The sequence below is a fragment of the Pseudoalteromonas sp. M58 genome (genome assembly GCF_042604605.1).
In the GTDB taxonomy this organism is placed as follows: Bacteria; Pseudomonadota; Gammaproteobacteria; order Enterobacterales; family Alteromonadaceae; genus Pseudoalteromonas; species Pseudoalteromonas tetraodonis.
Genome location: NZ_CP152390.1, coordinates 1,210,096 through 1,267,766, shown reverse-complemented (window position 1 = coordinate 1,267,766; position 57,671 = coordinate 1,210,096). Strand labels below are relative to the sequence as shown.

Genomic DNA, 57,671 nt, shown 5'->3' with positions numbered 1-57,671 from the left:
TCGGCGTCTGGCACAAGCTCATGGTGGGCGCATTTCCGTTAGCTCAAATGAACCGCAAAAAGGGTCTACATTTCATGTTTGGTGGCCGCGCTTTGCAAGGAAAGAGAATTTATGATCAAAAATCTATCTATACTGCTTGTTGAAGACGATGATGTTGCCGCGGAAGCCGTAACAAGAAGCCTAAAAAAAGTGGATCCTAAAATTAAAATAATTTGGAAACAAAATGGAAAACTGGCGTTAGATGCGTTACGAGAAAAAGCACAACAAAAAGTAATATCAGAGCCCTACTTAGTATTGCTAGACCTGAATATGCCAGTGATGAATGGGTTTGAATTTTTAGAGCATATTCGTAAAGATAAAAAATTAAACGATACCGTTGTATTTATACTAACAACCTCCAATGAGGATAACGACCGCACTCGCGCGTACCATAACAACGTAGCAGGTTATATGGTGAAACATGCAATTGGCCCGCAGTTTGCCAAATTAGCGACACTTATGGATGCTTATATACATGCCGTTGAGCTTGAATAAGCCATTTTGCAAGAGATATGGATATGATAACTTCAATAGATAATTTTGAAACCTGCGACAGTATTAACCTACTCATTGTTGATGACGATGCGGTTGATAGAGAACAAATACGTCGTATGATATCTCGCTCAAATATACAGGCGAAAATTTCAGAGGCATCCTCTATTGAAAGCTCGATGTCTTATCTTGAACATGGTGAGTTTGATTGTGTCATTGTTGATTACCGATTAGGTATCGGATCGGGACTTACCCTGCTAAATAATATTAGAAAGACTGAAAATAACCACTGTGCTGTGATTATGGTCACGGGCTTGGGAGATGAAAAAATAGCAGCAGAAGCTATGCGGCTAGGAGCAAGCGATTATTTACTTAAAAATCAATTAAAAAGCGATCAGTTGATACACTCTATATCTAGCTCCATTCAACGCGCAAACTTAGAAAAAAAACTCCATGACATGGCACACTACGATAGCCTAACAGGCTTAGCAAGCCGCCCTATTTTAATTGATCAACTCCAACAGGCCATTACATCTGAGCAAAAGCTCGCCGTTGCCTATTTAGATTTAGATAATTTTAAACCCATTAATGACAAATACGGTCACGAAACCGGTGACTTCGTTTTGAAAACTATTGCCCAAAGACTAAAAAGCACATTACGCAAAGAAGATACACTCGCGCGTATTGGCGGAGATGAGTTTATCTTTTTATTAAGAGGGGCTGCGCACACGATACAAGAATATGAGACTCTGTTACAAGAGGTGCTGATTGAGGTAAACGACCCAATAAAATTAGCAGAGTTTTCGTGCTCCGTTCAAATTTCAGTCAGCATCGGCGTTGCACTTCCCAGTGATGATGGCTTAACTTGTGATGACATTTTACGCAGAGCCGATCAAACAATGTACCAAGCAAAAAGATCAGGAACAAACCGAATTCTGTTTTTTGATCCAGAAGAAGAAAGCCTAAGGCATGCAAAACATGATTTATTATTGGCTGCTGAAAAAGGCATTGCTCGCAAAGAGTTTATTCTTCATTATCAACCAAAGGTAAATTTGATGGATCACCAGTTGATTGGCGTTGAAGCCTTAATACGCTGGAATCACCCTACTTTGGGTTTACTTTATCCTGGTCACTTTTCAGAGGCATTAGAGCATCCACACATTGGTATTTTAATTGGTGAATGGGTACTTGCTGAGGCCTTAAAACAGCATAAAATTTGGACAAGAAATCATCTTTCTATGAGTGTGAACATCTCTCCAGCTCATTTACTTAGTGAGGGCTTTGTTGAAAACCTCAGAGAGTTACTCATCAGCACTAATAATATAAAACCAAAAACCCTCGAATTGGAAATTTTAGAGAGCACTACAATTGGAAACGTTGACCAAGCAGTCGACGTTCTCAATGGTTGTCGAAATTTAGGGGTAAGTATTGCGCTAGACGACTTTGGTACAGGTTACGCTTCGTTGAGTTACTTAAAAAAATTACCTTTAGATACATTAAAAATAGATCAAAGCTTTGTTAAAAAGCTCCTATCAGACCATGAAGACAAGTCCATCGTTACGTGTATCGTGGCGCTAAGTAAAGCATTTGGGTATAACCTAGTTGCAGAGGGGATAGAGTCACAAGAGCTCGAAAAAGTACTTATCGGTATGGGTTGCTATCATGGGCAAGGTTATTATATTGCCAAACCAATGTCTGCAGAGAAGATGAACTTATGGATAAAAAATATGACATCAACTAAGCACTGACCCTAAATAATATTCCTCTATTTGGGTTGCCAGTGGTACACATAAATCGGTGTTTGGTAAAAATCTTTAAGCTTGATCACGTTAGTTGGTTTATATGATGGCAAAGCGAAGGTGTTACTCACAATAGTGATTTTATTATTAACTACGTCATGTTTTAACTTTTCTTCAAGCGCTACCATACCACCAGGAAACAAGTAACACACCAGAGTAGACGCAGAACTGAGATCGGCATTTTTAAAGTCTTTACGATAGAGGGTAAGATTATTTAAACCCAAACTATATTTAAAAAGCACTGAAACCATCCAAGGAAACCACGATAACTCATAGCCAATAACCTGTTTATTAGGATGCTTTTTGGCAACCGGTATAACAAGCGTTCCCCAACCTGAACCTAAATCAATTAATGCGCCTTTTTCATCCATGCTTATTGCAGCAAGCATAGTTTGGCGCGCTTTGCTTGAGCTCATCATCGGTGAAATTCCCGTTTTTAGCGTTCCCCAAACAATAGATAAAGCGATTAGAAGGACTAAAAAGAAAAGTCCGATAGCAATAAAGTCCATACTAACTAACACCTAATAACGGTTGAATCATCATAATCTCACCTTATCGATTATTTTTTTCTATATAGTAAAACCATTACAAAGAGCACCGTTAGTATAAATTTATTTTATATTTAACACCTGTTTAAAATAAACCACAAAAAAAGCGCCATTTGGCGCTTTTTAAATTAGTAGTAAGGAATTAATGCTTACGCCCTACGCCGTTGCGCACCATGTCTTGGCCGCTTTGAAAAATCTCTTCGGTAATTTCGCGTGCTAATAAAAGTTGTTGCTTGTCATCAAACACCGCGACAAAACGGCTGCCGTCAGCATTGTTAGTTGCCATGCCCACGCCTGTTACGCCGGTTAAACCTAAGCCGCCGTTTTCAACTTGCAGTAAAAAGCTTTCAAGTTCAGCGAGGGTGTCGATTGCAGTTAGTTTGTTTTCCATTGTGGTTGCTCTATGTGTTGCTCGCCATAGCGAGTCTGTCAATAATATGCGGTTATTTTACAGCACACAGTAAAAACTTAAACCACCTTATAGGCAAAGTCATAACAACATTCTGTAAAGCAAAATTAAAAGTATTTGTAAAAACCCCGCAAATGCGGGGTTTTAAGTATTAGCTTTGCTTCATTGTGCCTTGTTGTTCAAGGCGGGTATGCCAGCTGAATGCTTCTTCTAAAATATGAGGCGTATGGCCGCCACGTACACAAGCACGCTCGTAGTAATCAAGCATAGCGTTGCGATAATCGGGGTGTACACAGTGTTTAATTACTTCAACAGCCCGTTCGCGTGGCGCTAATCCACGTAAATCAGCAAGGCCTTGCTCGGTCACTAAAATATCAACATCGTGCTCGGTATGATCGACATGGCTTACCATAGGTACCACGCTTGAAATAGCGCCGCCTTTAGCAATTGATTTAGTTACAAACACCGATACATGCGCATTACGTGCAAAGTCGCCTGAGCCACCAATACCGTTCATCATTTTAGTACCACACACATGAGTTGAGTTAACGTTGCCATATATATCAAACTCAAGTGCCGTGTTAATTGCAATAATACCTAAACGACGCACAATTTCAGGGTGATTCGACATTTCTTGTGGGCGAAGTACTAGCTTATCGCGGTACTTTTCAAGGTTATTAAATACTTGTGCGTTACAACGCTCTGATAAAATAATTGAACACCCAGAGGCAAAATTAAGTTTACCCGCATCAATTAAGTCAAAGGTAGAATCTTGTAGTACCTCTGAGTACATAGTGAGGTCTTTAAAATCTGAGTCTAGTAAACCCATCATGACTGCGTTGGCTATGTTACCAATACCCGCTTGTAATGGGCCTAAGTTTGCAGGCATGCGCTGTTGCGCTACTTCTTCTTTAAAAAAGTTAACTAAATGGCGTGCAATAGAGGCGGTATCGGCATCTGGGTCGGTTACTGTTGAAAATGAGTCACTTTGATTGGTAAATACAATACCCACAATTTTAGCCGGATCGATTGGAATAGCAGTACTACCGATACGGTCATCTACTTTCACTAGTGGCACGGGTGTACGCGTTGGACGGTACGATGGAATGTATATGTCGTGCAGCCCTTCAAGCTCTGGCTGATGTAACATATTAATTTCTACAATTACTTCTTTAGCAAAAATAGCAAAGCTTGCTGAGTTGCCCACTGACGTTGTAGGTACTATGTGGCCTTCTTCTGTAATAGCTACGGCTTCAATGACCGCTACATCTGGCATAGTTAACTGATGATTACGTAACTGTTCAACAGTTTCTGATAAATGCTGGTCAATAAACATGACCTCACCGTTGTTAATTGCTTTACGTAATGTGCTGTCTACCTGAAATGGCATACGACGCGCTAACGCACCTGATTCAGTAAGTAGCTTATCTAAGTCGTTACCTAATGACGCGCCCGTCATTAGGTTAATTTTCATTGGGTTTTCACGTACACGCTCGGCAAGTGCACGTGGTACAGCTTTCGCTTCACCAGCACGAGTAAAGCCACTCATGCCCACGGTCATGCCGTCTTTAATAAATAAACTGGCCTGCTCTGCAGACATCACTTTGTTGTGTAAGTCACTACGACGAATTCGTTCTAATTGCATTTGGAACCCCTTAAACCCCATTATTATTTGGGCGCTATTCTAAGTATTTCCTTATGCTTCGTAAGCTAGACCTAAGTCTCATTTACGCATAGTTGGTATAAAAACGTTGAAGAGCGCTTTAATTATGTACACTTTATTACTTAACTTATTGCTGTTATTGGGGTTAGAATACCAAAAGATTTATTCAGTGATTTAACTAAACAAGCTTAAAATGAAATATAATTAATTTAAATCAATTACTTATAAATTCAGCCAGGAAAGTTGAGATTATAAATTGTATAAAAATAAAGCCGTACAGGCCAAATCTTACAAAATAATAAACTGGTCATTCATTGGGCAGTAACCTTGTAAGGAATAGAATCTACAGTTTACGTATTAAGGAAAATACATGGATTTGTCTGACGAAGAAATTAACTTTTTATCTGGGTTGTTTGAACCTAGTCAAAGTACAGCATTAATTAATGAAACAAAACTAACAGTACAAACATCAATACCAGATGGTATTGCGCATTTACTTGGTCAGGCTAAATTAACCCTATTAGCAGAAGTAGCTCATTACCAACTGTGGTTTCCACTTCAATTTAAAACCGATGAATTAGGCCATTTCAGTACTGTGTTAGCAGCCCCAGAAGTGATTGATACTAAAGGCACTCAACGTAGCTGGCGATTAAGTGAATTAAATATTCAAAGCCAAGGTTTTTGCATTGAATCTATCTCAAGCACAGGAATATTTTTAAAACCCACATCAATAAACAGTGAACTTGATGAGTTGCAAAATATGCAATTTATTTTACCCAATGAAGCGGCTATATCATTAGACATAGAACCCGTTAGGCACAGTGAGTGTGGCATAGCAGCTAAAATAAAGCATATTCACCATGGTAAAGAGCAGTTAAGAGCGTATTTATTTGAAGTGCATAAACGTGAATATTCAAGCTTATATCAACTTGAGCATAAGCAAGAACTGGGGCTATCAAACTAAAAAGCCACACTAATTAAGTGTGGCTTTACGGATTAAATAAACTTAATTTAGGTCATTTTTACTTTAATCGTTTTGCTATTTCAGCAACGCGCTCACCGTATAAACGAGCCGTTTCTAAATCGCCTGATGGAATAGCCGTTTCGTCAGCATCAGTAGGTGATTGTACTAATACGCCAACCGAACCGCCTAAGTTATTGATGTCTTGACGGGTTGATTCCAATTTATTGGCGGGTGGTAACCCTAGGCTTACCCAAATTCCACCATGCTGTGAAGCTAACGTTTGCATACTAATTAGGGTGACTTGTTTGTCGCCATTTAGGCTGCCGCTATTAGTAAAACCGCCAAACACTTTATCTTTCCAACCCATGGTAAACCACACTTTAGAGGTGGCATCAACAAACTTTTTAAACTGCCAAGGGTATGAGCCCATATAGGTAGGTGCACCAAAAATAATGGCGTCTGCATTGTTTAATGCATCCCAATCGGTGTCTTTAATATCACCATTTTCATCGATTGCAATAAGCTGAGCGTTTGCTCCATCAGCCACAAATTCCGCCACTTTTTTGGTATGGCCATATCCAGAAAAATAAATAACCGCTACTTTACTCATGAACCTTCCTTTTGTTGTGATTTAATAACACGCTTTAAATATAGTATGGCCGCTTAATCTAAAATCAACTAAGCAGCGTGTTTAATTAAATTAAAAGGTACTCACTGAAATTTCTAAATTACTCACCGCACAACCATACTGCTCAGCACTAATACGGTGATAAGCCGACTCAGGCTTAGTTGATAGACTAATAATAAACGCATCTTGCTGACCAACAGCTGTTTGTTCTTGGCTCAAGCACATGGCTTGCGTTAAAGAGCGCAATTTGGCATCCGTTAAAATACTGCCGAAACGCTGAACCGGCAAAGGCGGTATTTTAATTGCTGGCAATGCTTGGCTAATACTGCGCTGACTTAAGGTAAAATCATTATTTTTAATATCAATCACACTGCCAGCAGGCCAGTACGAGTAACTGTAGGTTTTAGTTTCAGCCTGAGCCTGCCCTGTTGATTTAACCATCACCACACCATTTTTACCAATTACGGTCATTAAATTCCCTGATTCAGATTTAATAACCACTAAGGCGGTGGTTTCGTCTACACCAAAACCAAATGCGGGTTGAGCTTGATTTGCACCAAGGCTGTCGAGCAAAGTGCCTAGTCTTAATGTACGGTTTCGCTCGCTAAAGTGTGTATCGAGTACACCGTAACTAAATGTGCCTAAACCCCCAAAGCGGTTGTAAGTTAAACTATCGCTGTTTGAGCGCTCACTGGGCGCATCAGTGGCTTGCGCGCCTTCTTTCAATGCCGATAAACTTGTGCCATTAGTGATCATAACCACATTACCACCGTGCGCTTGCCCGCCACTTTGCACTGCGGTGCCTGCACTTGTACCTACAACAACAGGGCGAGACTGTAACGCTTTTGTCCATGGATATGGCTGATTATTTTCATCAAACAATACCTTGCGCGTTAAGCTTTGATCGCCGCCATTAAACATAACACCGGTACTATTTTTGATTAGCTGCACTAGAGCGTCTGTGCCACTTTTACACAGCAAATATTCTGCTTGAGTGCGATCAGGGTAAATATGTTCACGTTGATATAGCCCCATTTCAGAGTGCCTAAGCGTGTTTAAATCATCACATTTATTGGTGGTTATTGCTTTAGCAAGCGCAGGGGTTAATGCAAGCCATTGTGAATTTACATTGGGAAAACGAAGTAATCCTTCGTAAAAATCAGCAGATTCATAAGGGTCTCTGCTTGAGGCGGTAATCGCTAGTATGCTCGGGTTAGTACTTTTTACTTTTAAACTGCCTGATATAAATTGCAAAATATCTGTCGCGGCGGATTCGCTATTAAGCGCGGTATTGACCTGCTCTTTTAGTCGCGTATTGTCGCCCTGCAGCTGCGCTACTTCAAGCATATCTATTACAAAATTGTATTCTTGATCCGTTAAACTATTGAGCTGTTTACTATCAATATCGCGCCATAACCATAACAGCTCTTTTTTTGACAATGTGGGTGATGATTTAGCCTGCATTGTTGCTAAATTTTTAATAGTTTTGTTTTTAGCTTGCGTATTTTTACTTGGCCATTGTTGCTTTATTTGACTAATTTTAGCGTGGGAGAGCGCAAATACATTATGTATTTTACCCGGAATTTGTGTGTTTTTTTCACAATTTTTAGGGCTTAAACTAGCACACGTTGTGAGTGCACCGCCGACTAATACTAACGTTTGTTCAGATTCTTTTGCGCTTAACTGCAGCGAAAAAGCAATGAAAAACGAAAAAAAAGCCGTTATTATGCGCGATTTAGCTAACCGTTTGTTTGGTAAATATATTCGTTCCATTATGTTATACTCATGTAAAAAATTATAAGAAATAACTTGCGAGAGCGTCTCTCACTTGCTATAAAAAAAAGGAACTTTAAAACGCGAGTAAGCTAGCACCCCTTTGCTGGCTTTGTCAAAAACCTTTTGGAATGAGAATTATGTTTAAAAAAGCACGTTTGCTTACAACATATTTCTACTCACCACACTACCTTTCGGAGTGGTTTGACGAGTAGCCCACCACCTCACTTTTTCACAGTGAGGGGCTTAGCGTGTCATTTCACCACTGCCCTGTCTAAAAATATAACAATTAAAAGCCACAGATCTGTTTGTATGTTTTTGTGCGCTTAAAAAGACAAAAGGTATTTAAGATGTTTCGTCAACTAACAATTGCGGCCACAGTAAGCGCATTACTGAACCCGATCACTTTTGCACATGCACAAGAAACCAACACCGACATCAACATTGAACGAGTAGAAGTAACAGGATCTCGCTTAAAAGGCGTTGATCTTGAAGGAACTATCCCATTAACCGTACTAGACCAAGATGCAATCAAACGCTCTGGCGCTAATACCATTCATGAATTACTCAAAGATTTATCTGTTTTTAAGGGCGGAAGCGGCACATTTTCAACCTCTGAAAGTGGCGGTACGTCTACCTCAACACCAGCGGGTCAATCAGCTGCGAGCTTAAGAGGCATGGGGCCATCAGCAACGCTGACATTAATAAATGGCCGCCGAGTTGCGCCTAGTTCATTTGCTGCAGGTACTGAAAACTTTGTAGATGTAAACTCTATTCCACTCGCTGCCATTGAGCGCATTGATATTTTAGCCACAGGCGCATCAGCCGTTTATGGTGCCGATGCTGTAGCAGGTGTTATTAACTATATTTTAAAAGATGATTTTGAAGGCGCTGAAATTAATACTTCGTTTGCCGATAGCTTTGATCAGCATGACGAAAGTAAAAAACAATTAAACTTAGTTTATGGTACAAAAATAGGCGAAAGTAATTTAACGGTATTTGCTGATATATATGACCGTAACGCTTTTAAAGCGACCGATCGTAATTACACGGCCTCTCCCTCTTTAGTGAATGGTTACTCCTATTTACCTAAGCTGGAGAACTCACCTAATATTTATTATTTCAGCAGCCGAGATGGTAACGAACTTCCATCACCAAACTGCAAAACCGAATTAGTTACTACTGAACTTGATGAACAAATTTGTGCTTACTACCCTAATCAAGATGATTACCTAGAAACGCCATTTGAAAGCATTTCAACCGGCTTTATGTTTAATAGTGAGCTTGGTGGTATGCAATGGCATACTGACTTTTTTTACAGTCAAACCAAAGCAAAAGCGTATTCATCGCCCTCACCTATTAACCAAATTAATGACGACGACGGCCCGTATGTTTTAGAAGACGCCTTATTTATTTACGATAATGCCGATGGTAGTAATGATTTATTAGATCAACTCTACATTGACCCATTTGATACCCAAAGTGGTCGAGAAGTGTATGGTTTTGCATTTGATGCGCGCTTTAATGCCCCAAGAACGGTGGAAGTAGAAACGAAAAACTTTCGCTTGGTAAGCAGTCTAAGTGGTGAAATTGGTGACTGGGCTTGGGAATCTGGGGTAACCTTTTCTCGCTCACGTTCAGAGCAGGAGGCGATTGCAGGGGTTTATAATCGTTACCAGTTCCATGGCGCGATCACCGGCGAGCTATGTTCAGACGGTACGCTGGCAAGTTTTGACGGTTCTGACTTAAACTGTGCATCGGGAGAACTGCTGCCTTTTTACAACCCTTTCCTTCAAGGCGACGCCGCTAATGATGCCGTTTTAGCAACAGCGCAAGCTCGCCCAACACGCAGCGGAGAAAGTACAGTTTACGGCTGGGATGCTAATTTTAATGGTGAGCTATTTACCTTTAATGACCTACCTGCCTATGCCTCATTTGGGGTAGAAGCACGCCGTGAAGAGCTAAGCGACATTCCTTCGCTTGATTCACAAGCTCAAGCAGATAAAGACTACCTTGTTGATGTATTTGGCTTTGGCTCTAGTTTATCAGAAGCCGATCGCACTCAATATGCAGCGTTTGCTGAATTAAGTATTTCACTCACAGAGCAAATAGAGCTGCAAGCAGCAGGTCGATACGATCATTACGATGATTTTGGTGGCACCTTTAATCCTAAAATAGGTTTGAGCTATCGCCCAACTGATTCGTTAGTTGTTCGTGGTTCATGGTCAACCTCGTTTAGAGCACCATCATTAACACAGGCTGGCGTTAAATTAAGAACCACACAATCTACTTTTGACTGTGGTGCAAACCAAGCTGTAGCCGATTTATACTGTATGGGTGATGGCACCCAAGTGAGTGTTAATTCGTTAGAGTTAGGTAACCCAAACCTAAATGCAGAAGAATCTGAGGCTATTAGTGTTGGTTTTGCATGGAGTCCCTCGGCTAATACTAATTTAACCATTGATTATTGGCAGTTTGATCATGAAGAAGTAATCGATACCAACATGACCGCTGTGTTAGATCGCGCCATAACCGATGCATCACTTCGTCACTGTGGCATTGTACCACCGGGCGAGCAAGGCATATCGTACGATGAAGCATTATGTGATGTCACCGACAACAGTGGTTTAAACATAGAGCAAGACGGCGCTAATTTAACTGAGATTTTAAGCAGTTATATAGATGAATTTAACCCACGTGATGACGAGCTATTTTTACCGTTGTTTCGCGATCATGCAATCCCACTTGAAAACACTGGTACACAAACATTAGCTGGCATAGACTTTAAGTTTGACCATAGGTTTGTATTACCAAGCGGCGATTTGACCTTTGCCTTTGACGGCACTCATTACCTTGAGTTTGAACGTAATAAACCGGGGTCTGACTCGTTAGAGAAGCTGGTGGGAACTTATCGCTACCCTGAAAATATTGCGCGTATGTCAATAGATTGGGAAGCGCAAAGTTACTACCTTAACTTAGGTGCAAACTACACCAGCAGCTACGAAGATGATATAGAAGGCCTGCGTAGCCGTGAAATTGATGAGCTAGATTCACTTGGCGTATTAGACTCAAAAGGTGAGCATCAGGTTGATGACTGGCTCGTTTGGGATTTATCAGCGGGTTACTATGTTAATAAATCGCTGACTTTGCGCGCGCGCATCAATAATATTTTTGATAAAGAGCCACCCACACTTTATGGTTCAAGCCGTGGCTTTGATTCAATCAACCATAATGCCCTAGGTGCTAATTACAAATTAAGTATTAGCTACCGTTTTTAACCGCTTAGCCGCAAAGCAAACGCTTTGCGGCATTCCTTTTATTACAGGTCATGGCTACAGTGACACTGCCTATTAAGTGCTAAAGTACGTTTAAGCGTTTATTTACGCATCAACACAATGACCTTTTATTAAAGTGAAATTATGAAACAAAAACAATTTTCTATGCCCGATGCAAGCATCATTTTGCTTTGCGTGGCAGTGATTGCCTATATGGCCACGGTATTTATTACCCCTGGGGTATTTAATGCAGAGCCTGACAGCCATACTGTGCAGCTTTCACAATATCAAGCCGTTAACGACCAACAATCACCACCTGTTTTTGCACAAGGTGGCGAGATTGGTTTAGCTAATGTATTGTTTGAAGGCCTCGTGTCGGGTGATAAATATGGTGCAGCGATTGGCGTAATGGCGTTTATTTTAATCACTGGCGGTGCCTTTGGCATTATTATGAAAACCGGTGCGATTAATAACGGTATTATGGCACTTATTAATAAGACCCAGCGGGTTGAATGGCTGTTTATTCCCTTACTGTTTTTACTATTTTCGTTAGGCGGCGCGGTATTTGGTATGGGCGAAGAGGCTATTGCCTTTTGTATTGTGCTGCTCCCTATTATGCAACAACTTGGCTACGACGCTAAAGTCACTGTACTTACAACTTATGTGGCCACGCAAATAGGCTTTGCCACCTCATGGATGAACCCTTTTAGCATTGCTATAGCGCAATCGATAGCTGAAATCCCAGTGTTTTCAGGTGCGGGCTTTCGTATGTTAGCATGGGCTTGTTTTACCCTTGTAGGCCTTGTGTTTACTATACGCTATGCAAAACGGATAAAAACACAACCCCAAAAAACGGGTGATCAGCCAACGATTAAACTTAGCCTAGCCGATGCACTCACATTATTAGTGTTTGTATTGGGCATAGCTTGGGTTGTATGGGGGGTGATGGCGCGCCAATATTATATTCCTGAGCTTGCTGCACAGTTTTTTTGCATTGGCCTTATCAGTGCAATAATTGCCATCGTGTTTAAAAAGCTAACCGCGAATGAGTGCGCGGATGCGTTTAAACACGGTGCACAAGAATTATTGCCAGCGGCGTTATTGGTCGCATTGGCTAAAGGCATTGTATTACTATTAGGGGGTAGTGATTTAACCACTCCCTCAACCCTCAACATCCTGCTTTATTACTGTGCAAGCAGCATAGCCAGTGTGCCAGATTACATTGCAGCTTGGGGAATGCTGGTGTTTCAAAGTGTATTTAACTTTTTTGTTTCATCGGGTTCAGGGCAAGCTGCCATCACTATGCCACTGATGTCTCCACTTGGCGATTTGCTCAATGTATCAAGGCAAATTGTGGTATTGGCCTTTCAATTAGGCGATGGATTAACCAACATTTTAATTCCCACCTCAGCTAGTTTAATTGGTTGTTTAGGGGTAGTGAAATTAGATTGGGGAGAATGGGCTGCGTTTATTTGGCGCTTTGCCCTAGCACTTTTTGTATTAGCAAGCGGCTTTATATTTCTTGCTTACTTTATTAATTATCAATAAAAAGAATTTGTTATGTTAACTTTAATTCAAGGTGCAACCGTTTATGCACCTACCTTCCTAGGCACACAAGATGTTTTAATTGGCGGTGGTAAAATCATTGCTATTGACGAAAATATAACCCTCGACAGCAGTGTACTCGTCAAACGGATTGCCGGTAAAAATAAGCTGGTTGCGCCGGGGTTTGTTGATTCTTTAGTGCATATTACCGGTGGCGGTGGCGAGGCTGGATTTGCCAGCCGCACCCCTGAAATGAACCTAACCGATGCAACCTTATCGGGCACCACCACGGTGGTGGCCGCACTGGGTACCGATTCAAGCTCACGTACACTGACCAACTTGGTTGCCAAAGCAAAAGGCCTAAAAGAGCAAGGGCTGAATGTATTTTGCCATACCGGTTCGTATCATTTACCCGCGAAAACACTCACCCACTCAATTACTGACGACATCATGTATATAGAGGAGTTTATAGGTGTTGGCGAAGTGGCGATTTCTGATCATCGTAGTAGCCAACCTACGGTACAGCAATTAGCAGAATTGGCAGCAGAGGCCAAAGTAGCCGGTATGCTCAGTGGTAAAAAAGGCACTGTGAGTATTCATGTTGGCCCTGTTGATAGCCATTTAACTATTTTACATCAGGTGGCTGAGCAAAGTGATATTAAGCTTAAACAGTTTTATCCTACGCATATGAACCGCAATAAAGCACTTCTTGATGCCGGTATTCACTTTTGTGATCAGGGCGGTACTATCGACTTTACCACCAGCACAACCGACTATGATTTAGCCCATGGTGAATATGCAGCAGCCCATGCCCTTGCCTACTGCTTAGAACAAGGCGTAGCACCAAATCAACTCACTATGAGCTCAGATGGCCATGCCAGTTTACCTATTTTTGATAAAGACTTTAATTTATTAGGGCTTGAGGTGGGCAAAGAGGCATCTTTATTAACCTCGTTTCAGCAAGCAGTCAAAGAATATAACGTCCCTATTGAGCACGCTTTAATGAGCATAACCAGTAATCCTGCCGATATTTTAGGAGTTGATAAAGGCCGTCTTAAAGCAGCGAGCGACGCGGATGTTGTCCTTCTCGATAAAGAGACCCTAACCCCTGAGTATGTATGGGCTAACGGCACATTAATGGTGCAAAACACCCATGCAGTTATAAAAGGAGTGTTTGAATAAGCTAGTACAGCTAAAATGCTGCTGAGATATTTCAGCAGCATTTAACACCAAAGAGTTTTTTACCCTAGTTTAAACAAATATCAATCCAACAAGGTCACTAGAACCTAGTTGTTAAATTCAGCTACTTTTCGCCGTAGCTAAGTTTTTTGTCGTAAAAAGCAGACCATTTTGATTTATATATTCAGCATAAACCTGAGCACTCATAGGTTTAGAAAAGTAATAGCCTTGAAACTCTTTACATCCCATTTCGGACATTATTAGGACCTGTTCTTCGGTTTCTACTCCCTCGGCTACACACTTAATATTAAGTTCATCACACATCACATGCACGGCTTTAACTAAGCTTTTTTGGCGTGTAGAGCTTGTAACCTTACTTATTAAAGAGCGATCCAATTTAAGTTTATCAATGGGATAATCAGCAAGTCGTGCAATATTCGAGTATCCAACACCAAAATCATCCACTGTAATAGTGAACCCCCAATCTTGCAGAGTTTGCATAAGTTTTAGAGAGTGAACTTGGTTAGCCTCAAGTGACGTTTCAGTAAGCTCTAATTCTATTTGATTCGGTTTTACATTAAAATCCGCCAAATATTTTACCAACTTTGACATAAAATCAGCTTGGCTAAAATCGAGTAAAGATATGTTTATTGCTACGGGTAAAAGTGGCAAACCAACTTTACTCCATTGGGCAATTTGAGCGCAGACTTTTTGAATAATTAAGTCCGTTAATCGGCTAATCATTCTATACTCTTCTGCAATAGGAATAAATACAGCGGGCGATACACTGCCAAGTACAGAGCTATGCCAACGAGCTAATGCTTCAAGCCCTATACATTCACCTTTTGCATTCACTTTAGGTTGATAATGTACTGACAGATCATTTTGTTGCAAAGCTTCATCAAGTAACATGGAAATTTCATACTTTTCCATAAAGGCCTGTGATTGTTTTTGATTGTAACCATTAAATGGCGAGTTATAGTCTGCGAGTTTGAGCGCCTCACACGCATTACTAAGAACAATCGCACTATTTTCACCATGCTCAGGACACTTAGCAAAACCAAATAAAAATGATTGTTGGTAATTAGTACCAAACACATCATAAGCTTGATCTAAGGTGCTTTTAATTTGTATTAATAACTTGTTTTGCTGTTCACTTGAGCTTGAACCAATAATAAAGCCAAGTTTGCCACCTTCTATAGACGCACAAAGCAAAGGCCCCTCTGACATTGCTTTTAAGCGCTTATAAGCAGTAATTAGCAATGATTGCGAGTCAGCTTTGTTAAGTTTTAAATTTAAATATTCACTATTTGCGCTTTGTGTAACGACAATATAAAACCCTTTTTGGTATTTAGACGTTAACCTATCGCATTGCATTTCAAACCACTCTCGATTAGGCAATTTCGTTTGCGAGTCTCTAAACCTTAGACGTTTGTTCTCTTGCTCCATCATAGACAAGTTTTGTTTAATTAACTGCTCTTGCGTGCAATCATAAAAGTCATACACTCGATAATTTGTACTCATTGCTATTTGCTGATAATTACTCTTATAGTAGCGACTCTTATATTCTATGATTTGATTTTTTATATTTAACTCTTTGCTATTAAGTGCAGGGAATAACCCATCAATTCTGACAGCCTTTTCTTTCAAGCTGTTTTTTAATCCAAACATTTCAATAGCATGTTGATTTAAATCTGTAATTACTAAATTTTCGTCGACAATAATTTTAGCTTTATTAGATTCAGTAAATAAGGTGCGATAAAGCTCGTTTTTATCTTTAAGGAAGCTATTAGCATTTAACATGGTTTTGTTTAAACGTTTGGCAGCAACAATTGTTCGCGCAGTGGCAAGTGGGATACAAATATTAAAAAATAAAAATATTAGGCCTGTAATATATAAGTCAGCTTCTGGTAATTGGCTTGCTATTCCTGAATAGCCGGATAAATCAACATTATTAATAATCATGTAAAAAGGTATGATGTTTAAAATACCGTAGGCCAAAGCCGTTCTGTAACCGAGTAGCATAAGAGCAATGATGGGACATGAATACATAAACATAGAACCCACCTTGGCAAGCTCTAAGTCAGTTAAAAATAAATTCATTGATAAACTACCGGCAACGATAGTTAATAGAAGTGCATTTGCACTAAATGTGTAAAATCGCTTACTTGCTAATAAAAGACTAAAAGCAATAGTGAAAAAACTAATAGTAATAACTGCAATATAAATTAGGTTAAATTCAATTGCGCGGGTGTATGTATAACAAACGACCAAAAAACAGAGCAAAGTAACGAGCGTTAAAATTATCCGTAGTGCACTCACCCGCCAGTGTGCGACTTCATCATGGGCAGTATGATGATCGTTAAGTAAGAAGTACTTATTGAGAAAGTGCATAATAAAAATCAGTTAAGACATATCGCCTCATTAAACATTGATAAGTTGTTAAGATCAATTAAATAAGCTCAAATATCAATCCAATTGAAGTAGCTTATAAAATAAACCTAATACAAAAAGCTAAACAATATGCCCGCTTTCAACTATAGGCGTAACCCAATATTTTAACGGCGTGTACTTACAAACAGGGCTTAACGCCGTTTTTACTATGGCAAGTTCAGGTAATAATATATGCACCTCAAACTGATAAAAGCTGCGATGCCCTTCTACTTGCTCGGCAATGTCAAATTCACTGTGCTCTTTACTGTAGCCTTCAATGTTTTTTAAGTTAAAGCCGGTAATGCAGTCTATGCCAATTAATATATCAACCACGTCATCTTTTATGTTTGTGGGTACATTTAGGGTAAAAAGTAACTGTTCAGCCATGTTTTTTCTCCAACCAACCATAAAAGATAGGTAATAAATAAAGTGTTGTAATTGTTGAGGTAATTAACCCGCCAATAACCACAATCGCCAATGGCTTTTGAATCTCAGCGCCAGGGCCGGTGGCAAATACCAGTGGCAGTAAACCAAACATGGCGGTTGTGGCTGTCATTAACACTGGGCGAAGGCGTCTGCTTGCGCCATCTAAAATGCGCTGCGTTACATTGGCAGAAAACATTTTCATTTGCTCAAAGTAGCTGATCATCACAATACCATTGAGTACCGCTACGCCAAGTAAAGCAACAAAACCAACCGATGCAGGCACCGAGAGGTATTCATTACTAATAAATAGGGCAATCACTCCCCCCATTAATGCAAACGGAATATTAGCAATTATCAGCGTTGATTTAGATAAGGATTTAAACGTGGTAAATAAAATAATGAAAATCAGTATTAATGCCACAGGAATAAGCACCAGCAAGTTTTGTGTTGCACGTTGCTGGCTTTCAAATTCGCCACCAAACGACAAGGTAAAACCACTGGGTAACTTTATGCTGCTATTAATTTTAGCTTCCAGTTCATTTACATAACTAACCACATCGCGGTTATCCACATTAACGCTTACAGAAGCAAAGCGCTTTGCTTTTTCTCGCTCTATTAACAATGGCCCCGTTTTAAAGCTAATATTAGCCACCTCTTCAAGTGGTAGTAGGCTGTTGTCGGGCATTAAAATTAGCTTTTGCTTTAATGCGCTCATTGACGACAACTCAAAGTGTGCTGCGCTTTCGCCTTTTTGTGCATTAAACACAATTGGGATCACGCGGTTTCCTTCTTGCAGTGCCGATACCTGTAAGCCTTCTAATTGCGACTTTAAATAATCGCTTAATCCTTCGGTGGTTAAACCAAACTGACTAGCAACCTCAGGAATAAGTTTAATATTTACGTATTTCCCCCCTTCGATAAGCGCCATTTGCACATCACTTGCACCGTCAATATTAGTGGCAAGTGCCGTGATTTTTTCAGCTAATGAGGAAAGTGTCGCAATGTCATTACCGAATACTTTAATCGAAATATCACCGGTGCCACCGGTGAGCATTTCTGATACCCGCATTTGTATTGGTTGAGTAAAGCCAATATTTACCCCTGGAAATTGCGTAAGTGTTTGTCGAATATCCTCGATTAGCCGCGCTTTGGAGTCAAAACGCCACGTATCTTTTGGCGCTAATTCCATAAACACATCGGTTTCGTTTAACCCCATAGGATCAAGCCCGAGTTCATCGGAGCCGGTACGGGCAACAATTTGTACGATTTCTGGGGTGTTTTTTAACAGTGTATCTTCAATTTGTTTATCGATATCCAACGAGGCTTGCAAGGAAATACTCGGCGATTTTTCCAGTTGCACAATAATGTCGCCTTCATCTAAAACGGGCATAAAGCTTTTACCAAGCCCCTGAAATAACACCCCACTGAGCACTAAAACAGCGACCGATATAACACTAATAGCCACCGGCTTTTTAATTGCTTGGGCAAGTGTTTTAGTATAAAAACCTTGTAATAATGTGACCATTTTAGGCTGGGTTACGGGTTCATTTTTTAATAACAATGAGGCTAAAATTGGAATAACCGTTAACGACAACAACAGCGCACTTAGCATGGCAAACACGATAGTGAGCGCCACTGGGGTAAATAGCTTGCCTTCTAACCCTGTTAACATTAATAGCGGTGAAAACACGATAATTATAATAATTGTGCCTGAGAACACTGGCGCCGCGACTTCTTTACAGGCGCGATAAATAACATGCAGCCGAGGGAGGTGCTGATTGTTAGCCAACCGATTCACTATATTTTCAACAATAACTACCGATGAGTCCACCAGCATACCAATGGCAATCACTAAGCCGCCTAAACTCATTAAATTAGCCGATAAATCAAACTGCTTCATCATTATAAATGTCAGCAATGCCGACATAGGTAAAGACAAAGACACCACCAATGAAGAGCGAATATCACCTAAAAACAAGGCAAGTAGCACTATCACTAAAATAATCGCTTGGCCTAATGCGCTGGTAATGGTGCTAATTGCGGTATTTATTAAGTTAGAACGGTCGTAAAACACATTAATTTTTGTGCCTTGCGGTAATGACGCTTCAATAGTGCGAAGTTTATCTTTTACATCTGCAACAACTTGCGCTGTATTACTATTTTTAAGCGCAATTATAAGCCCTTGTACCGCCTCTTCACTGTTTTTAGTGACTGCGCCATAACGGGTTAAACTGCCAACATGTACTGTGGCAATATCACTTAACCGAATAACCTTATTTTGAGTGGACTTAATCACGGTATTTTCAATGGCGGTTATATCGGTGTATTTGCCCTCAGTGCGCAGAATTAAGGTGTCGTTGCCTTTTTCTAAGCGCCCTATGCCACCGTTTTGATTCGTTTGCGTGATTGCCAACTTCATTTCATCAAAGCTGACTTGATGCTGTTGCATCAATAAAGTATTGGGAAGTATTTCATAGGTTTTTGAAAAGCCGCCAAGGCTATTTACATCTGCAACGCCGGTTACAGTGCGCAGTAATGGACGAATTTGCCAATCTAAAAGCTCTCTTTTTTCAATCAACGATAAGTGAGTACTTTCTATAGTAAACATGAACACCTCGCTCAAAGGCGTGCTCATTGGCGCCATGCCGCCACTAATATTACTGGGCAAGGTGGGCAAAATATTTAATAAACGCTCATTAACTTGCTGACGGGCCCAATAAATGTCGGTGCCCTCTTCAAAGTCAATGGTAATATCGGTAATAGAATACTTAGTGGTAGAGCGCAGCATTTGCTGTGACGGAATACCCAGTAATTCGGTTTCAATCACCCGTGTTACTTGCGATTCTATTTCAAGGGCGTTCATGCCGGGTAATTTGTAAACTATTTTAACTTGGGTGGGTGATATTTCTGGAAAAGCATCCACCGGAATACTTAACCAAGATTTAGCACCAATGGCCATAGCAACAATAACAAAAATACTAACAAACAAACGCTGAGTAAGTGAAAACTTAATAAGCTGGTTTAACATTTACTCTCTCCCTAAGTGAAGCAACATACCCTGTAGCGCACTTACCGAGCTTATTAGTACCTGCTGATCATCTAGGTTTTTGTTAGCAGTAAATACATAGTCTTTGCCTTGTGTACCCTTGAGCTCAATCGGCAGTAACTCAAGGTTATCGCCAGACTTTAAAGCAATGTAATTAACATCTTCAAATTCAAACACCGCTGACTTTGCTATTTTAAAGCCCGTTAATTTATTTACCGGTGTGACTTTGATAGTTTGCCCCAGTGTCAGCTGGCACTCATTTGAGCTTGGCGACGCCCACACTATTTGATGGTATTTATCTGCAATACTGTCATAGCTCTCAATATTTAAGCTGCAACTTTGTGACAGCTTGAAATGCGCTAACGTGTTGGTAAAACTAAGAGGAACTTTAATCTTAACGCGAATACTACTTGCATCGATAATATCAAACGCGGTGTCACCCATCACACGGTTTCCCGACTCATTAGTGAGTTTTAAAATGCCCGTTTTTGGACTCACTAAGGTCACGTTTTCATTATCATCAATGTTTAAAAATGCCATTTGATGTTGCATATGTTCAAAATTTAGCTTGGCTTCAAAATAGCTTTTTGTGATTTCAACCCATTCAGAACTTCTTATTATTTTGTTTTTTAAGTGTTGTTGGTTTATGTCGTAATGGCTTTTAGCAATAGCGAGCATGTCTTTTGCTGATTGATAGGCATCTAAAAAATGGTGTACATCACTGCCCTCAACGCTTGCAATAGTGGCGCCCTTTTCAACCATGCTGCCGTTAGGGTATAAGTAACGAACCTGCTGTACATCAAACGCAAACAGCACCGTATAATTGACCCCAGGTTTGAAATTAACTTCACCAATTAAACTTTGCCCGTTAATAAACTCTGTTTTTTGAATCGGCGCAAATTCAACATCAAAACCACTGAGTGAAGAAAGCCCTACAGGTGCTAAATTTTGCGAAGCAAACACAGGATTAAATGTTAATAAAGTCACCGTAAAGAAGAAAAATAACGTATATTGAATACGCAAAAAATGACGCATTTTTTTTGTAAAATTTAACAGCATTTCGTTTGTTCACATTTGATTAATTTTATAGAATCAACCATGACTTTTTTAGACGGTTAAATCATCAGGCAAACGCCTTAACGTACCCAAAAATAGCGAAAATTACGCTATGGTACATTTGTCCATTGTATTTATAAAGCATTGATAATAGAGGTTTTAATGAGAGACAAGTTAATAGCAGCCACCTTGTTAATAATAATGGTGCTAAACTTTTTTGATGTACTAACGGATATACATTTAGGCGTGCCGCAGTGGCATATTTTTTCTGAGGGCTTAATCGTTGTCATTTCTGCAGCCTGTGCTATTTACTTAATTAGCGATATTCGTGCGCGTACTGCCAATATTAATGCGCTGAAACAAGAATTAGTGCATTCAAAAAAAGAACTTAAAAACATATCACAGGCAATGATGGATGCGCGTCATGAATACAGTGGTGTTATTCAAACCCAATTTTCACAGTGGACATTGACCCGCAGTGAGCAAGAAGTCGCGATGTTGTTACTTAAAGGCTTAAGCTTTAAAGAAATAAGCGCACTAAGAAACACAAAAGAAAAAACCGTTCGTCAACAAGCGTCCGATATTTACAGTAAAGCCGATGTAGAAGGCCGACATGAATTTGCTGCATGGTTTTTAGAAGACTTTATGCAACAAAGGCACTATCCGCATTCAAGCTCAGCCATTAACTAATGCAGTGACTATCGCATATACTTGCGCGCTATTTTAGTCAGCGTTAAGCTAACGCTTTATTTTCGTCATTATGGTCTATGTGCTCTATAGCCCGCAGAGATAATTCAACGTAAAGGTTTAATATGAATAACAGTACCTACCCTATTGGCAACCCTGGTGAAAAGTGGAATAACAATCATAAACTCCAATGGCTTGAAGCCCAGAAAATTAAACGTAGTTATAACGATGAAGTATTAACGCTAATTAATGAGCTAAAAGATACGCTTGTTGTAGATCAATATGGTGAACTTAATTATGCTCAAAACAGTTACCCTTTGTTTGCATTAAAAACCCAACACTTTGATAAAAATAAACACACAGTGCTAATTACTGGCGGCGTACATGGCTACGAAACCAGCGGAGTACACGGTGCGTTAAGGTTTGCAAAAACATTGGCAACTCAATACGCAGAGAAATTTAATCTAGTGATTACTCCCTGCATTAGCCCATGGGGTTATGAAACAATAAACCGCTGGAACCCAGAGGCAATTGATCCAAACCGTTCTTTTTATGAAGGCAGCCCAGCGCAAGAATCTGCATTGGTAATGAATTATGTGCAATCTTTAAATACTGATTTAATCGCGCATATCGATTTGCATGAAACCACTGATTCAGATAACAGTGAATTTCGCCCTGCACTTGCAGCGCGCGAAGGTAAAATAAATACTAATTGGAATATACCAGACGGTTTTTATTTAGTCGCTGACAGCAACAAACCAGAGCCTGCTTTTCAAAAAGCTATTATTGAATGTGTTGAAAAGGTCACACACATCGCTCCAAGCGATGAAAATAAACAATTAATTGGTGTACCTCAAGAACAATTTGGGGTAATAAACTATGCAGCAAAAGAGTTAGGTTTATGCATGGGGTTATCTGATGCAACCTACGTTACAACCACGGAAGTTTACCCAGATAGTGCAACGGCCAACCCTGAAGAGTGCATATTAGCGCAAGTTGCGGCAATTTCGGGTGCGTTGGACTACATTATTAATAAGTAATAGTTATGGTATTCATCAGCACATAGTAAGGTGCAGACAAAGGAGCGGTTATTGGAATTTAAAAATAATTACGGCAGTTACAGTTTTTATGTTGAGGGTAATATTGTTATTGCGCAATTTAAAGGCAACTTAAACCCTGAGTTATTAAATCACTTTAAAGCCGCTCTGTTAGACACCATTGCAACGTTTAAACATCAACCTTGGGGCTATATTAGCCACTCGCCCGACGTTGTGGCCGCCACCCCTGACGCTGAAAAAAATATGATCGATGTTAGCCAAACAATGGGGATAAATAATTGCATAATGAGTGCCTTTATACTCACCTCTCCCATAGCCATAAGGCAACTACAACGTATTATGCACAGCTCAGGACGTGACGCTCATTTACAAGATTGCTTATTTGATGACTTGCCAAGCGCTAAGGCATTTATAAAAAGTCAGCTTACCTCAGCCGAGTAAATTAATTACACGACCGAGGTATAGTCAACGAAAAACCGAATGGGCTAGTTTTTATAAAACTGACTCTCTTTAGTAATTGAAATGCTATTGTCCTCTTGTGCGGTAATTTTAAACTGCAGCTTACTCACCTTCGTGGGTATATCATATCCATCGGCAGTAACCGTTACAGGAACACTTTTCATCAACCCTGGCTCTACCAACACAGCGTTAGGACTTTGCAAGCTCGCACCTTCTAACCCACTAATTGAAATAGAATAATGCAGAGGTTGCTGCGTTTTGTTAATGATGGTGAGTGTATAAGGGTTTTCTACTAACCCTTCATAATTTACCCGATACAGTGCATTTCTGTCTCTAAGCACAGAGGCTTCGATAGGCGTACGTTGTAGCATCCAAGCAAACATAGAAATAATTAACAGCGTAGTTAAAGCGCCATAGCCCACTAACTTGAGCCTAAATGGATTAGTTTTTTGCCCCGCCATTTGCTTTTCACTGGCGTATTTAATTAAGCCTTTTCCGTAGCCAAACTTATCCATGGTATCGTCACAGGCATCAATACATAAGCCACAGTTAATACATTCATATTGCAGTCCATTGCGAATATCAATCCCAGCAGGACATACTTCAACACATAAGTTACAGTCTACACAGTCACCTAAATTAAGCGCTTTAGGATCGGCTTTGCGTTTACGTGGGCCGCGGTTTTCACCTCGTTCGCTATCGTAGGTTACCACCAGCGTGTCTTTATCAAACATTACCGATTGAAAGCGCGAATACGGACACGCCACTGTGCACATTTTTTCTCGTAAGAAACCTGCGTTGCCATAGGTACAAAACGCAAATAAAAACACCCAAAAACTGGTAATTCCAGACCATTCAAAATTAACCATTTCTAAGTATAAGGTTTTAGCTGGAATAAAATACGCTAAAAAAGAAGTGGCAGTTAAGAGTGAAATAACCAGCCATGCACTGTGCTTAGTGATTTTTTTACGCCACTTGGTAATATCCCATGGGCTTTTATCAAGCTTAATACGCTGGTTACGCGTTCCCTCAATACGTTGTTCCACCCAAGAGAACATCAACATCCAAATTGTTTGCGGGCAAGTATAGCCGCACCACACACGGCCAAGCCAATTGGTCACAAAAAATAAGGCAAACGCCCCCACCATAAATAGCATGGCGAGAATCATAAAGTCTTGAGGTAATAAGGTTAGGCCAAAAATAGTAAACTTTTGGGTGGCCACATCCAATAAAACCGCTTGCTGACCGTTATATTGAATCCAAGGAATGGCGATAAAGCTGAGCATTAGCAGCCAACCTAAATTACGGCGTATACGCTGAAAAAACCCTTTTTGCTCGCGTATATAAATCGGCCCTTCTTCTTTGTAGGGCTTAATGATCATGTCTTCTTCTTTAATATCAAACTTCATGTTACTTACTTAATAGTGACGGGTATTAAGTACGATTTTGCAACTTTCAGACCACAGTGAAAGTTAATTTAACTTATTGATATTAATTGATTTTACATATACTACCCAAGCGAAAATTCGCGACATTTAACGACATGCACGATATATCGCGAGTTAACGAGTACGATGCACTGCTAATTTTCGCATTTTTGAGCGAAGCGTACTCTCAGGTAAGCCCAACTTATTTGCCGCGCCTTGTTCGCCTGCAATTTTCCAGTTACATAACATCAGTACGGAGATAATATGCTGCCTTTGCGCCTCATCCAGTGTAAGCGTTGGGTTAACAGCATTCGCATCACCGGCTTTTAGCGGCTGACTTAACTGCAGTGTGGGCTGTGTAGATAAAATAGCTTCTCTCTCTAACACGTTTTGCAGCTCTCTGATATTGCCTGGCCAGTCATAGGCCTGTAGTTGCCTGATAGCTTTGTTACTTAACCCCTGTAATTGCTTACCTAGCCGCTTGTTTATTTGAACAATTAAGTTTTGACATAAAAAAGGTATATCTTCTTTTCGCTCTTTTAGTGCTGGTACTTTGATAGGAAACACGTTTAAACGGTAGTATAAATCCATTCTAAATTGGCCTTTTTGTACCATTTCCCACAAGTTACGATTGGTTGCAGCAATGATACGAATATCAACTTTTAGGGTTTGGCTGCCCCCTACTCGCTCAAATTCGCGCTCTTGTAATACTCGTAATAATTTACTTTGTGACTCTAACGGCAGCTCTGCCACTTCGTCTAAAAATAGAGTGCCCTTATCAGCAAGTTCAAAACGCCCTTTACGTCGCTCATTTGCGCCGGTAAACGAGCCTCGTTCGTGTCCAAACAACTCTGATTCTAATAAGCTAGGGGTAAACGCCGCACAATTAACTTTTATAAACGCCTGCTCATTGCGCTTGCTTAATCTATGTAAGTTACGCGCCACCAGCTCTTTGCCAGTACCGTTTTCGCCAAGTATCAACACCGTACTGTCGGTTTCGCTCACTAACTGTATTTGCTGCAACATACGTTGAAATACATCACTGCGCCCTACTAGCCCTGAGTCTTGCCAATCTTGATTTAGCTCGGCAGTAAGGTAGTCGTTTTCATCTTTGAGCTGCTCGCTTAAATGCTTTACTTGCGCTAAAGCATCTTGGAGCGCGGTTTGGGTTCGCTGCTGCGCTGATATATCGCGAAAAACGGCCACGGCACCAATAAGCTGGCTATTTTTATAAACAGGCGTGGAGGTATATTCAACAGCAAAGGCGCTGCCATCTTTACGCCAAAATACTTCGTTTTTAACCTCGCGGCGTTTACCATCAAACATGGTGCAGTAAATTTGGCATTCATCGGCAGGGTAAGGCGTGCCATCTGCATGACTGTGATGATGATATTGATGTATTTTTTTACCCAGCAATTCATCGGCTGTCCAACCCGTCATTCGCTCTGCGGCTGGGTTTACAAATACCGCATTACCAGATAAATCAAATCCATATATGCCCTCACCTACCGCATTAAGTAATAAAGTAGGATCGTTTAAAAAGTTTTTTATCATTGCAGACCTCGCGAAATATCGCGAGTATTATGCCAATTCTCTCCTGCTTTAGCACCTAGTAATGGCTAAATAATGCCTTAATATCTATTTTTGCTTCTAGCCGTGCTGCAATTAAATACAAGCCAGCTAGCTTACGGTGAATAAACAACGCATCAACAGGAGGCGTATGCCATTGCTGCGACTGTGCGCTTAACTGCAAGCCTGCATCTTTAATATTGCTAGCAAGCGCGCTATTTTTAAAATCAAACTCGCCGTTATAGCGCAGTGGCTCGCAGGCCATTAAAAATAAATCAATCACTTTTTCTTTGTAATTGTCTTTGAGCGAATCTTTAAAATAGCCAATATCGGTGGCGGCATTGAGCACCCCCTCACGATCGTTATTACTACCAGCTTTAAATAAAGCTAGATAGGCATTACTTAGTGCTGGGGTAATTTCTCGTGTGGCACCAAAGTCAAATAATACTATTTTTTGTGATTCAGGTTGGTAATGAAAATTTGCAAAGTTAGGGTCGGTTTGGATTAAATTAAAGACAAACATTTCTTTAAAAAATAAATCAATCAGTTGTTCAGCAACTCGGCTTCGCTCTGATTGTGGTAAATATGTAATGCCCTCTATAGGCTTGGCATCTACATACTCCATGGTTAGCACTTGCGCAGTACTGTGCTGAAGATACACGCTAGGGACTTTGAAATGCGCGTTATCTGCTAACAGATTTTTGTAACGTGCTAAATACTCAGCTTCTCGAGTGTAGTCGGCCTCTGCTAATAGCTGTGCCTTGGCTTCTGCCACTAAGGGTTTAATATCCAGCTCTTTAGGTAATAACCGCGATAGGGTAAGTAAAGTGATCACGTTATCTACGTCACTCACCACACTTTTTGCAATTCCAGGATATTGAATTTTAACTGCCAGCTGCGCGCCATTTTCTTTATAAGCTAAATGAACCTGGCCAATGGACGCCGCCGCAAACGGCCTGAGCTCAATATGAGAAAAACGCGATAACCAATCCTCTCCCCACTGCTCTTTTAAAACACTAACCAGTTGCTTATGTGGCATCGGGTTGGCATCTGAGCGCAGTAAAGACAGCAATTGAGCAAGTTCGGGGGTTAGTAAGTCGCCAGCATCCATTGAAAGCAGCTGCCCAAGCTTCATTGCCGCACCGCGAAGATGCGATAGCTGAGTGGCTAGGTTTTCAATATTTTTAGGCTGAAGCAATAAGCTTTTATTATCCCAGCCTTTACCAGAAAGCGCACTTTTAGCCCCGCCCACTAACATATTCGTGGCGACGCCAGTGGCTAATGAGCCTAACTTTGCAAAACGTGAAAGTCGAGATGTGGGAACGAATCGCTCATTAGCCATAATTAACCTAATCTATTAATAATAAGGTCAACTAATACGTTTTATTACACCTATTGGATCTAAATTATAACCGAGGGACTAGCTTAATAGCGCCTTCTACTACTTTTAAATCTAAAGGTAAATTACTTAATAATGCCATTTTAGGATCCTTCATATTTAACTTATAAACGGGGTTAACGGCTAAAAAAGCATTCATTACATCCATGGCCTCGTTATCCAGCACTTCTAAATTACCTTTAAAGCCACCGGCATCAATGCTTGAGTCGAGTAACTTAACATTACGTAAAAATACCGCTTTTTTCTCGCTGTCATAAAAAGGAGTGCCCTGTATTTGCAGCTTTAAGCGCACTGGGTACTTTAATGCAAAAGCATTAATCTCGGCGCTAGAATCTGCACCTAATAAAACATAATCACTATTATCTGGGCCAATATTAACGCTTAAATCATTCACATCAAACTGCACAGGTAAGCCCATCAGGCTAACTTTTTCACTTAATTTAGGTAACTCTTTATTTAGTAACGACTCAACCTCTGAATTTGTAAATGAATAAACCGAAATACCCTGCGTACTGTTACAGGCAGTTAAAAATAGTAGTGAAATAAAAACAAAAATTTTCATGCAAAACCCTATTGGTTAATCGTATAGGCAGTAAGTAACCATAATAAAAAGCCGCTTTAATAGCGGCTTTTTCATTTTAGTTGATAAAAGTGATTGCGCTTAATTTACAGCAAAAATAACTTTCAACCTTGCTAGTGTGTCAGCTGTGACTGAACCCTCGCTGAGTGCTAATAACTGCTTTAAATAATAATTTAAATCAGCGTGTTCGCCACGGTGCTTATCATCAAGCATGGCTACTTGCTCTACCATTCTTTGCGATGAGTTTTGCGAACTTACGCTCGCAAGTATTTCCATACGCGTTAACAGCTGCTCACAGCTCAATGCTGTTTTAACTGCACCATTAAATTGACTCGGGACTGGCTCGTTGTTCTCAAGTGCAACAAATAAAGCATCTAAATTAGCTTGCTCATTTTTAGCCGCTAAGCCTGTCAGTTTTTCATCTATGGCTGATAACAAAGCAGACACTTTAGGGGTTAACGATTTAAACTGTGTATACCCTTTAACTTTGGTTTGCAAGTCAAGTAATTGGGCTTTACCTTCTACACTATTTAATGCTGCTTCAAGCTCATTCAGCTCAGTTGTTGCCAGCTTATCTGACTCGCTTTGTTCGCGCTTTTGCTGTTCAAACTCTTCGCTTCGTTTAGTGAAAGTTGCATCATTAAACTGACGGAATTTTTGCCACAATGCATTTTCAGCTTTTAAGCCTGCAAACCCTATGGTTTGCCACTGTTGCTGTAACTGCTTTAGCTGTTGGCAAGCGTCTGCTAAATTATCGCTTTGTGATAATTGCTGTGCTTGCTCAACGAGCTCATTTTTAAGTGCGGCATTGCCTTTATGAAACGCGTTAAGTGACGCTACAACCTGTTGCTGCTCTGCCTTATAACGCTCGTTCAACACGCGGTATGTTTTCGGATCAACTTTACCCACACTTCGCCATGCTTTTTGCAAACGGTTATAGTTGCTTTCTAGTTGTTTCCAATCTAAATCAGCCGTATCAGTTGCTTGTAAATGCAGTGCATGCATATCAGCAATCAATTGCTCGCGCTCTGCTTTTGCTGCTTCACGTTGCACTTCTTGCTCAGCGAAGTAGCTGCGACAAGGGGCAAATAAAAGCTCAATTTTTTCATCAAACTCGTTGCCCTGTTGTTTCTCTTGCTCTGTATCAAGGCGTCCTAGCTCGTTCCAACGCTTGCGAAGTACTTTAACTTGATCAGCGCGCTGTTGTGGATCGTTACACGGCTCATCAACTAACGCTGTTACTTCTTCTAAAAGTGCTGCACGTTTTGGTGCGGCCGCATATTTTTGCCAATCTTTAGCATCGGCTAATTGCGCTTCTAGGTCTGCTTTTAAATTAACCAACGGTTGTTGATATTTTTCGGTCAATTCGTTAAATAACTCTTCGAAGCCTTTAAATACACCAAATGCAACGTTAAAGCGCCCTTCTTCAATTAAACGTTTTACATCACGTGCCTTGCGTTTAGCTTGGCTTTGCGTTTTTTCAAGCGGCTTAGTGAGTTCGCTCATTGCAGCTAAAAATTGCTTTTTATGCGCATTAAGTTGGGTTTTAAATGACGCTTGTAAATCATTGCTAAGTACATCTAAATGGCTGCGTGCCTCTTTAAATGTGTGATTAAAGGCACTTAGTTGTTGATCGTAATCACTGAGCTGCTCGGCGGGTTTTATTTCGCACAGCGCACTGTAAGCAATTTTATATTCTTTAATCGCCGTAGTTAGCTCAGGTAACTTGGCTACTTGTAAAAATAGTTGCTCAAGCTTATTAATCACTTGTTTTGATTGCTGATCAGCCATCAATTGCGTTTTATCTAGTGTGTCTTTTGCTTGTGCTACTTTTGCATTAAGCCAATCTTGCTGAATTTGCTCTGGGGTTTCTAATCCAAGTTGCAATGCATTTTCAATTTCTTCACTCAGCGCTTCTAACGTTGCTAATGCTAACACTTGGCGCTGTTGCTGCGCTAAACGTTGCTGCTCTATTTCATGTTGCGCTTTTAATGTGGCAATGTGAGCATCAAGCTTATCGGTAATTGATATATATTTAGCATCAAGAGTTTTTACATGTTCTTCACTTAGCCATTTTAATTCAAGAGCTTGCCACTGCGCCATGAGTTCTGCAGCTTGTGGGTCAACAATAGCGTAGTCATTTTTATCACGCAATGCATTAAGCTTGGCTAAAATAACACGGGTTGCGTTTTCAACTTGCGATGGCATTTCAAGCGCTAAACGCTCGTTTTCAAGATGACTTTCTAGCGCAACTTTGGCTTCACCTTGAGCATGCTTTAACAGTGCTTTAGTTAACTGCTGAGTAATGACTAAATCAACTAACTGTTTTTGCAGCTCTTCGTTTGCTTCTTTAAAGGCTTTTTCAATCAGTTTAGGGTTAGCTAGGCGTTTTAATAGCTTAACTCTCACTTGCAGTTCTTTTTCAGCAAATGCTAGTTTTTCAAGGGTTTTAACCGGTGCAAAGCGTTCAATGTACTCATTTTTAATCTGCGCCGACAAGCTACTTTCACTGTTTAATACAGCCGATGAGATTTGTTGTTCAGCAACATCTTTCAATGCCTGATCTTGTTTGTAAGCTTTCCACCACAGTGGTAAGTCGTTTACTTTTTGCAGTGCTTTACGACGAATTTCAGCCGATGAGTCTTCAAGGGCTAAGGTGCTTAAAATTGTTACGTCACGTGCCACATCAAGTTTTTCAATCGCATCTAAACGAACTTGTTGCTTTGGGTGTTTCCATTTTGGTGTAAAAAGGTGTTTAAAGATCATTTTCACTGAACCTAGCTATTTCGTTATCTGATTTGAATTCTTTTTGTAGTTGCGCTTTGGTTTTTTGGATCATTTCTCCATTTGCACCAATGGTAAACTGCTCGTTTGATTGTGCTACTTTTGCTTGGTACAACATCACTAGTTGCACTGTTTGTTGCTTTTGCTCATCTGATAAAGGCGTGCCATCTGGCCACTTTCCCGTTGCCGCGCCATACTGTAAGCGCTCAAATAATTCTGGAGTAATATTCTGTACTAGGTTGTCAATATTCATGTCATTTTTTCTTTTTCAGAGTCACTAAAATAATACGGTTAATAAGGTACCAAATACAGCCAATGCCAATGGCCGAGGTATACGCATACCACTGAAGTGTTTTTTCTTGAGGTTGTAGGAAGTACAAACAAAAGAAGCCACCTAAAAATAAGATCAGCGCTAAAAAGGAGTGGTTCATAAACATTTGCTGCTTTTTAATTCGCTGCTCACGTTGAAGTTGTTGAACTTGCTCGGCATTTAATTCAGCAACGTTACTTTGGCAATGTGGACACTGCGAATGTTTATCTGAAATTGATTTTGCACATTTGGGGCAACGAATAATCGCCATACATCTCTCTCCATACTACGCATAAAAAAAGCGCCTTTCGGCGCTTTTCATTGTACTTGTTTTATTGCTCTTTGTCTTTTTTGAATTTAACCCAATAGATGATATTAGGTTATTGGGATCTGTTTATTCAGCGTCTTTAGATTGCTTTTCAAGACGTTTTTCCCAGAAGGTGGCGTTTTTAATCCCTAACTTAACGGGATCAAATGTGATTTGGCCACCTTTTTTCTTCTGGTCTTCATAATCACTCAAACATGTTAAGGCCGGTTTAGCGACAAAGAAAATGGCTAATATACCCAATATGTTGATCCACGCCATTAAGCCAACGCCTATGTCGCCAATAGTCCAAATATAACCGGAACTGTTAACCATGCCGTAGGCTACCATAAACATAATCATAAGTTTTACCACTACAAGCGGAATACTTCCTTTAAAATAGCGATTTAAGTACGCGATATTCGTCTCAGCAATGAAGTAATAAGCCAGTATGGTGGTAAAAGCAAAGAAGAATAAAGCGATACCTACAAACGCTTCGCCAAAGCTACCAAATACACTAAACAACGCCATTTGGGTAAATGCTGCTGACCCCACTTCAGTTGCCGCATCCACATTTTGTATAATGAATTGCCCTTCTGGCAAAGTACCGACTACATTGTATTGCTGCGTCATTAAAATCATTAATGCCGTTGCTGTACATACAAAAAGTGTATCAACATAAACAGAAAAAGCTTGCACTAAACCTTGCTGTGCAGGGTGATCAACTTCTGCCGCAGCCGCAGCATGAGGACCTGTACCTTGACCGGCTTCATTAGAATAGATACCACGCTTAACACCCCAGCCAATTGCAGCGCCAAAGCCTGCTTGGGCTGTAAATGCATCACCAATAATGAGCGAGAAAATGCCTGGTACTTTGTCTATATTTAAAAATACGATAATTAAGGCCAGCACGATGTAACCAAGCGCCATAAATGGCACTACAATTTGCGTAAAATTAGCAATGCGCTTTATACCACCAAAGATAATAAACGCTAAAACGATTAGAATAATGGCCAACGCAACCAGTTTAAAACTACCTACGTCACCAAAAGTTGTAGACACCATAGTGCCATCGCCAAATACTTGAGTGAATGCGTTGCCCACCGCATTTGCTTGCACGCCCGGCAGGAAAACCCCACAGGCTATAATTGCCGACACAGCAAATAATACAGCCAGCCACTTTTGCCCTAAACAACGATCAAAATAATAGGCTGGACCACCGCGGTATTGGCCGTCTTCTTCTAATTTATAAATTTGACCTAATGTTGACTCCGCGTATGCAGTACTTGCACCTAAAAAAGCAACAACCCACATCCAGAAAATAGCGCCAGGGCCACCAAAACCAATTGCGGCTGCCACACCGGCAATATTACCAACCCCTACCCGCCCAGATAATGAGACAGCAAGAGCTTGAAAAGATGAAATTCCTTTTTCTGAGGTGTTAGGGCTAAATAATAGCTTACACATTTCTTTAAAATGTCTAACTTGAGCAAATCGAGTTAGTACGGAGTAAAATAAGCCTGCGCCTAGGCATAAATAGATGAGTGCATTACTCCAAACAACATCATTAACGGCGCTTACAAAAGCTTCCATGAACATCCTCACAGTTATATTTATTATTATTAATTACCATACTCTGCTACTCAGAATACCTGTCATAAGCTTTACGAAATAAGGGGTTAATCTTTTCCGTTTTTCTTATTGTTCAATCGATATTAACTTAAGTGCCCAACCTTGTTAACAGTTAATTTTCAAAACAACTTATTGTTGATTTATATTAAGTCTTCCAGAGCAACGTTTAACTAAGTGCAAATTGATTTAGACTATATGGTATTAAATCTGTCGAGAAGGTGTATTGAAACGTTTTAGTGCTGTGGTGGGTAAATGATTCTTATTTTTTGGTACGGTTGGTTTAGCTAAAAGTAAAAAGGGTATCAATATTATTGATACCCTTTGAAACAAACGTTTTATCTTAAGTTGTCTACAACATTAACAATGGCTGCTAAAGTATCTTGTCCAAATTGATATGAACGACGATCTGACCAACCATAATCTGGATCGGGTAAGTCATTATTATCTTTAAATGGCATTTCAACTGTGTAAGTTAGTGCTTTAAATTCTTCTGCTGTCGCTGATGAACCTACTGTTAAATTAGCTTGACCTGGTTCGTCTTTATCGTAGCCATGCGTATCTTGAAACTCTGGAGTAATAGTTAAAAGCGCGGCTTTAAAGCTATCTTCTAGGCCTTTTAGGCGTGCATCATAGCTTGGTATACCTTCGCTACCGGCAACAAAATTATATGGAATGGCTTCATCACCATGAATGTCTAGGTGCATGTCTAAGCCGGCTTCGCGCATTTTATTAAGCACTAAGTAAACTTCTGGGCTGTTTTCCATGCTGGGTGTTTGCCATTCACGGTTTAAATTAACCCCTTTAGCATTAGTACGTAAGTGACCACGTGCACTGCCATCTGGATTCATGTTTGGCACGATATAAAATACCGCTTTTGATAGTAACGCTGCTGCATGAGGGTCTTCATCATCAAGTAGCTTGTGTACTAAGCCTTCTACAAACCACTCTGCCATTGTTTCACCTGGGTGTTGACGAGCAGTGATCCAAATTACTTTTTTATCGGCGCTTGGCTGACCAATTTTAAGCACGCTCATGTCACGCCCATCAAGCGTTTGACCTAGTGTTTCTAGTTGGCAAATTTCTTGGCTTTGCGCCCATGCTAATAAGTCTAAATGACGATCGTAGCTGTAAGGTGCAAAGTAGGCGAAGTAAACGCTGCTGCACTCAGGCTCAAGCTCAAATGTTAATGTGCCATTTTCATACGAAGACGGTACACGGAACCATGTTTGACGGTCGTATGAAGCGACAGCTTGGTAGTCTACCCAACCATCAGGGTATGCAGACTTATCAAGATTATTAATATTTAACTGATGAAGTTGATAAGGCGTTGTCTCAAGACGAAAGTGAAACCACTGATAAAACTCAGACTGATGATCTTTATTAATTTCTAGCTGAATATTTAACGGATCGGTGGCTTCAATAACTTTAATATTACCACTGTCGAAATTGCTACTGATTTTCATTACAACAAACCTATTAGTTAACTGTGTGTCTTTGACTAAGGCATTTAGCCAAGAGGTAAATACGTGTCACTGCACTTTAAAAGTGTATAAACGCGTACCCAATTTAACAAAGCGTACCATAACCGCTTCACTTTAAAAATCTTCAGACCTAAAAAAGCCAGCAAGTGCTGGCTTTTCTTAATTGCTCATGTGTTTATCGAGGTAAACTTGGGAATGAGACTTCTGCCATGTCGCGCATACAGCGAACTACCTGACAGCTATAACCAAACTCATTGTCGTACCATACGTAAAGTACAACACGGTTATCATCAACAATCGTTGCTTGAGAATCAACAACACCTGCGTAACGGCTACCCACTAAATCGGTAGAGACGATTTCAGTTGATGCTGTGTAATCAATTTGATCACGTAGGTCTGAGTGAAGTGCTGTTTCACGTAAAAACGCATTAAGCTCTTCAACCGTTGTACTCTTTTCAAGGTTCAAGTTTAAGATAGCTAACGATACGTTTGGTGTAGGTACACGGATTGCGTTACCTGTTAGTTTACCTTCAAGCTCTGGTAATGCTTTAGAAACCGCTTTCGCAGCACCTGTTTCAGTGATAACCATGTTTAGCGCCGCAGCACGACCACGACGTTCCGCTTTGTGGTAGTTATCAATTAAGTTTTGGTCATTAGTGTACGAGTGAACCGTTTCAACATGGCCATTCTTAATACCAAACTGATCGTTTAATGCTTTAAGTGTTGGCGTAATCGCATTGGTTGTACAGCTTGCTGCACAGACAATTTTGTCTTCAGGTAAAATATCTTGGTTGTTTACACCGTAAACGATATTTTTAATATTACCTTTAGCAGGCGCTGTTAATAATACTTTTGCAGCCCCTTTAGATTCTAAGTGTTGACCAAGGCCGGCTTCATCTTTCCAAATACCTGTGTTATCAACAACAAGTGCGTTTTCGATGCCGTAGGCGCTGTAATCAACTTCACTTGGCGAGTTAGCGTAGATAACTTGAATGTAGCTACCGTTCGCTTTAATTGCATTACGCTCTTTATCGATGGTAATAGAACCATTAAATGGACCATGGATAGAGTCACGACGTAATAAGCTTGCACGTTTCTCTAAATCGCCATCTTTACCGCCACGCACAACAATAGCGCGAAGGTTTAAATCGGCATACGGGCCTGATTTTTCAATTAATAAACGCGCTAATAAGCGACCGATACGACCAAAACCGTAAAGTACAACGTCACGTGGTGCTTTTGGTTTAGAGTCAACAATTTCAGCAAGTTCATCTTTAACAAACTCTTCTACTGAACGACCATTCGCTGCATCTGTGTATAAATAGCTGTATGCTAATTTACCAATGTCGATACGGGCAGAATTTAATTCCATTTTGCTGATAGCTTCTAAGAATGGGAAGCTTTCACGTAGGCGCAGTTTAGTCCCTTCAAATTGAGCTACTGATTTGTGAGACTTGATAATATCAATAGTGCTTGAATTTACTAATGGACGGCCGTAAACAGCGATTTCGATACCACGATTACGGTACAATTTACCAATAATAGGCTGCATGCTTTCTGCGTAATCTTGACGTTCTTGCCAGCTACTTGTGTATTCTAACTCGTGAGATGAGGTCATTTTTTTTACCTAATTAAACAATTTTGAACGGATAGCCTAAGAATGCATCGAATTTTGAGAGCAACGCATTCCTTCGGGCAGGCCTATTCTAATTTAATCTCATTTTATTCTCTACTGTTAGAGACTAAAGTTTAGGCTAGAATAATACTTTATTGATAATTGAGAGACTCGGATGGCTTTTAAGCGCATAACCCTCGCCTTTGCAATGTTGCTTACAGGCTGTGAAGAATCTTTAACCGTTGAAGATATTTGCGTTCAATCGCCGGCCATATGTAGTGATCTTAACCAAGATAGTCACTGTAAAGCGCAGCGAGAACGTACTATTTTTTCTCGTCACCTTGAATCTTTACAACCAACCGATGAACACAAATATCAATTACTTAAAGCGTTTGAGCATTACAATCAATGTATTGCTTTGGCAGCCAACATTCAGCACATAAAACTAAAAAGCAAAACCACGGCTCGCCGACATGCCCACTTAACGAGCATGAGGGAAATGGCACGGATTTATCAACAGACAAAACACACCAGCCACCCGGGCTTGCTTTATTATCATTGGTCAAGAAACAATGACGAAAGTGCATTAACACGTTTGCTCGCTTTAGAACATACTGCAGAAGTTGAACAAAGTGCTGAGATGCAATTTTACTTAGCGTCTTATTACATTAAGGTTGATGAAGAAAAAGCGATTAATTTTTTATACAACACGCTAGCGCTGAATAAAGCCAAGCATGAACCGAATCCTGAAGTATATATGTCTTTAATCAGCCTGTTTTATAAACATCAACAATATAAACATGCTTATATTTTTGCCAAAATAGCTCAGCTCTCTGGTATTGAACATATTGATATACTGTTAATTGAGCAGCAGTTAATAGCACAAGGAAAGAATTTAGAGAGTTTAGATAGGTTAGCCGAGCAGACTTTGCAGCAAATAGATCAAGGAACGTTTATTTCCCCCCGGAAATAATAAAACAGATACAAAAAAGGCAGCTTACGCTGCCTTTTTGTTTATTTCTTGCTTGTGCCTACTTCGACACGGGTTTTTAACTTTTGCCCCGGTCTAAAGGTAACCACGCGACGTGCTGAAATTGGGATATCTTCTCCCGTTTTCGGGTTACGTCCCGGCCTTTCTTTCTTATCTCGAAGATCAAAGTTACCAAATCCAGAGAGCTTAATCTGCTCGCCTTTTTCAAGCGCTGAGCGGATTTCTTCAAAAAACGCTTCAACTAAATCTTTGGCATCTTTTTTATTGATCCCGAGCTTTTCAAATAGGTGTTCAGCTATGTCGGCTTTAGTAAGCGCCATATCTAGTCCCTCAACGATGCATTAAACTGTTCGGCCAGTGCGGCCACCACGTTATCAACTACCTGATTGATATCTTTCTCTTCGAGTGTTCTATCAACCGCTTGCAGTGTTAGAGCAATCGCCAAACTCTTATAATTTGGCTCAATACCTTTGCCCTTATACACATCGAATAAGTTTAGGTCAACCAATTGATTTCCGCCAACTTTTCCGATGACGTTTAAAATATCACCTATTTTAACGCTGTCTTGTACTAAAATAGCGATGTCGCGGCGATTTGATGGGAATTTAGACACCCCAACAGCCTGCGGTAAATTTCTTTTTTCTAATGCCGACATTTCAATTTCAAACACAAAAGTAGCGTTATTGATATCTAACGATTTTTGCGCCTGAGGGTGTAATGCACCAAAGAAACCTACCTTTTTACCATCAACATAAATAACGGCTGATTGACCAGGATGAAGGCCATCTGATTGCTCGGCTTTAATTTCAAAGCGGCTAACATCGTTGGTAATTGCAAGTAATGCTTCAACATCCCCTTTTAGGTCGTAAAAATCAACGTTACGTTTTTCTTCAACCCAATGTTCGCCATGCACAAGCCCGGTAATAACACCACCAATAACCGGCACTTGGTAAACGCCATTTTCTGCGCTTTCATCGCTGATAAACTTAAGACCGTGTTCAAATAAGCGAATACGTGGTTGCTGGCGGTTTTGGTTATAGGCAACAGATGCCAATAAGCCAGGCATTAAGCTTACACGCATCGCTGACATTTCAATTGAAATTGGGTGCGGCAATACCAATGCGTTACACTCTGGATGTAAAATAGCTTGCGCTTTAGGATCAACAAAACTGTAAGTAATGGCTTCTTGATAGCCACGGGTTACTAGTGCATTACGAAAACGGCTCAGTGCAACAGTTGACTCATCATGTGTGGTCATTTTAAGTTTTGCAGTTGGTGCCACATTAGGAATACTGTTATAACCGTATACACGTGCTACTTCTTCAATTAAATCTTCTTCAATACGAATATCAAAACGGTAGCTTGGTACATCAGCGCTCCAGCTATCATTGTCAAATTTAACATCAAGACCTAAACGCGTAAGTATATCGGTTACTTTAGCATCGTCAATGTGATGACCAATAACACGGTCTAAACGTGAACGACGTAAACGCACTTCAGTTACTTTTGGTAACTTATCAGCAGCAACAGCTTCAACGATTGGACCTGCGTTACCACCTACAATCTCCAGAAGTAACGCTGTAGCGCGCTCCATGGCATCGTGTTGTAGTGCAAAGTCGACGCCACGCTCATAGCGATGAGATGCATCAGTGTGCAAACCATAGCTGCGTGCTTGTCCTGCAATAGCCACAGGGTTAAAGAATGCGCTTTCTAGTAAAATATCAGTTGTTTTTTCAGTAACGCCAGATTGCTCACCACCAAAAATACCAGCAATGGCTAGCGCTTTATGATGATCGGCAATCACTAATGTCGATTCATTTAATTTAGCCGTATTACCGTCTAATAAAACCAGCTCTTCACCTGGGGTTGCACTACGTACTTTAATTCCACCATCAATCGCATTTAAATCAAATGCATGCATTGGGTGGCCAAGCTCTAGTAATACAAAGTTAGTCACATCAACAACCGGATCAATTGAACGTACACCACTACGACGTAGCTTTTCAACCATCCATAATGGCGTCTCAGCGTCTAGGTTAATGCCCTTAATAACACGCCCTAAATAGCGAGGACAGGCATCATCGTTAACCAACTCAATAGATACTTTGTCTTCAATTGTCGGGGTTACCGCTGGAATGCTTAATGTATTTACATCAATACTGTTAAGTACGCCGACTTCGCGGGCAAGCCCTTTAATACCTAAACAGTCGCCACGGTTAGGTGTTAAATCTACGTCAATAATGTTGTCATCAAGCGCTAAATATTCGCGTAAATCGGCACCAATAGGCGCATCAAGTGGCAATTCCATAATGCCATCGCCTTCTTCACTAATACCTAGCTCATCAAACGCACATAACATGCCGTGTGAAGGCTGACCACGAAGTTTGGCTTTTTTAATTTTGAAATCACCTGGTAACACTGCGCCAACAGTGGCAACTGCAACTTTAATACCTTGGCGGCAATTTGGTGCACCACAAACAATATCAAGCAGTTCATCACCACCAACATTAATTTTTGTTACACGTAGTTTATCAGCATCAGGGTGCTGGCCACACTCAACCACTTCACCTACCACAACGCCATTAAATTTGGCTGCTGCCGGCTCAACGCCATCTACTTCTAAACCAGCCATTGAAAGCTGTTCCGAAAGAGCTTGCGTATCAATTGCAGGATTTACCCACTCTCTTAACCACTTTTCACTAAATTTCATTTTATCTCTTCACTCTTAACGGAACTGGTTTAGGAATTTTAAGTCATTTTCGAAAAACGCACGTAAATCGTTTACGCCGTAACGCAACATGGTTAAGCGCTCAACACCCATACCAAAAGCGAAACCTGTGTATTTTTCAGGATCGATGCCTACAGACTTAAGTACGTTAGGATGAACCATGCCGCAGCCTAATACTTCTAACCATTTACCATCTTTACCCATCACGTCCACTTCGGCTGAAGGCTCTGTAAACGGGAAGAATGAAGGACGAAAACGAATTTCCATGTCTTCTTCAAAAAAGTTACGTAAAAAGTCATGTAAAATACCTTTAAGCTCAGTGAAGCTTACATCAGTATCAACCATCAACCCTTCCACCTGATGGAACATAGGCGTGTGTGTTTGGTCGTAGTCATTACGGTATACACGCCCTGGCGAAATAATACGCAGTGGCGGTTGCTCAGTTTCCATAGTACGAATTTGTACACCACTGGTTTGAGTACGTAAAACCAGCTTAGGATTAAAGTAAAAGGTATCGTGATCGGCGCGAGCAGGGTGATGCTCTGGTATATTTAACGCATCAAAGTTATGAAAATCATCTTCAACTTCAGGGCCTGATTTAACAGCAAACCCAAGTTCACCAAAGAAGCTTTCAATACGCTCAATGGTGCGAGTCACTGGGTGCAAACCACCCGATGGCATAACACGCCCAGGTAAAGTTACATCGATTGTTTCTGCCGCTAGTTTTTCTTCTAATGCTTTACTTGCTAACAATTCACGCTTGTCATTAATCGCAACTTGCACGTCTTGCTTAGCTTGGTTAATTACTTGGCCTGCTTCTTTACGTTCTTCAGGGGCAATTTTACCTAACGTTTTAAGTAAGCTGGTAATTTCGCCTTTTTTACCAAGATAGTTAACCCTGATCTCTTCTAGCTGCGCGATTTCACTGGCACTGGCTACCGCCTCAAGTGCTTGCGCTAATATGTTTTCTAAGTTCATTCGATACCTGATCTTTCACAGAAGGTGATTACAATTTAGTTAGCTAATGATAACTGAAAGCAGGGTCTAGATTCTAGACCTACTACAGCTTTAGCGTTGATTTTATAAAAGGAATAGTCAATTTTCGTTGTGCAGCCATGGATGCGTGATCTAATTTGTCTAATACATCCAATAAAGCACGCATATCACGACTCAAACGCGTTAATAAAAATCGCGCACATTCATCGCTCAGTTCAAGCCCACGCATATTTGCACGCTTAACCAGCGCCTGTGCTTTATCATCGTCACTCATAGAACGAATTTGAAACGTAGTGCCCCACTTTAAACGGGATTCTAAGTCGGGCAAGCTAATATTAAGCATGTTAGGCAGTAAATCGGCAGTCACTACCAGCATTTTATTGGGCTCATTAAAGCGATTAAAAAAGTTAAATAACGCTTTTTCCCATGCATCATTGCCTGCTACCAAGTGCACATCATCAATACACAATACATCCAATGCTTCAAGCCCATCTAAAACCATTGGTCCAAAATGAATGACCTCGCGCATGGAAAGCAGCATATTAGATAAGCCACGCTCTTGTGCTTGAATACAGGTAGCATATAGTAAGTGAGATTTACCAGAATCTCCTAAGCCACACAAATAGGTATACTGAAAAGAGTGAGCAAGCTTAGAAAAGCTATCTTTGAGATGATTTACCTCGAGTGAGTCTTCACCGCCAAAGTAGGATGCAAATGTTTCATCGTCCGGTAAAGTAACCGGCAATGCCATTTGTATTGGCTCTTGAGTTAGCATTAATTTACAACCCATTGATACTCTAGGCTTTGCTCATCAACTATGTGATAAAAAGCACGAGGATCAACATAGACTTTAAAGGCGTTATCCAGGCCAAGGGCTTTTTTAAGGTCACTCACAGTCCCCGTATGATGAAGCTCAAACTCAACCGAATCGGGTGTTTTGCGTAAAATAACAGCTTGAGTTACTACGCTTAGATTCATTAAGCGGCGCTTAGCCAATTCAATATCAACAAAGCTCTCAGTCCCTTTTAAAGTTAAATTGGCAGTACGCTGCTCATAATAAGCATTAGGATCAATCGCATATTCACCAGCTAAACCTTGTGCTAAATCATCAATCATTTGCGCAACAATTTGCTGTCTATAGCCAGTGATACGGTTAGATTCAAACATTTCATCATTGGTAAAGCGCCAATCTAGTACCCAATTATCAGAGTTAAACGCTTGATACATTCTAGCAGTAATACTTCGCTCAGCACTGTAGCGTTTAGATGCCTCTTCTACAGGCCCAGAAAAATTTCCCCAAACTTCAGGGACACCAACAAGCCGTCTGTCTTGTAAATCGAGTAAAGGCACAACAACCGGTAAACCGCGGCGGCTTGCTTTGTCGTAAATCAGTTGCTCTAACTGAGGATAACTCTCTTGAGTAACCAGCTCTCGCTGCCTGTTATCTTCAATGCCTAACCAGATAGCAACCAGTGGACGTTGAGCTCCCCACAACGGCAAATTAAGATCTTTTATTAGTGCATTGATCTTTCGCGCTTCAAATTTAACTAGTAACTTAAGCGTTCCGGGAATACGCTCATCGTATTCAAATTTAAGCATATAATCAGATATATCTTTGGTGCGTTGCTGTGCTATCTGATTTTCATCTGCACTTTTATCACCACTCACTTTTACTAGTACGTTAAGAAGCGCTTTGCGACTAGCGTCTAAACGCGCATCACGAGATTTATCTTCTACAACCAAAATATCTTGATATAGATCAGTTACTTCAACTGCAGATACAGAAACACAAAAGAAAATGGATAAGGCGCTAATTAATAATCTATACACAGGCAAATCAATATTGGTTTTAAACTGTTTTGATCCTAAATCAAAGCCACTAACAAAGCAAAATTATATTTTTCTCAGAAACGAACACCGTTAAGCTTGCTTTAATAATATAAAAACTCAAAGTAAGCTGCGGCTCATTTGAGTCTGTTTGCTACTTCTTAGCAACAGCGCATGGCAAAACAGCGTTGAGAGTCATAATGAAAGCATGCAGGTAGCTTTTGGCTATTATTTTTTCCTTTTAACTAGTGCATTTCACCTTGCACCTTTATTTTTCACTTTTCTGCAGACGTAAAAAAGCCCGACTATTTCTAATCGGGCTTTCTCTAATTTGGAGTCTGGCAATGGCGTAGTGCCCAAAGCGGTAGAGAGTCTCATAGCAAATGTATAGAGTCGGCATTAGGCGCTTATTATTTTCCTTTTACCTGATGCCTTTTACCTTTCACCTACGTTTTTACTTTCCTGCGACGTAAAAAAACCCGTCACATCGCTGTAACGGGTTTCTCTAATTTGGAGCCTGGTAATGTCCTACTTTCACATAGCAAATGCTACACTATCATCGGCGCTGTTTCGTTTCACTGCTGAGTTCGGCATGGGGTCAGGTGGGTCCAAAACGCTATTGTCACCAAGCAAATTTGGTGTCAGTCCGTATCGCTACGTACTAACTAAAATTTGGAATTCTGATAATAAAGTCTTCTAGTATCTACTTTAGTTATATTAACTTCTTCGCTTGTTTCACTATCACATAAAACGCGTTTGGCGTTGTATGGTTAAGCCTCACGGGTAATTAGTACAAGTTAGCTTAATGGCTCACACCACTTCCACATCTTGCCTATCAACGTTGTAGTCTTCAACGGCCCTTCAGAGACTTTAAAAGTCTAGTGAGAACTCATCTCGAGGCCTGCTTCGCGCTTAGATGCTTTCAGCGCTTATCAGTTCCGAACGTAGCTACCGGGCAATGCCATTGGCATGACAACCCGAACACCAGCGGTTCGTTCACTCCGGTCCTCTCGTACTAGGAGCAACCCCTCTCAATTCTCAAACGCCCACGGCAGATAGGGACCGAACTGTCTCACGACGTTCTAAACCCAGCTCGCGTACCACTTTAAATGGCGAACAGCCATACCCTTGGGACCGACTTCAGCCCCAGGATGTGATGAGCCGACATCGAGGTGCCAAACACCGCCGTCGATATGAACTCTTGGGCGGTATCAGCCTGTTATCCCCGGAGTACCTTTTATCCGTTGAGCGATGGCCCTTCCATTCAGAACCACCGGATCACTATGACCTACTTTCGTACCTGCTCGACGTGTCTGTCTCGCAGTTAAGCTGGCTTCTACCATTACACTAACCGTACGATGTCCGACCGTACTTAGCCAACCTTCGTGCTCCTCCGTTACTCTTTGGGAGGAGACCGCCCCAGTCAAACTACCCACCAGGCACTGTCCGTAACCCCGATTCAGGGGCCAACGTTAGAACATCAAAACTACAAGGGTGGTATTTCAAGGACGACTCCACAAAAACTAGCGTCTCTGCTTCTAAGTCTCCCACCTATCCTACACATGTAGGTTCAATGTTCAGTGCCAAGCTGTAGTAAAGGTTCACGGGGTCTTTCCGTCTAGCCGCGGGTACACAGCATCTTCACTGCGATTTCAATTTCACTGAGTCTCGGGTGGAGACAGCGTGGCCATGGTTACACCATTCGTGCAGGTCGGAACTTACCCGACAAGGAATTTCGCTACCTTAGGACCGTTATAGTTACGGCCGCCGTTTACCGGGGCTTCGATCAAGAGCTTCTCCGAAGATAACCCCATCAATTAACCTTCCGGCACCGGGCAGGTGTCACACCGTATACGTCATCTTGCGATTTTGCACAGTGCTGTGTTTTTAATAAACAGTCCCAGCCACCTGGTCACTGCGGCTCCAATCAGCTTAGGGAGCAAGTCCCATCACCAATCGGAGCGTACCTTCTCCCGAAGTTACGGTACGATTTTGCCTAGTTCCTTCACCCGAGTTCTCTCAAGCGCCTTAGTATTCTCTACCTGACCACCTGTGTCGGTTTGGGGTACGATTCGATATAATCTGAAGCTTAGAGGCTTTTCCTGGAAGTATGGCATCAGCAACTTCATCACCTTGGTGACTCGTCTCGTGTCTCAGCCTAACAGCAACCCGGATTTACCTAAGTCACTAGCCTACACACTTTCACATGGACTACCATCGCCATGCTTGCTTAGCCTGCTCCGTCCCCCCATCGCAATTATACCAAGTACGGAAATATTAATCCGTTTCCCATCGACTACGCCTTTCGGCCTCGCCTTAGGGGTCGACTTACCCTACCCTGATTAACATGGGATAGGAACCCTTGGTCTTCCGGCGTGCGGGTTTTTCACCCGCATTATCGTTACTCATGTCAGCATTCGCACTTCTGATACGTCCAGCATACCTCCCGGTACACCTTCAACCGCTTACAGAACGCTCCCCTACCACTCAAAATAAATTTTGAATCCGCAGCTTCGGTGCATAGTTTAGCCCCGTTACATCTTCCGCGCAGACCGACTCGACCAGTGAGCTATTACGCTTTCTTTAAAGGATGGCTGCTTCTAAGCCAACCTCCTGGCTGTCTGGGCCTTTCCACATCGTTTCCCACTTAACTATGACTTTGGGACCTTAGCTGGCGGTCTGGGTTGTTTCCCTCTTCACGACGGACGTTAGCACCCGCCGTGTGTCTCCCGGATATTACTTTACGGTATTCGGAGTTTGCAAAGGGTTGGTAAGTCGGGATGACCCCCTAGCCTTAACAGTGCTCTACCCCCGTAAGTATTCGTCCGAGGCTCTACCTAAATAGATTTCGGGGAGAACCAGCTATCTCCCGGTTTGATTAGCCTTTCACTCCTAACCACAGGTCATCCCCTAACTTTTCAACGTTAGTGGGTTCGGTCCTCCAGTTGATGTTACTCAACCTTCAACCTGCCCATGGCTAGATCACCGGGTTTCGGGTCTATACCTTGCAACTATTCGCCCAGTTAAGACTCGGTTTCCCTACGGCTACCCTAATCGGTTAACCTCGCTACAAAATATAAGTCGCTGACCCATTATACAAAAGGTACGCAGTCACCCAACAAGTGGGCTCCTACTGCTTGTACGTACACGGTTTCAGGTTCTATTTCACTCCCCTCACAGGGGTTCTTTTCGCCTTTCCCTCACGGTACTGGTTCACTATCGGTCAGTTGGGAGTATTTAGCCTTAGATGATGGTCCACCTATATTCAGTCAAAGTTTCACGTGCTCCGACCTACTCGATTTCACTTAAAATGCATTTTCATGTACGGGACTATCACCCTGTATCGTGGCACTTTCCAGAGCCTTCCATTAACACATAATAAGCTTAAGGGCTGTTCCGATTTCGCTCGCCGCTACTATCGGAATCTCGGTTGATTTCTTTTCCTACGGGTACTTAGATGTTTCAGTTCTCCGCGTTCGCCTCGTTAACCTATGTATTCAGTTAACGATACCTGCAAGCAGGTGGGTTTCCCCATTCGGAAATCCTAGTCTCAAGTGCTTTTTACTAGCTTGACTAGGCTTATCGCAAGTTAATACGTCCTTCATCGCCTCCAACTGCCAAGGCATCCACCGTGTACGCTTAGTCACTTAACCATACAACCCAAACGGGTCTTTGTTTTGTGACAGTTTAACTTCGCCAGAAGTTAATATTGAATACTAAAGTAGATACCAATCAACAAACGAAACGTTTATTAAATGGCACTGAATGATACTGCTATCATTCTTTTTTACTTTTGAAAACTCTGTACAAATACACTGTATTCATACGAATTTTATTATCAGCTTTTCCAAATTTTTAAAGAGCATATTAATTAGTAAACTCAAAGAGCAAACTAACTAACAATCATCTGTGTGGACACTACGAACAAATAAGTTCTAAATCGTATAAGGAGGTGATCCAGCCCCAGGTTCCCCTAGGGCTACCTTGTTACGACTTCACCCCAGTCATGAATCACTCCGTGGTAAACGTCCTCCCGAGGGTTAGACTATCTACTTCTGGAGCAACCCACTCCCATGGTGTGACGGGCGGTGTGTACAAGGCCCGGGAACGTATTCACCGCGTCATTCTGATACGCGATTACTAGCGATTCCGACTTCATGGAGTCGAGTTGCAGACTCCAATCCGGACTACGACGCACTTTAAGTGATTCGCTTACTCTCGCGAGTTCGCAGCACTCTGTATGCGCCATTGTAGCACGTGTGTAGCCCTACACGTAAGGGCCATGATGACTTGACGTCGTCCCCACCTTCCTCCGGTTTATCACCGGCAGTCTCCTTAGAGTTCTCAGCATTACCTGCTAGCAACTAAGGATAGGGGTTGCGCTCGTTGCGGGACTTAACCCAACATCTCACAACACGAGCTGACGACAGCCATGCAGCACCTGTATCAGAGTTCCCGAAGGCACCAAACCATCTCTGGTAAGTTCTCTGTATGTCAAGTGTAGGTAAGGTTCTTCGCGTTGCATCGAATTAAACCACATGCTCCACCGCTTGTGCGGGCCCCCGTCAATTCATTTGAGTTTTAACCTTGCGGCCGTACTCCCCAGGCGGTCTACTTAATGCGTTAGCTTTGAAAAACAGAACCGAGGTTCCGAGCTTCTAGTAGACATCGTTTACGGCGTGGACTACCAGGGTATCTAATCCTGTTTGCTCCCCACGCTTTCGTACATGAGCGTCAGTGTTGACCCAGGTGGCTGCCTTCGCGCATCGGTATTCCTTCAGATCTCTACGCATTTCACCGCTACACCTGAAATTCTACCACCCTCTATCACACTCTAGTTTTGCCAGTTCGAAATGCAGTTCCCAGGTTGAGCCCGGGGCTTTCACATCTCGCTTAACAAACCGCCTGCGTACGCTTTACGCCCAGTAATTCCGATTAACGCTCGCACCCTCCGTATTACCGCGGCTGCTGGCACGGAGTTAGCCGGTGCTTCTTCTGTCAGTAACGTCACAGCTAGCAGGTATTAACTACTAACCTTTCCTCCTGACTGAAAGTGCTTTACAACCCGAAGGCCTTCTTCACACACGCGGCATGGCTGCATCAGGCTTGCGCCCATTGTGCAATATTCCCCACTGCTGCCTCCCGTAGGAGTCTGGGCCGTGTCTCAGTCCCAGTGTGGCTGATCATCCTCTCAAACCAGCTAGGGATCGTCGCCTTGGTGAGCCATTACCTCACCAACTAGCTAATCCCACTTGGGCCAATCTAAAGGCGAGAGCCGAAGCCCCCTTTGGTCCGTAGACATTATGCGGTATTAGCAGTCGTTTCCAACTGTTGTCCCCCACCTCAAGGCATGTTCCCAAGCATTACTCACCCGTCCGCCGCTCGTCAGCAGATAGCAAGCTATCTCTGTTACCGCTCGACTTGCATGTGTTAGGCCTGCCGCCAGCGTTCAATCTGAGCCATGATCAAACTCTTCAATTAAAAAGTTTTATGTCTTTCGACAGCTCAATGAATTCTGAATTTATTTAATATCTTTCGATATTGAATTGACTGTGCTGAATAATTACCGAAGTAACTATTCTGTTGGTCACTCAGTTCAATTGAGACTCTAAATTTGTTTGCCTCACTACCTAAGTAGCTTGGCTGTTAGAACTCAATCTGTACGAGTGCCCACACAGATGATTGCTTTATATTGTTAAAGAACGTTGCGATTAAAGCGTTTAACTTTATCTCGCTAGGGCTGCGCATATTACGCTTTCCTATTTTTTTGTCAACACTTAATTTTTTAAACTTGAAAGTTTTCGAAACTAAGTTTTACTCGACTCACTAAGTAGCTCGTGCCTCGCTATGCGTTGCGCTCTGCCGTCTCAGTGGGGTCGCATTATAGGGCGAATCGATTTTAACGCAAGCGTTTTTAAAGGCTTTTTTGCATTTAATTTTTACCCCAAAGATACCCCATCTAGACACACATGTTACCCACAAAACCCTGTGGATAACTCATTTTTTTACGCTGTTTACTAAACTATTTACTGTGCTTGTGGTAAGTTGCGCCCGATATTTACAACTCGTTCACTAGGTAACGCACATGACAGATATAATAAATAGTATAAGTGGTCTCTTATGGGGTCATATTTTAGTGTACTTATTAATAGCTGCAGGGCTATTTTTTACAATACGTCTTGGTTTTATCCAATTTGTACAGTTTCCACATATGATTAAAGTCATGTTTCAAAGTCGTCAAGGCTCTGACGGCGGCATTTCTTCTTTCCAAGCATTTTGTACTTCTTTAGCAGCCCGTGTTGGTACTGGTAATATGGCAGGTGTTGCCGTTGCACTTTATTTAGGTGGCGCAGGTGCTATTTTTTGGATGTGGTTAATTGCTTTAATTGGTATGGCTACTAGCTTTGCTGAAAGTACATTGGCACAAGCTTATAAAACACGAGATGAAGAAGGTAACTTCCGTGGTGGTCCGGCCTATTATATGGAGTACGGACTTGGTAAGCGTTGGATGGGTGTTGTCTTTTCATTGTGCTTAATTTTAGCCTTTGGTTTAGTTTTTAACGCAGTACAGTCAAATTCTATTGCTGCGGCTTTTGAAGTCGCCTTTGGTATACCTAACTATATAGTCGGTATCGCTCTTGTTATTGGTTCAGGTATTATTATATTTGGCGGTCTTAAAACCATTTCTCGATTTGCTGAATTAGCCGTTCCATTTATGGCTGCTGCTTACCTTGTGGTTGCACTTTATATATGTGCTGTAAATTACACTGAATTACCTGATGTATTTATGCATGTGATTAGAAGTGCTTTTGGTATTGAGCAAGCGGGTGCCGGTGCAATTGGTTATGGGGTAATGCAAGCGATGATCCAAGGGATCAAGCGCGGCTTGTTCTCAAACGAAGCCGGTATGGGTAGCGCTGCGAATGCTGCAGCAACGGCAACACCAAACCCACCTCACCCTGCTTCACAGGGGTATGTACAAATGCTGGGTGTATTTGTAGATACTATTATTATTTGTACTGCAACTGCCGCTCTTATTTTATTATCAGAGCAATTAGTGCCAGGCTCAGATGTAACGGGTATAGCGCTTACACAAGCAGCCCTTGAAGAACATGTAGGCAGCTGGGGTGCCATATTTGTAGCAGTCGCTATTTTGTTTTTTGCATTTACATCTATTGTGGCTAACTACTCGTATGCTGAAACGAACTTATTATTCTTAGAACATAACCACGCATCTGGCATGTTGATCTTCAGGTTATTAGTGTTAGGTATGGTAATGTTTGGTGCATTGGGCGAATTACCACTAGTGTGGACATTAGCTGATGTATCTATGGGCTTAATGGCAATAGTGAACGTAATCGCATTATTTATGCTCTCTGGTGTTGTGGTGTGGCTTGCCAAAGATTATAACGCTCAGCGACGCGCTGGAAAGTTACCGACGTTTGATCCAAGTAAGAACGACAAACTCAATAAAACTATTCCAAAAGGTATTTGGCATAAATAATTAGTTTTTATACTTCAAGTTAAAAACCCGAAACGGCCATTGTCATTTCGGGTTTTTTATTGATTTAACTTTAATCTAAAAGTTACTGATAACAGTAGTCACTTATAAATTACTAGTGTGAAGATAGACGTTATTAAAGCCGCCCAACCTACCTATAAGCTCACCTTATCCAAACATTATAAGCATCCTACAAGTAAATTTAATAACCTATGTAGTAGGTCTCAATGCTTATAACGACATCCCCGCTTAGGTTTATATACATTACTGCATAACCATAATAACTAACACTGCGCTTATTATACCAATCCGCAATAATACTCAATCATTTTGCGGGGCTAAATGTGTCGCTATCTGTGTTAAAAAATTCTCATTTAGAACAACTAAATAGCGAATTTTTTGCCTAGCTATCAACCCGTTTTTCCTGCCTCAAAATAGACCGCTTAATTAAGCGAATTGGTATTAAAGAGTCTAGTTTATGATTTAGCTAACAACCTACACTACACCTTGATTAACTTGTAAAAAAGTCTGAAGTGTTCAATGACAGTCTCTTGGTGAGCCAAGAGTATGTATCAGACCTTGCAACAAATCATTATTGCTAACAACAGGGGGTAGTAAATTAGTGTGCTTCAAGGGACTTAGTAATAAAGATATGATGATTTAATTAGATTTTACGGAAAGAATATAAAGTGGTGCCCGAGGCCGGACTTGAACCGGCACGACTTGTTAGTCGAGGGATTTTAAATCCCTTGTGTCTACCAATTCCACCACTCGGGCATCGAGTTTGCTAATTAAAGCGTGTGGAGTAATTATTTGGAGGCGGAACCCGGAGTCGAACCGGGGTAAACGGATTTGCAATCCGGTGCATGGCCACTCTGCCATTCCGCCTAAACATATCAAATAATTTGGAGCGGCACACGAGGCTCGAACTCGTGACCTCGACCTTGGCAAGGTCGCGCTCTACCAACTGAGCTAGTGCCGCATAAAACTTTATCAGTAATTTGTACGTTGGTGCGCGACCATGTCGCGGCAAAACGTTCTGGCAACTGAGTTAGTGCCATAAAATAAGTATTTATCAAACTTTTAATTAACTTGGTCAATAATTAAAAGTGGTGCCCGAGGCCGGACTTGAACCGGCACGACTTGTTAGTCGAGGGATTTTAAATCCCTTGTGTCTACCAATTCCACCACTCGGGCATCGAGTTTGCTATTTAAAGCAAGTGGATAAAACTAATATGGAGCGGCACACGAGGCTCGAACTCGTGACCTCGACCTTGGCAAGGTCGCGCTCTACCAACTGAGCTAGTGCCGCATCATATTAATTCTAAATAAGATTTTTTATAAGTTACATATTGGTGTATGTAACCAAACCACAACGTGGTGCCCGAGGCCGGACTTGAACCGGCACGACTTGTTAGTCGAGGGATTTTAAATCCCTTGTGTCTACCAATTCCACCACTCGGGCATCGAGTTTGCTAATTAAAGCGTGTGGAGTGTTGATTGGAGGCGGAACCCGGAGTCGAACCGGGGTAAACGGATTTGCAATCCGGTGCATGGCCACTCTGCCATTCCGCCTCAATACTAGGTTAGCTTTAAGATAAACTGGAGCGGCACACGAGGCTCGAACTCGTGACCTCGACCTTGGCAAGGTCGCGCTCTACCAACTGAGCTAGTGCCGCTTTGTTTATCTAGGGGGCTATGCCCTCTCAACACGGACGCATTCTACAGAGATTATTAAACGCGTCAACACAAAAAATGCTACTTTTGAACTGTTTGATTATTTTTTATCTAAAATGGTGCGTTATTAGACGTTTACAATCAATTTTTGGTCAATTCTGCCCATGCTGCAACTAAATATTGCACCATAGAACTGAGCGTTAAAAACGTCGCTATATAAAGTAAGCCATAGCTTAAATACATCATCCAGGTATCGTACTGCCAAATTAGGCCAATAATGGCTAACATTTGCGCTGCGGTTTTTAACTTACCCATATCGGATACAGCTACATTGCCGCGTTTGCCTTGCTCAGCCATCCATTCTCGTAGCGCCGATATAACAATTTCACGGCTTATAATAATAAGTGCAGGAATAGTCATATACAAAGATTGATAATGCTCAGATAAAGCAACCAAGGCAGCGCACACCATTACTTTATCAGCAACAGGGTCTAAAAACGCACCAAAAGGCGTTGATTGTTCAAGCTTACGCGCTAAATAGCCATCGAGTATGTCAGTGATTGAAGCAAGCCAAAAAATAAAGGCAGCAACAAAGAATGCCCATGAATAAGGCATATAAAATATCACCAAAAAAATGGGGATAAGAAAGAGTCTAAACGTTGTGAGTGTGTTTGGAATATTCCACATAACTACTTGGATATGTCTTTTTTTCTATATTCGCACATAGGGCTAGCCCTTGTCATGCAAATGGTTAAATATCTTCTCAGCCATGTCAGGACTGATCCCAGGAACTTTCTTTAGCTGTTCTATATTAGCAGCTTTTACGCCTTGCATGCCCCCTAAATATTTTAATAATGTTTGTCGACGCTTTGAACCAACGCCATCTATTTCTTCTAATAGCGACTGAGTTCGCTGTTTTTGACGCTTATTTCGATGTCCTGCAATAGCAAAGCGATGCGACTCATCGCGAATATGCTGAATTAAATGCAGTGCGGGTGCATCCGAATCCATAGGAATAGTTTTACGCCCACCGTCAATAAGTAAAGTTTCAAGGCCTGGTTTACGGCTAGTGCCTTTTGCAACCCCAACTAATAGTGGCATTTTTGCATGCGGCCAGTTTTCAAAGTATTGTTCTGCCCTACCTAATTGGCCTTTACCACCATCAATAAAAATAACATCAGGAATTTTATCTTCATCCACTAACTTGTTATAACGTTTGTTTAGTGCAAATTCCATAGCGGCGTAATCGTCGCCACCGGTTATGCCCGTGACGTTGTAACGACGATATTCTTTATTGTTAGGCCCTTGAGAATCAAAAACAACACAACTGGCCACGGTGTTTTCGCCCATGGTGTGGCTGATATCAAAACATTCCATGCGATTAATGTCATCAAGACGCAAGGTAGCCTTTAATTGAGCATAACGCTTGTTTATAGAGTCTTGAGTGCTTTGCTTAACCGTAATACTATTTAATGCGTTTTTATTGGCTAACTGTAAGTACTGTGCTCGCTCACCACGGGTAACCACTTTAAGCGATACTTTACGTTCACTAATTTGAGTTAGTGCTTCGCTGAGCGCATCACTTTCTTCAATTTCAAATGGTAAGATGATTTCTTTGGCAATGCGTCCTGTTGCTCCCGGTGCTAAGTAATATTGGCCTAAGAAAGAGGTTAAGATTTCCTGCTCCTGTGAGTCTTTAGGCACCTTTGGAAAGTAAGTCTTACTACCCAGCACTTTATGATCGCGGATCATTAGTAGATGAATCCCATTTAAGCCATTTAAATGGGCAAAACCTACAACATCCATTTCAGCAAAATTACCTGAGATAGACTGCTGTTCCTGCATTTTACGCAATAGCATAATTTGGTCGCGAACTTTAGCTGCGAGTTCAAAGTTAAGCTGCTCACTGGCTTTTTCCATTTTAGCGATAAGTTCGGCTATTACTTCATGGGATTTACCGGTTAAAAATTTACGGACATAATCAACTTGCTGCGCGTATTCATCTTCAGAGACTTTATTAACACACGGCGCAGAGCAACGTTTTAATTGGTATTGCAAGCATGGCCGACTACGCGCACGGTAGTAAGCGTCTTCACATTGACGTACCGGAAATATTTTTTGCATTAAGCGCAAACTTTCTGATACGGCTCCAGCGCTTGGAAACGGGCCAAAATATTCGCCTTTTACTTTTCTGCTACCACGATGAAAGGCTAAACGAGGGTGCTTATGATTCGTGAGTAATATGTACGGGTACGATTTATCATCACGTAACAGAATATTATAACGTGGCTGATATTTCTTAATGAGGTTATTTTCGAGCAGAAGCGCTTCTGTTTCTGTATTAGTAAGTGTGACTTCAATATTACAAATATTACTCACTAAAACACGGGTTTTGCTGTCGGTAATGTTGCTGCGAAAGTAACTGCTCACCCGTTTTTTTAAACTTTTAGCTTTACCGACATAAATAACTTGGTTGTCATTATCGAGCATGCGATAAACGCCAGGCTCACTCGATAATGTTTTTAAAAACTGGGCATGATCAAATTCAGACATATATATCGACTAGTAAGAGATATCTATATCAATCATTTTGTAACGTATGGCTAAATGAGTAAGCTCTACATCGCCCCCTACGTTAAGCTTTTCAAACATACGATAGCGATAACTGTTTACTGTTTTAGAGCTTAAATTTAAGCGCTCAGCAATATCCTGTGCTTTTTCACCTTTGGTGATCATCAGCATAATTTGCAGTTCACGCTCAGACAAACTTTGAAATGGGTTTTCATCAGTTCGCCCAGTAACCTGCGCAAGCGCAATTTGCTGTGCTATTTCTGGCGCAATATAACGTTGCCCTGCATGCACGCAACGTATAGCACGCACCATTTCATCAGATCCTGCCCCCTTGGTTAAAAAACCATGAGCACCAATTTGCATAACCTTGCTCGGAAATGGGTCTTCACAATTAACTGTAAGCACAATAATTTTTACATCGGGACAATAACGGCAAATCTTTTTAGTTGCCTCAAGCCCGCCCATACCAGGCATGTTCATATCCATTAATACTATATTTGGCGCATGTTGACGACAAAACTGCACAGCCTCTTCGCCTGTTTTAGCTTCACCTATTACTTTAAAACCACGTATGTCATCAAGAATACGTCTGATCCCTGTGCGCACAAGTTCATGGTCATCAACTAAAAGTACGTTAATCAATGGAACACCCTCACTAGCCTAATAAGATGCAAGTTAACAAAATTAATTTTCAACATTAGCATAGATAATACGAAACCATAACTAATATTATGCTTTCGCCGTCGGTCGCTATGACCCAATATTGTCAAAGCGTATTTACCTATCGTAGGTAAATACGCCATAGTGATTTAAGCTGAGGCTTTTTCACTAAAACGGTCTACCCACAAAGCAATGATACCGTCGCCAGTTACATTACACGCAGTGCCGAAGCTATCTTGTGCAAGGTACAGCGCAATCATTAGTGCCACTGCACCTTCGTTGAAACCAAGCATACTAGTTAATAAACCTAACGCCGACATTACCGCGCCACCTGGGGCACCTGGTGCAGCAATCATAACCACACCTAGCATCATAATGAATGGCAGCATAGCCATTAGTGAAGGTACTTCCATGCTAGGCGATAAAAACATCACAGCCATAGCACAGGTAACTATTGTAATTGTTGAACCTGATAGATGAATAGTGGCACATAATGGGACTGTAAAGTTAGCTACATCTTCTTTAACATTATTTGCTTTACTTGATTGCAAAGAGACTGGAATGGTTGCCGCGCTCGACATGGTTCCTAATGCAGTAAAGTACGCAGGTAGCATGTTTTTAATTAGCTCAATAGGATTACGCTTAAGTAATAGACCCGATACAATATAAAGCACACTCAACCATAACCAATGCATCACTAATGCGGCAATGAGTACTACACCAAAGGCCTGTAATGTATCAACAACGGTACCTGCCACGGTCATTTCAGCAAACACACCCGCAATGTAAAACGGTAATGCTGGGATAATTACTTTAGCAAGTAAACCATCTATAATATCGCGCCCTTGATCAGACACCGTTTTTAATGTGTCTAAACCTAGCTGGCTCATACCAATACCAAATACAAATGCTGTGACTAAAGCAGTCATTACACCCATTAATGGTGGAATTTCTAAGTCAATAAAGCTACCTACCTCGGTGACTGCTTCAGCTTCAAATGAAATTCCACCGCTTAGGAACGGAATAATCGCTGTGACTAATAAAAACGCTAAGGTACCGGCAATAATTGTTGAGCCGTAAGCAAAACCAACCGTTTTTCCCAGTAAATGCCCTGATCCTTTAGGAAGCCCGGCAATCCCAGAGGCAATAAAAAACAAAATAATCAGTGGAATTGTAAAACTAATAAGCTGGCCAATAAGCTCTTTTACTGTGTATAAAAGCTCAACGCCAGTTAAGGGAATATAGAGTCCGACTAAAATACCGGCCACAATACCGGCAATTAATTTTAAGATTAACTTCATGGTGATTACTTTATTGAATTTAGATAATGTGTTTTTATCATGTTTTGAATAGTTTGTGTCAATAAACTGTTCAACCGCAGTTCATTTGCACAATTAACCAACAAAATATAAGTATGTAGTGTTGATTTGTTTAAATAACGACTACATAAACAAAAAATACAGTACAAAGTTAAAAACGAACAAATGGCCTCAAGTTCACCTTTTTAATAACTAAAAAAATAACAGGTTGAGTTTTTAGTTCAATCCGTTATAAGCGGAATTAATATATGTTATAGCCAAAGCTTACTTTAACTTTTTTTATCTCACAGTAAAGTAGGCTTATAAAGTTAACAGACTAACTGTTAATGTGTTGATCAGATTGTACCTAAAGGAACATTATGTCTACTATTTTTGAAGATAACTCACTAAGCATCGGTAACACACCGTTGGTAAAACTTAACCGTGTTACAGGTGGGAATGTATACGCTAAAGTTGAGTCGCGTAACCCAAGCTTTAGTATTAAATGCCGTATTGGTGCATCGATGATTTGGGAAGCTGAAAAATCAGGTCAACTTACCAAAGATAAAGAGCTTATAGAGCCAACATCAGGTAACACGGGCATTGCACTGGCATTTGTAGCAGCCTCACGCGGCTACAAATTAACGCTTACAATGCCAAACACCATGAGCTTAGAACGTCGTAAGCTATTAAAAGCACTCGGTGCTAATCTTGTACTAACAGACGGTGCTAAAGGTATGAACGGTGCTATTGCTAAGGCCAAAGAAATTCAAGCATCAGCCCCTGAAAAGTTTATTTTATTACAACAATTTGAAAACCCTGCAAACCCTAAAATTCACTTT

General features: G+C 41.1%; 41 protein-coding genes, 8 tRNA genes and 3 rRNA genes (2 of these 52 only partly in view). 13 read left to right on the top strand and 39 right to left on the bottom strand.

Annotation, left to right across the window (positions count from 1 at the left end):
• The 3 genes in view from AAGD16_RS05890 to AAGD16_RS05880 are tightly spaced (at most 23 nt apart) and all read left to right on the top strand, a layout consistent with a single transcriptional unit that may run on beyond the window.
• Window positions 1–115 carry the final stretch of a PAS domain S-box protein gene (locus AAGD16_RS05890; RefSeq protein ID WP_377114237.1) on the top strand. It extends 1,367 nt beyond the left edge of the window, so only the last 115 of its 1,482 coding nucleotides appear in the window; the start codon falls outside the window, past its left edge; it ends in the stop codon at window positions 113–115.
• On the top strand, window positions 112–534 hold the full coding sequence (locus tag AAGD16_RS05885; RefSeq protein ID WP_013464629.1) for a response regulator: 423 nt from the start codon (window positions 112–114) through the stop codon (window positions 532–534). Before AAGD16_RS05890 ends, AAGD16_RS05885 begins: the two co-directional genes overlap by 4 nt.
• 23 nt (window positions 535–557) lie before the next feature.
• The gene (locus tag AAGD16_RS05880) at window positions 558–2,279 is read left to right on the top strand and encodes an EAL domain-containing protein (protein WP_377114234.1); all 1,722 of its coding nucleotides are present in this window, start codon (window positions 558–560) and stop codon (window positions 2,277–2,279) included.
• A gap of 17 nt (window positions 2,280–2,296) precedes the next feature.
• Here AAGD16_RS05880 and AAGD16_RS05875 read toward each other — a convergent pair whose 3' ends face one another.
• The 3 genes from AAGD16_RS05875 to AAGD16_RS05865 form a co-directional block, all read right to left on the bottom strand.
• Window positions 2,297–2,839, bottom strand: coding sequence for a hypothetical protein (locus AAGD16_RS05875; protein WP_377114231.1), 543 nt, complete (start codon window positions 2,837–2,839; stop codon window positions 2,297–2,299).
• Window positions 2,840–3,020: 181 nt separating this feature from the next.
• Window positions 3,021–3,269, bottom strand: a complete 249-nt coding sequence (locus tag AAGD16_RS05870; RefSeq protein ID WP_377114228.1) for a hypothetical protein — start codon at window positions 3,267–3,269, stop codon at window positions 3,021–3,023.
• Window positions 3,270–3,438: 169 nt separating this feature from the next.
• The gene (locus AAGD16_RS05865; RefSeq protein WP_013464626.1) at window positions 3,439–4,932 is read right to left on the bottom strand and encodes an acetyl-CoA hydrolase/transferase family protein; all 1,494 of its coding nucleotides are present in this window, start codon (window positions 4,930–4,932) and stop codon (window positions 3,439–3,441) included.
• Window positions 4,933–5,320: 388 nt separating this feature from the next.
• On the opposite strand from AAGD16_RS05865, the gene AAGD16_RS05860 reads away from it, so the two are divergent.
• A complete protein-coding gene (locus tag AAGD16_RS05860; RefSeq protein WP_013464625.1) occupies window positions 5,321–5,914 on the top strand; it encodes a hypothetical protein in 594 nt (197 codons plus the stop codon).
• Between the two features lie 58 nt (window positions 5,915–5,972).
• Here the strand turns inward: AAGD16_RS05860 and AAGD16_RS05855 are convergent, their stop codons facing one another.
• A complete protein-coding gene (locus tag AAGD16_RS05855; RefSeq protein WP_024601163.1) occupies window positions 5,973–6,524 on the bottom strand; it encodes a flavodoxin family protein in 552 nt (183 codons plus the stop codon).
• Between the two features lie 90 nt (window positions 6,525–6,614).
• Window positions 6,615–8,315: a cyanophycinase gene (locus AAGD16_RS05850; RefSeq protein ID WP_377114223.1), complete on the bottom strand. Its 1,701-nt coding sequence runs from the start codon at window positions 8,313–8,315 to the stop codon at window positions 6,615–6,617.
• 350 nt (window positions 8,316–8,665) lie between these two features.
• Here AAGD16_RS05850 and AAGD16_RS05845 point away from each other — a divergent pair, with 350 nt between their 5' ends.
• From AAGD16_RS05845 to iadA, 3 genes are all read left to right on the top strand, one after another.
• A complete protein-coding gene (locus AAGD16_RS05845) occupies window positions 8,666–11,593 on the top strand; it encodes a TonB-dependent receptor domain-containing protein (protein ID WP_377114220.1) in 2,928 nt (975 codons plus the stop codon).
• Window positions 11,594–11,734: 141 nt separating this feature from the next.
• The gene (yfcC, locus tag AAGD16_RS05840) at window positions 11,735–13,138 is read left to right on the top strand and encodes a putative basic amino acid antiporter YfcC (protein WP_377114217.1); all 1,404 of its coding nucleotides are present in this window, start codon (window positions 11,735–11,737) and stop codon (window positions 13,136–13,138) included.
• Window positions 13,139–13,150: 12 nt separating this feature from the next.
• Window positions 13,151–14,317, top strand: coding sequence for a beta-aspartyl-peptidase (gene iadA, locus AAGD16_RS05835; protein WP_013464620.1), 1,167 nt, complete (start codon window positions 13,151–13,153; stop codon window positions 14,315–14,317).
• A gap of 117 nt (window positions 14,318–14,434) precedes the next feature.
• Here iadA and AAGD16_RS05830 read toward each other — a convergent pair whose 3' ends face one another.
• The 4 genes from AAGD16_RS05830 to AAGD16_RS05815 all read right to left on the bottom strand — a co-directional run bounded on the left by AAGD16_RS05830 (window position 14,435) and on the right by AAGD16_RS05815 (window position 21,254).
• Complete coding sequence (locus tag AAGD16_RS05830; RefSeq protein WP_016899758.1) at window positions 14,435–16,708, bottom strand: EAL domain-containing protein; 2,274 nt, start codon at window positions 16,706–16,708, stop codon at window positions 14,435–14,437.
• A 120-nt stretch (window positions 16,709–16,828) separates the two neighbouring features.
• Entirely contained in the window at window positions 16,829–17,134 is a 306-nt protein-coding gene (locus AAGD16_RS05825) for a DUF3240 family protein (protein WP_013464618.1), read from the bottom strand.
• Entirely contained in the window at window positions 17,127–20,201 is a 3,075-nt protein-coding gene (locus tag AAGD16_RS05820; RefSeq protein ID WP_377114212.1) for an efflux RND transporter permease subunit, read from the bottom strand. Before AAGD16_RS05820 ends, AAGD16_RS05825 begins: the two co-directional genes overlap by 8 nt.
• On the bottom strand, window positions 20,202–21,254 hold the full coding sequence (locus AAGD16_RS05815) for a hypothetical protein (protein ID WP_290191718.1): 1,053 nt from the start codon (window positions 21,252–21,254) through the stop codon (window positions 20,202–20,204).
• 183 nt (window positions 21,255–21,437) lie between these two features.
• Between AAGD16_RS05815 and AAGD16_RS05810 the strand changes: the two genes are divergently transcribed.
• From AAGD16_RS05810 to AAGD16_RS05800, 3 genes are all read left to right on the top strand, one after another.
• The gene (locus tag AAGD16_RS05810) at window positions 21,438–21,965 is read left to right on the top strand and encodes a helix-turn-helix transcriptional regulator (protein WP_024601172.1); all 528 of its coding nucleotides are present in this window, start codon (window positions 21,438–21,440) and stop codon (window positions 21,963–21,965) included.
• A 122-nt stretch (window positions 21,966–22,087) separates the two neighbouring features.
• Complete coding sequence (locus AAGD16_RS05805; RefSeq protein WP_036956142.1) at window positions 22,088–23,002, top strand: M14 family metallocarboxypeptidase; 915 nt, start codon at window positions 22,088–22,090, stop codon at window positions 23,000–23,002.
• Between the two features lie 51 nt (window positions 23,003–23,053).
• The gene (locus tag AAGD16_RS05800) at window positions 23,054–23,461 is read left to right on the top strand and encodes a hypothetical protein (RefSeq protein WP_024601174.1); all 408 of its coding nucleotides are present in this window, start codon (window positions 23,054–23,056) and stop codon (window positions 23,459–23,461) included.
• A gap of 44 nt (window positions 23,462–23,505) precedes the next feature.
• On the opposite strand, the gene ccoG is transcribed toward AAGD16_RS05800, so the two are convergent.
• The 10 genes from ccoG to AAGD16_RS05750 all read right to left on the bottom strand — a co-directional run bounded on the left by ccoG (window position 23,506) and on the right by AAGD16_RS05750 (window position 36,583).
• Window positions 23,506–24,888 carry a cytochrome c oxidase accessory protein CcoG gene (gene ccoG / locus AAGD16_RS05795; RefSeq protein WP_377114207.1) on the bottom strand — a complete coding sequence of 461 codons (1,383 nt, stop codon included), beginning with the start codon at window positions 24,886–24,888 and terminating at the stop codon, window positions 23,506–23,508.
• A gap of 153 nt (window positions 24,889–25,041) precedes the next feature.
• Window positions 25,042–26,460: a sigma-54 interaction domain-containing protein gene (locus AAGD16_RS05790; RefSeq protein ID WP_368485498.1), complete on the bottom strand. Its 1,419-nt coding sequence runs from the start codon at window positions 26,458–26,460 to the stop codon at window positions 25,042–25,044.
• Window positions 26,461–26,515: 55 nt separating this feature from the next.
• A complete protein-coding gene (locus AAGD16_RS05785) occupies window positions 26,516–27,817 on the bottom strand; it encodes an ABC1 kinase family protein (protein ID WP_377114204.1) in 1,302 nt (433 codons plus the stop codon).
• Between the two features lie 64 nt (window positions 27,818–27,881).
• Window positions 27,882–28,436, bottom strand: coding sequence for a DUF1439 domain-containing protein (locus AAGD16_RS05780; RefSeq protein WP_350655043.1), 555 nt, complete (start codon window positions 28,434–28,436; stop codon window positions 27,882–27,884).
• Between the two features lie 99 nt (window positions 28,437–28,535).
• Window positions 28,536–31,220 (bottom strand): DUF349 domain-containing protein, encoded by a 2,685-nt coding sequence (locus tag AAGD16_RS05775; RefSeq protein ID WP_377114200.1) that lies wholly within the window; start codon window positions 31,218–31,220, stop codon window positions 28,536–28,538.
• Window positions 31,210–31,491, bottom strand: coding sequence for a YeaC family protein (locus tag AAGD16_RS05770; RefSeq protein WP_013464607.1), 282 nt, complete (start codon window positions 31,489–31,491; stop codon window positions 31,210–31,212). The genes AAGD16_RS05775 and AAGD16_RS05770 overlap by 11 nt, the downstream gene beginning before the upstream one ends.
• A gap of 1 nt (window position 31,492) precedes the next feature.
• On the bottom strand, window positions 31,493–31,819 hold the full coding sequence (locus AAGD16_RS05765) for a hypothetical protein (RefSeq protein ID WP_013464606.1): 327 nt from the start codon (window positions 31,817–31,819) through the stop codon (window positions 31,493–31,495).
• Window positions 31,820–31,942: 123 nt separating this feature from the next.
• Window positions 31,943–33,445: an alanine/glycine:cation symporter family protein gene (locus AAGD16_RS05760; protein WP_377114196.1), complete on the bottom strand. Its 1,503-nt coding sequence runs from the start codon at window positions 33,443–33,445 to the stop codon at window positions 31,943–31,945.
• Window positions 33,446–33,819: 374 nt separating this feature from the next.
• Entirely contained in the window at window positions 33,820–34,947 is a 1,128-nt protein-coding gene (locus AAGD16_RS05755; protein WP_013464604.1) for a M14-type cytosolic carboxypeptidase, read from the bottom strand.
• Between the two features lie 193 nt (window positions 34,948–35,140).
• On the bottom strand, window positions 35,141–36,583 hold the full coding sequence (locus AAGD16_RS05750) for a glyceraldehyde-3-phosphate dehydrogenase (protein ID WP_013464603.1): 1,443 nt from the start codon (window positions 36,581–36,583) through the stop codon (window positions 35,141–35,143).
• A 172-nt stretch (window positions 36,584–36,755) separates the two neighbouring features.
• Here AAGD16_RS05750 and AAGD16_RS05745 point away from each other — a divergent pair, with 172 nt between their 5' ends.
• Window positions 36,756–37,553, top strand: coding sequence for a DUF2989 domain-containing protein (locus AAGD16_RS05745; protein WP_377114192.1), 798 nt, complete (start codon window positions 36,756–36,758; stop codon window positions 37,551–37,553).
• Window positions 37,554–37,594: 41 nt separating this feature from the next.
• Here the strand turns inward: AAGD16_RS05745 and ihfA are convergent, their stop codons facing one another.
• The 8 genes from ihfA to AAGD16_RS05705 form a co-directional block, all read right to left on the bottom strand.
• Entirely contained in the window at window positions 37,595–37,891 is a 297-nt protein-coding gene (gene ihfA / locus AAGD16_RS05740) for an integration host factor subunit alpha (RefSeq protein ID WP_008114070.1), read from the bottom strand.
• 2 nt (window positions 37,892–37,893) lie between these two features.
• Window positions 37,894–40,281, bottom strand: a complete 2,388-nt coding sequence (pheT, locus tag AAGD16_RS05735; protein ID WP_090493032.1) for a phenylalanine--tRNA ligase subunit beta — start codon at window positions 40,279–40,281, stop codon at window positions 37,894–37,896.
• Between the two features lie 15 nt (window positions 40,282–40,296).
• Entirely contained in the window at window positions 40,297–41,277 is a 981-nt protein-coding gene (pheS, locus tag AAGD16_RS05730) for a phenylalanine--tRNA ligase subunit alpha (protein ID WP_013464600.1), read from the bottom strand.
• Window positions 41,278–41,359: 82 nt separating this feature from the next.
• Window positions 41,360–42,070 carry a DnaA inactivator Hda gene (gene hda, locus AAGD16_RS05725; protein WP_024603126.1) on the bottom strand — a complete coding sequence of 237 codons (711 nt, stop codon included), beginning with the start codon at window positions 42,068–42,070 and terminating at the stop codon, window positions 41,360–41,362.
• Window positions 42,070–43,125: a DUF2066 domain-containing protein gene (locus tag AAGD16_RS05720; RefSeq protein ID WP_377114187.1), complete on the bottom strand. Its 1,056-nt coding sequence runs from the start codon at window positions 43,123–43,125 to the stop codon at window positions 42,070–42,072. Before AAGD16_RS05720 ends, hda begins: the two co-directional genes overlap by 1 nt.
• Window positions 43,126–43,637: 512 nt before the next feature.
• Window positions 43,638–43,752 (bottom strand): 5S ribosomal RNA (rrf, locus tag AAGD16_RS05715).
• Between the two features lie 136 nt (window positions 43,753–43,888).
• Window positions 43,889–46,775, bottom strand: a 23S ribosomal RNA gene (locus AAGD16_RS05710).
• Between the two features lie 292 nt (window positions 46,776–47,067).
• A 16S ribosomal RNA gene (locus tag AAGD16_RS05705) occupies window positions 47,068–48,603 on the bottom strand.
• The 16S, 23S and 5S rRNA genes sit together here, the layout of an rRNA operon.
• Before the next feature lie 604 nt (window positions 48,604–49,207).
• On the opposite strand from AAGD16_RS05705, the gene AAGD16_RS05700 reads away from it, so the two are divergent.
• Window positions 49,208–50,626 carry a sodium:alanine symporter family protein gene (locus AAGD16_RS05700; RefSeq protein WP_033103910.1) on the top strand — a complete coding sequence of 473 codons (1,419 nt, stop codon included), beginning with the start codon at window positions 49,208–49,210 and terminating at the stop codon, window positions 50,624–50,626.
• A 687-nt stretch (window positions 50,627–51,313) separates the two neighbouring features.
• Here AAGD16_RS05700 and AAGD16_RS05695 read toward each other — a convergent pair.
• The 12 genes from AAGD16_RS05695 to AAGD16_RS05640 form a co-directional block, all read right to left on the bottom strand.
• A tRNA-Leu gene (locus AAGD16_RS05695) sits at window positions 51,314–51,400 on the bottom strand.
• A 37-nt stretch (window positions 51,401–51,437) separates the two neighbouring features.
• Window positions 51,438–51,511 (bottom strand) — tRNA-Cys (locus AAGD16_RS05690).
• Between the two features lie 18 nt (window positions 51,512–51,529).
• Window positions 51,530–51,605: transfer RNA gene (locus AAGD16_RS05685), tRNA-Gly, on the bottom strand.
• Window positions 51,606–51,733: 128 nt separating this feature from the next.
• Window positions 51,734–51,820, bottom strand: a tRNA-Leu gene (locus AAGD16_RS05680).
• Between the two features lie 39 nt (window positions 51,821–51,859).
• Window positions 51,860–51,935: transfer RNA gene (locus tag AAGD16_RS05675), tRNA-Gly, on the bottom strand.
• A 66-nt stretch (window positions 51,936–52,001) separates the two neighbouring features.
• Window positions 52,002–52,088: transfer RNA gene (locus AAGD16_RS05670), tRNA-Leu, on the bottom strand.
• A gap of 36 nt (window positions 52,089–52,124) precedes the next feature.
• Window positions 52,125–52,198, bottom strand: a tRNA-Cys gene (locus AAGD16_RS05665).
• Between the two features lie 28 nt (window positions 52,199–52,226).
• A tRNA-Gly gene (locus AAGD16_RS05660) sits at window positions 52,227–52,302 on the bottom strand.
• 139 nt (window positions 52,303–52,441) lie between these two features.
• Window positions 52,442–52,987, bottom strand: coding sequence for a CDP-diacylglycerol--glycerol-3-phosphate 3-phosphatidyltransferase (gene pgsA, locus AAGD16_RS05655; RefSeq protein ID WP_013464594.1), 546 nt, complete (start codon window positions 52,985–52,987; stop codon window positions 52,442–52,444).
• Window positions 52,988–53,029: 42 nt separating this feature from the next.
• Window positions 53,030–54,853, bottom strand: a complete 1,824-nt coding sequence (uvrC, locus tag AAGD16_RS05650) for an excinuclease ABC subunit UvrC (RefSeq protein WP_024601643.1) — start codon at window positions 54,851–54,853, stop codon at window positions 53,030–53,032.
• Between the two features lie 9 nt (window positions 54,854–54,862).
• Entirely contained in the window at window positions 54,863–55,513 is a 651-nt protein-coding gene (gene uvrY, locus AAGD16_RS05645; RefSeq protein ID WP_016899482.1) for a UvrY/SirA/GacA family response regulator transcription factor, read from the bottom strand.
• A 167-nt stretch (window positions 55,514–55,680) separates the two neighbouring features.
• Window positions 55,681–56,832, bottom strand: a complete 1,152-nt coding sequence (locus AAGD16_RS05640; protein WP_016899481.1) for a dicarboxylate/amino acid:cation symporter — start codon at window positions 56,830–56,832, stop codon at window positions 55,681–55,683.
• Between the two features lie 377 nt (window positions 56,833–57,209).
• Between AAGD16_RS05640 and cysK the strand changes: the two genes are divergently transcribed.
• Window positions 57,210–57,671: the start of a cysteine synthase A gene (cysK, locus tag AAGD16_RS05635; RefSeq protein WP_028835324.1), read on the top strand. The gene runs 507 nt beyond the window's last position; the window shows 462 of its 969 coding nt (coding positions 1–462); the start codon lies at window positions 57,210–57,212; its stop codon lies beyond the right edge, outside the window.

Bases quoted from the DNA above. Each gene is read 5' to 3' on its own strand.
- AAGD16_RS05865 (WP_013464626.1), bottom strand. From the start codon at position 4,932: ATGCAATTAGAACGAATTCGTCGTAGTGACTTACACAACAAAGTGATG.
- AAGD16_RS05830 (WP_016899758.1), bottom strand. From the start codon at position 16,708: ATGCACTTTCTCAATAAGTACTTCTTACTTAACGATCATCATACTGCC.
- AAGD16_RS05885 (WP_013464629.1), top strand. From the start codon at position 112: ATGATCAAAAATCTATCTATACTGCTTGTTGAAGACGATGATGTTGCC.
- pheS (WP_013464600.1), bottom strand. From the start codon at position 41,277: ATGAACTTAGAAAACATATTAGCGCAAGCACTTGAGGCGGTAGCCAGT.
- AAGD16_RS05745 (WP_377114192.1), top strand. From the start codon at position 36,756: ATGGCTTTTAAGCGCATAACCCTCGCCTTTGCAATGTTGCTTACAGGC.
- AAGD16_RS05845 (WP_377114220.1), top strand. From the start codon at position 8,666: ATGTTTCGTCAACTAACAATTGCGGCCACAGTAAGCGCATTACTGAAC.
- AAGD16_RS05780 (WP_350655043.1), bottom strand. From the start codon at position 28,436: ATGAAAATTTTTGTTTTTATTTCACTACTATTTTTAACTGCCTGTAAC.
- yfcC (WP_377114217.1), top strand. From the start codon at position 11,735: ATGAAACAAAAACAATTTTCTATGCCCGATGCAAGCATCATTTTGCTT.
- AAGD16_RS05875 (WP_377114231.1), bottom strand. From the start codon at position 2,839: ATGGACTTTATTGCTATCGGACTTTTCTTTTTAGTCCTTCTAATCGCT.
- uvrC (WP_024601643.1), bottom strand. From the start codon at position 54,853: ATGTCTGAATTTGATCATGCCCAGTTTTTAAAAACATTATCGAGTGAG.
- AAGD16_RS05765 (WP_013464606.1), bottom strand. From the start codon at position 31,819: ATGGCGATTATTCGTTGCCCCAAATGTGCAAAATCAATTTCAGATAAA.
- ihfA (WP_008114070.1), bottom strand. From the start codon at position 37,891: ATGGCGCTTACTAAAGCCGACATAGCTGAACACCTATTTGAAAAGCTC.
- AAGD16_RS05640 (WP_016899481.1), bottom strand. From the start codon at position 56,832: ATGAAGTTAATCTTAAAATTAATTGCCGGTATTGTGGCCGGTATTTTA.
- AAGD16_RS05820 (WP_377114212.1), bottom strand. From the start codon at position 20,201: ATGTTAAACCAGCTTATTAAGTTTTCACTTACTCAGCGTTTGTTTGTT.
- AAGD16_RS05880 (WP_377114234.1), top strand. From the start codon at position 558: ATGATAACTTCAATAGATAATTTTGAAACCTGCGACAGTATTAACCTA.
- pgsA (WP_013464594.1), bottom strand. From the start codon at position 52,987: ATGTGGAATATTCCAAACACACTCACAACGTTTAGACTCTTTCTTATC.
- AAGD16_RS05775 (WP_377114200.1), bottom strand. From the start codon at position 31,220: ATGATCTTTAAACACCTTTTTACACCAAAATGGAAACACCCAAAGCAA.
- pheT (WP_090493032.1), bottom strand. From the start codon at position 40,281: ATGAAATTTAGTGAAAAGTGGTTAAGAGAGTGGGTAAATCCTGCAATT.
- AAGD16_RS05785 (WP_377114204.1), bottom strand. From the start codon at position 27,817: ATGGCTAATGAGCGATTCGTTCCCACATCTCGACTTTCACGTTTTGCA.
- AAGD16_RS05850 (WP_377114223.1), bottom strand. From the start codon at position 8,315: ATGGAACGAATATATTTACCAAACAAACGGTTAGCTAAATCGCGCATA.
- AAGD16_RS05700 (WP_033103910.1), top strand. From the start codon at position 49,208: ATGACAGATATAATAAATAGTATAAGTGGTCTCTTATGGGGTCATATT.
- AAGD16_RS05810 (WP_024601172.1), top strand. From the start codon at position 21,438: ATGAGAGACAAGTTAATAGCAGCCACCTTGTTAATAATAATGGTGCTA.
- ccoG (WP_377114207.1), bottom strand. From the start codon at position 24,888: ATGAAGTTTGATATTAAAGAAGAAGACATGATCATTAAGCCCTACAAA.
- AAGD16_RS05750 (WP_013464603.1), bottom strand. From the start codon at position 36,583: ATGACCTCATCTCACGAGTTAGAATACACAAGTAGCTGGCAAGAACGT.
- AAGD16_RS05770 (WP_013464607.1), bottom strand. From the start codon at position 31,491: ATGAATATTGACAACCTAGTACAGAATATTACTCCAGAATTATTTGAG.
- AAGD16_RS05855 (WP_024601163.1), bottom strand. From the start codon at position 6,524: ATGAGTAAAGTAGCGGTTATTTATTTTTCTGGATATGGCCATACCAAA.
- iadA (WP_013464620.1), top strand. From the start codon at position 13,151: ATGTTAACTTTAATTCAAGGTGCAACCGTTTATGCACCTACCTTCCTA.
- hda (WP_024603126.1), bottom strand. From the start codon at position 42,070: ATGCTAACTCAAGAGCCAATACAAATGGCATTGCCGGTTACTTTACCG.
- AAGD16_RS05755 (WP_013464604.1), bottom strand. From the start codon at position 34,947: ATGAAAATCAGTAGCAATTTCGACAGTGGTAATATTAAAGTTATTGAA.
- AAGD16_RS05870 (WP_377114228.1), bottom strand. From the start codon at position 3,269: ATGGAAAACAAACTAACTGCAATCGACACCCTCGCTGAACTTGAAAGC.
- AAGD16_RS05760 (WP_377114196.1), bottom strand. From the start codon at position 33,445: ATGGAAGCTTTTGTAAGCGCCGTTAATGATGTTGTTTGGAGTAATGCA.
- AAGD16_RS05860 (WP_013464625.1), top strand. From the start codon at position 5,321: ATGGATTTGTCTGACGAAGAAATTAACTTTTTATCTGGGTTGTTTGAA.
- AAGD16_RS05805 (WP_036956142.1), top strand. From the start codon at position 22,088: ATGAATAACAGTACCTACCCTATTGGCAACCCTGGTGAAAAGTGGAAT.
- AAGD16_RS05790 (WP_368485498.1), bottom strand. From the start codon at position 26,460: ATGATAAAAAACTTTTTAAACGATCCTACTTTATTACTTAATGCGGTA.
- AAGD16_RS05825 (WP_013464618.1), bottom strand. From the start codon at position 17,134: ATGGCTGAACAGTTACTTTTTACCCTAAATGTACCCACAAACATAAAA.
- AAGD16_RS05815 (WP_290191718.1), bottom strand. From the start codon at position 21,254: ATGCGTCATTTTTTGCGTATTCAATATACGTTATTTTTCTTCTTTACG.